Source organism: Leisingera daeponensis (assembly GCF_019801465.1).
GTDB lineage: Bacteria > Pseudomonadota > Alphaproteobacteria > Rhodobacterales > Rhodobacteraceae > Leisingera > Leisingera daeponensis_A.
This window is the reverse complement of the sequence record NZ_JAHVJA010000008.1, coordinates 57,377-114,100: the sequence shown is the minus strand read 5'-3', so window position 1 is coordinate 114,100 and position 56,724 is coordinate 57,377. Positions and strand designations below refer to the sequence as shown.

Sequence of the window (56,724 nt, the reverse complement as noted above, 5' to 3'; positions counted from 1 at the left end):
CCCGGCGGCATTGATGTAATGCTTGTCGGTTGCAAAGAACTGGTCGGTCGGCATCACACCGCAGATTTTCCCGCGGCGGCAGACAGGTTTACCGTCCGGGGTCACATGCGGCGTCATGAATCCCTCGGCACCGTCGTCCATCACCCAATGTTCGCAGCCGTCCGGATCAACCCAAATGGTGGGCACATATCGTTCGCCCTTGATAGTCCGCTGCTGGGTTTGCGCGCTGGCAGACGCGGCAGCGATACCGAGCGCGGCCGTGGCAGCGGCAGCCAGCGCAATCGCCTTATTCACTGTGAGTATCGACACAACCAAAATTCCTTCACCTAAAGTTCCCCCCCAGGGTGTTGCCGCAGACAAGCAGCCACCGTTCAGGCCTCAAAAGCTAATTTATCTGATCGAGATGCAGTACACCCGCCTAATTGTTAATGTTTCCGGCCGGACTAAGCATCCCGGTTGAACACTCATCGCAATTCAGGAAAACTGTTCCCGGAAGTGGCGCAATGAAAATTCGCCTGGACGTGTCGGCCAACCGGGCAAGGAGCGGCCTGCGCAGAGATCGCCGGCAGATTCGGCCCGCTCAGCCCTGCTTAGCCGATCAACTCACCCGCAAGAGAGTTGGCGCCGGAGGAAACAATGCGCACACGGGCAAGATCACCCACTTCGCGGGTGCAATCCGCAACATGCACGGCGTGCAGATAGTCGGATTTGCCAACCATCTGCCCCGGCAGCCGGCCGGCCTTTTCAAACAGCACGCCTACCTCGCGCCCGACCATGCTGTCCTGAACTTCGCGCTGCTGCTTGGTCAGCAGGGCCTGCAAACGCTGCAGCCGGTCGTCCGCCGCAGCCGGGTCGACTTGCGGGCGCTCCGCCGCCGGGGTGCCGGGACGGGTGGAGTATTTGAAGGAATAGGCGGTGCCGTATTTCACCTCTTCCACCAGATCCATGGTGGCCTGGAAGTCCTCTTCGGTTTCTTCCGGGAAGCCCACAATAAAATCGCCAGAGATCAGGATATCTGGCCGCGCCGCGCGGATGCGCTCGATCAGGCGGATGTAGCTTTCGGCGGTATGGCTGCGGTTCATCCGCTTGAGGATTTTGTCCGATCCCGCCTGCACCGGCAGATGCAGATAGGGCATCAGCTTGGCGCAGGTGCCGTGCGCCTCGATCAGGTCGTCCTGCATGTCATTCGGGTGCGAGGTGGTAAAGCGGATGCGTTCCAGTCCGTCGATCTTGTCCAGCTCCCAGATCAGCTGAGCCAGGGTCAGATCACCATTGGGGCCGGCACCGTGGTAGGCGTTCACATTCTGGCCCAGCAGGGTGATCTCGCGCACGCCGCGCTCCACCAGATCCTGCGCCTCGCGCAGGATGCGGTCTGCGGGGCGCGAAACCTCGGCGCCGCGGGTGTAAGGCACCACGCAAAAGGCGCAGAATTTGTCGCAGCCTTCCTGCACGGTCAGAAACGCCGCGGGGCCGCGTTTGGCCTTGGGGCGGTTTTTCAGCTTCTCGAATTTGTCTTCTTCCGGGAAGTCGGTGTCCATAACCTTCTCCCCTTGCCGCGCCTTGGCTTCCATCTCCGGCAGGCGGTGATAGCTTTGCGGGCCCACCACCAGGTCGACCAGCGGCTGGCGGCGCATGATTTCCTCCCCCTCGGCCTGGGCCACGCAGCCTGCAACGCCGATCTTCAAATCCGGCTTTTCGGCCTTCAGCCCCTTGAAGCGGCCCAGCTCGGAGTAAACCTTTTCCGCGGCTTTTTCCCGGATATGGCAAGTGTTGAGCAGGATCATGTCGGCATCATCTGCCGATTTTGTCTCCACATACCCTTCACCGCCTAGCGCTTCAGCCATTCTTTCGCTGTCATAGACATTCATCTGACAGCCATAGGTCTTGATAAACAGCTTCTTCGGGGCGCTCATACGGGTCAGCCTTCCAGCCAGGGTTGGTAAAACAGCGGCTTGCCATACAGGCAATTGCCGCGGCTTGCAATGCAGCGGGATTTACCCGATTTTGGCGGCAAAGGCCAGAAAGGCAGGGCAGACCGGCATGATGTATTCTTCGCTGCAGGATTTCCTGAATGAAGGTAAGGCACTGCTGGCCAAAGGGCCGGTGGCGCTGGTCTTCATCGAAGATGAGGTGGAGATTGCCACCACCCTGCGCCACCATCTGCAAAGCGGTTTCAAGGCAGTCGTTGCGCTGATGCCCGATGCATTCGACCTGCCGCAGGATGTACGCGCCAAGGTGCACCGGGTGCCGTTTGACTGCGGGCCGCAAGGAGCTGTGACCGGGGCGGTGAATGCCGTGATTTCTGCCGCCCGGCCAGGCTGCTGGCTTTATTACTGCTACAATGCCGAATACCTGTTCTACCCGTTCTGCGAGGCCCGCAGCGTCGGTGAGATGCTGACGTTTCACACCGAGGAACGCCGCGATGCAATGCTCACATATGTGATCGATCTGTATGCGGGCGACTTGGCCGCCTGTCCCAGCGCGGTGTCGCTGGAAGCGGCTTACCTCGACAAATCCGGCTACTATGCGCAATCCCGCAAGGATCCGGAAACCGGCCACCCGCGGGAACGGCAGCTGGATTTCTTCGGCGGCGTGCGCTGGAGGTTCGAAGAGCATATTCCCGCCGCCAGCCGCAAGATCGACCGGATTTCCCTGTTCAAAGCAAAACCCGGGCTGGAGCTGCAATCTGATCACACCTTCAATGATCAGGAGTACAACACCTATGCCTGCCCCTGGCATCACAACCTTACGGCCGCGGTCTGTTCCTTCCGGACGGCAAAAGCGCTCAAGCGCAACCCCGGCTCAACCTTCGATATCGAGACCTTCCGCTGGCACAACTCGGCCCCGTTCGAGTGGCACTCGCGCCAACTGCTGGACCTGGGACTGATGGAACCCGGGCAATGGTTTTGAAACGGCAGTCCCAGCGGGTGAGCGAGGCCCGATGACACCAGCAAAAGCGGCAACAAAGAGGTAGACATCACTACTTCTTACACTCGCGGCGAGATCGCATTGAAGTTGGGCTGCATCACCGCTTGAAAGCCCGGAAATTCCGCGCCGGAAACCTGACGGGCAACGCTAGGCACGCGCTCACGGCAGAGAGCGAAAAGATGCGGCCCCGTTTGGCAAATCGTCGGCAATCCCGCCATGCGCAAGAAGCGGCACGCCCCTCCCCTCTCCCAGCAAGAAGCTCTTCGTGTCACACCGGAAACCATCCGGCAGGGATACCCGGCAGTGGCCGCGACTGGCCCTGCCGTTTAGATCGGAAGAGCCATTCCCACTTTGGTGCGCTCCATCGCGACCGATGTCCGGAACCGGCGGACATTGGAGTTCTCAAAGAACAGCCGGTGGGTGAGCGCCTCAAAATCCTGCATGTCCTGAGCCGTGCAGATCAGAATGAAATCGGCATCCCCGGTTACATAATAGCATTGCTGCACCTGAGGATCGGCCTTGGCCCGCTTGCGGAAGTGGTCCAGCTGATCCAGCGACTCCCGGTCCAGTTCCACCAGCACGATAAAGGTCATCTTGTAGCTGAAGCGGGCCGGGTTGAGGACTGCGACCTCCTGCTGAATCAGGTCAGATTCCCGCAGCTTTTTCAGCCGCCGCTGAACGGATGGCACAGACAGAGAGCAATCCTGGGCCAGCTGCTCCAGCCCGATTCGGCAATCCTGCTGAAGCAGGCGTAAAATGGTCAGGTCGGCGTCATCCAGATTGGTTGTCATGAGTCAAACCCGCCACCATTGCCGCCCAAACAGAGAAATTTTCTCGACCTTACCGCCATTCATGAAAATTTCAAGCAATTGGCCTGTGGTAGTTTCCTGGCCATGGAAAATTCAGACACTCTCAGCTTTAGTCCAGCCTTCGAACGCGCCCTGGAATTCTTCCGGGCACAGGAGAACTACGAGGCCTCGCCGCTGTGCGCTCTGCGCGCCCCGAATGACATCACCGTTCTGGCCAAGGACGAAACTGGCCGGATGGGGCTTGGCGCCTTCAAAGCGCTCGGCGCGCCCTATGCCGTTGCCCGGATCCTGGCGCAGGCCTGGCAGCGGAAGACGGGGGAGGCGCTGGCACTGGACCGCTTGAATGACAGCGATCTCCGCGCGTTTGCCGCCGCGCATACCTTTGTCTGCGCAAGCGCCGGCAACCACGGCATGGGTGTTGCAGCGGGCGCGCGTGCAATGGGAGCCAAGGCGCGCATCCATCTGGCAAAAACCGTTCCGGAAAGCTTTGCCGGACGCCTGCGGGAGCTCGGCGCCGAAGTGGTGCGCTCCGGCGATGTCTATGATGAAAGCGTTGCCGCCGCGATTGCCGACGCCGGGGAAAGCGGCGCGGTGCTGCTGGCTGACGGAACCTGGGAAGGCTACACCGAAATTCCGAAATGGGTGATGGAAGGCTATTGCGTCATCGCCGAGGAAATGCGGGCAGAGTTCGAAGCCTCCGGAAACTGGCCCACCCACGTCTATCTGCAGGCGGGCGTCGGAGGCCTTGCTGCCGCCATGGCCTATATGATCCGGCACAACTGGGCCGAACAGCCGGAGCTGATCGTTGTCGAGCCCGAGGCTGCGGCCTGCCTTCAGACCAGCCACAAGGCCGGCACCCCCACCCGCGCCGACGGCCCCGACTCCAGCATGGGCCGCCTCGACTGCAAGGAACCTTCTATCGTGGCCTGGCACGCGCTGGAAAAGGCCGGCGTCTCCTATGTGGCGCTGTCGGAAGCAGAAGGCGAGGCAGCTGCCCGCGCAGTAGCGGAACTCGGCATTGAAACAACCCCGTCCGGCGCGGCCGGTTACGGTGCGCTCTGCAAATGGGCACCAGATCAAGGCAAGGCATTCCGCCCCCTTGTGATTATTTCGGAAGGCGCCGCGTAAGCGGCGCAGGAGAGGACGATCCAAATGACTAACTTCACCCGCAAGCTGCTGGCTTCGGCAGTGCTGATTGCCGGAATGGCAACGTCAGCAGTCGCGGACACCTGGAAATTCGCTTCTGAGGAAGACAAGGGCGACGTTCAGGACATCTTCGCTCAGGCCTTTGCCGACAGCATCAAAGAGCAGTCCGGCGGCGACATCAAGGTGCGCATCTACTACTACGGCCAGCTGGGCACCGAAAATGATATCGTCGAGCTGACCTCCAAGGGCACCGTGCAATTCGTCTCAGTCGGCACTGGCCATCTGGGCTCCTATGTTCCCGAAGCGCAGGTTCTGGATCTGCCCTATCTGCTCGGCGGCGACACCGATGTGATCCGCAAGGTGCTGACCACCAGCCCGACTATCTATGAAGGCCTGAGCGAGAAGTTCGAGAAGGTGAACCTCAAGCTTCTCACCATGATTTCAGAAGGTGAAATGGCCTGGGGCGCGAACAAGCCGATCCGCTCTCCGGAGGATTTCGACGGTCAGAAGGTCCGCACCTTCACTTCGACCATTCCGGTGGAAACCTACAAGGCCTTTGGCGCCAACCCCACGCCGCTGTCCTGGGGCGAGGTCTACGGCGCGCTGCAGCTCAAGACCGTTGATGGCATGGTGAACCCCGTCTACTTCATCTACAACGCCAAGTGGCATGAGGTGCAGGACTACCTGATCTTCCCGGGCCAGCAGCCTTATGTCGGCACCGTGTCGACCAACAGCGAATGGTTCAACGGGCTGCCTGCAGAACAGCAGGGCATGATCCGCACGGCGGTTGCCGCAGCTGAACAGGCGGCGCACGACTACCAGATCTCGATCAATGCCGAGAACATGGAGAAGATCAAGGCAGAGCGCCCGGATCTGCAAGTCGTGGTGCTGACCGAAGAGGAACGCTCGGTATTCGAAGAGCTGAGCACCAGCCTGCACGAAACCTTCTATGACATAGTCGAAAACGCCTACGACGATGCGGACAAAGCCAGCGCCCGAGAAGGCGCCAAGGCAATCCTGGAAGGCCTGCAGTCCGACGTTGCAAGCGCCAACTGATCCGCTTTTCTGAAAACAGAGGGCGCGGCTTCCCGGACAGGGAGGGCCGCGCCTTTCCTTGGAGCGCGCGTCCTGGCGGCGCGCGGGGAGATGGACATGAAAACCTTGCTTCTTGCCCTGAGCAAAGGCACCGAATTCATCGAGAAAGCCATCATCATTCTGGCGGTTCTGCTGATGATGATGAATTCCACCGCCAACGCCATCGGCCGCTACGGTTTTGGCAAAAGCCTGTATTTCTCGGAGGAGCTGAACCAGTTCCTGATCGTCGCGGTGACCTTCGTCGGGTTTGCCTACGCGGTCCGCAAAGGTCGCAACATCCGCATGACCGCAGCCTATGACACCCTGCCGCCGCGCGGGCGCAAGGCGCTGATGATGCTGATCACTTTCACCACCAGCGCGCTCCTGCTGTTCCTCGCCTATCAGGCGGTGTTCTACGTAGTGGAGATCAAGGCAGTGAACCGGCTGAGCCCGGCGCTGCAGTTCCCGGTCTACAGCATCTATGCGGTGATCCCCGTCGGCCTGGCCATGGCCGGGCTGCAGTACCTGATCGCGTTCCTGATGAACCTCACCCACGAGGGGACCTGGCTGTCTTACGAGGTGGAGGAAAGCAAAGCCGAAGAGATTGGGGTCTGAGATGGAATTTCTGAACGATATCATCGCGGGCGAGCTTGATACCTATGTCATCACCGCAGCGCTGGTTGTGCCAATGGTGCTGCTGCTGTTTCTCAGCTATCCAATGGTGGTGCCGCTGGTGGCGGCAACGCTGATCGGCCTGGTCCATTTTTCGCAAAGCGACACCGGCGTGGTGATCCAGCAGATGGTGACGGGGATCTCTCCCAATGCACTGATTGCGGTGCCGATGTTCATCCTGGCCGCCGATATCATGGCCCGCGGCCATACTGCCAACAATCTCCTGGGCCTGATCCAGGCCTATGTCGGCCACCGCCGCGCCGGCCTGCCGATCACCGCCTGTATCGCCTGCACTCTGTTCGGGTCGGTTTCCGGGTCGACCCAAGCCACGGTGGTCTCGATCGGCCAGATCATGCGGCCGCGGCTGCTCAAGGCCGGCTACAAGGACAGCTTTGTCATGGCGCTGATCATCAACGCCAGCGACATCGCCTTTTTGATCCCGCCCAGCATCGGCATGATCCTTTATGGCACGCTGGCCAATACCAGTGTCGGAGAGCTGTTCATCGCCGGCATCGGCCCAGGCATCGTGCTGGCGGTGCTGTTTTCCGTCTACTGCTACTTCTACAGCGTCTGGCAAGGCGATCTGATCTCGCTGGTCCCCAAAGCCACGGGTGCTGAACGGCGCGCTGCCATCAGGAAAGCCATCCTGCCGCTCGGCTTCCCCGTTCTGATCGTCGGAGGGATATATTCCGGCGCAGTCACGCCAACCGAGGCCGCGTCCTTCTCTGTGCTGTATGCGCTGATCGTGGAATGCGTGATTTACCGCGAACTCAAGCTGGACGATGTGCTGGACGCTGCCCTCAGCACCGGACTGATTACCGCTGTTGTCTTCATTCTTGTGGGCGCAGGGCAGGCATTCTCCTGGTACATCTCCTTTGAGCAGGTGCCGCAGGGGCTGCTGGAGCCTCTCAAGCTTGAAGGCGCGTCGCAGGAGTATATCCTGTTCATCATTGCGCTGTGCTTCTTTGTCGGCTGCATGTTTGTCGACTCGCTGGTGGTGCTGGTGATCCTGACCCCGATCTTCGTGCCGGTCATCGACGCCTCCGGCCTGGATCCGGTGCTGGTGGGGGTCATGATCACGCTGCAGATGGCCATCGGATCAGCAACGCCGCCGTTCGGCTGCGACATCTTCACGGCGATTGCGATCTTCAACAAACCCTACTTGCAGGTGATCCGCGGCACGCTGCCCTTCTTCCTGATATTGGCGCTGATGACGGCTTTGCTGATCTATGTGCCAGGAATTGCGCTGTTCCTAAGGGACCTTGCAGCCTTGTAGAACCGGGAACCAAGCCTTCCCCAAAGAAGGCGGAGTTTTTGCTCCGCCTTCTTTGTGCCGCTTTGCAGCCGAAACCGCCTGGAACTGCGCCAGGCAAGCAATCTGCCTGCGGTAAACGTAACATTGTGCCCAGGCTGCTAGTGCATAGCCCGGACCCCGCCAACTGGCCCGCGGGTGTCAGGCAGAAACGTCTGTTTGCGGTCCTGAACCGGTGTCACCCCATAGAATTTTCGGTAATGGAGCGTCAGAGTGGACGAACTGGCATATCCGACAGCATGGGCGATGTCCGAAATGCTGTCCCAGGAATACCGCACCATCTGCCGGGCGGCCTTCAGGCGCTGGCGGCGGTAGTACTCGCCCGGGCTGAGGCCTGTTGCAGTGCGGAAACTGCGCTCCAGCTGGCGCGGGGAAATCCCGGCCATGCGGGCGACATCTCGGATGCCGACAGGGGTTTCGACGTTCTCGGAAAAGATGGACATCGCCTGTTTGACTGCCGGCGGCATCTGGTCAACGGTGCGGCCGCTCTGCAGCACCGGGACTTTCTGCCGGGCGCTGCCGCTGCGGATGACAGGGTGCTGAAACAGGCAGGCAACCTCATTCATTGCCGCCTCGCCCAGCGCATGGCAGATCAGATCCAAAGCCAGATCGAACATCGCCGCCGCCCCGGACACCGTATGAATTGTCCCGTCACGCACAGCCAGCCTGTCAACTGCCGTGCTGTCCGGAAAGGCGGTTTCGAAGGCTGTGCGGTAGCACCAGTGAACCGCGCAGCGCCGTCCGGAAAGAACTCCGCTGCGCGCCAGAGGGAAAACCCCGCCGGAGACTGCGCCCAGCGCAATGCCGTGACGCGACAGATAGCGCAGCCGGCCCGGTCCTGCCACGGGATCCTCAAACTCGGCCTCAGGTCCGGACAACAGAAACAGGCAATCAACCCCCTCCAAATCCGCCAGGCTGCTGTCCGCTGTGAACTGCACGCCCGCTGATGCCGCGGCAGGCGCGCCGGTCTCGGTCACCAGAGACCAGGTGAACACCTGGTGCCCGGCAAGTTCATTTGCGGTGCGCAGGGGCTCCATTGCCGCGGTGAGGCAAGCCAATGGAAAGCCGGGAAACAGCAGGAATCCTATGCGGCGGAGCGGGGCGGGTCCAAAGTCGCTGGAATGCACGGTCATGACGTTACTCCAGCCCCAGGGCTTCTTTCTTGGCACGCGCCCAGGTGGTGACCAGATGGTCCACCATCAGTCCCATAAAGGCTACCGCAAGGCCAAGCACCAGCCCCTTGCCCACGTCGGTGGAGGACAGCGCCCGCTGCATTTCCTGGCCCAGATCCTGGGTTCCGATGAAGGCTGCAATGATGACCATGAACAGCGAGAACATCACCGACTGGTTGACCCCGACCATGATGGTGGGCAGGGCCATCGGCAGGCGCACTTTCCACAGGGTCTGCATCCGGGTGGCGCCGGACATGTCGGCAGCCTCGATCAGGGTTTCCGGCACCTGCCGCAGCCCCTCGATGGTATAGCGCACCAGCGGCACCGCAGCGAACAGGACAACGGCGCCGACCACGGCCACATCATTGACGCCGAACAGCATGACAACCGGGATCAGGTAGATGAAGCTGGGGAAGGTCTGCAGCGTGTCGCAGATCAGCAGAGCGATGCTTGCGCGCTTTTCATTGAACGATCCCCAGATACCCAGCGGGAAGCCCATCGCTGCGGCAATGCAGACAGCGACCACCACGGTGTAAACCGTGATCATGGCGCGGTCCCACCAGCCGGAGATAGCGATAAGGCCGAAGAAGGTGAGGCATACCAGCGCGGAACGCAACCCGCCGATGGCCCAGCCTGCCGCAGCCAGCAGCGCCAGCACAGCCGCATAGGGCATCCACAGGAAGGCATCGCGGATCGGGATCAGAACCCAGGTGATCAGAAACCAGCGCAGCCATTGCGTAACTGGGTCGATCAGCACGATGAACCAGTCCGCAACCGCATCAATCGGCTTGGAGATGGTGAAGGCGTCGCGGCGCCCGATCTGATCCATCAGCGGGATAAACTGCGCCAGCACCAGGCAGGCCAGCGACAGGCCGATGCCCAGAAGCAGGAACTTGTTGCGCACCGCAAAGGAGGTCCCTTTCTCGAAATGCTCCGGCTGCTTGGTGGCCCAGGCCTTGGTGCAGCGGTCCAGCATAACGGCGAGCAAAACGATGGTGATGCCAATCTCAACCGAGCGTCCGATCTTCAGGGCTTGCAGCAGCTGCAGAAGCTTCTGGCCAAGGCCCGGCATGCCAATGAAGCTGGCAAGAACCACCATGGCCAAGCATTGCATGATCACCTGGTTGACGCCTACCAGAATTTCGGTCCTTGCGGTGGGAATGCGCACATGGCGCAACAGCTGCCAGCGGGTGGAGCCGCACATATGGCCGCTTTCGATCACCTCATGCGGGACCTTGCGCAGCCCCAGCAGGGACATGCGGATCATTGGCGGCACCGAGAAAATGATGGTGACAATTGCACCCGCCTTGGGACCGACACCAATGAACACGACAACCGGGATCATGTAGGCGAAATGCGGCAGGCTCTGCGCAATGTTCAGGATCGGGTTCAGGATTTTCTCAAATGTTTTTGAGCGCCAGGCAAGGATGCCCATGACCAGACCGAACAGGATCGAAAACGGCGCCGCGACAACGATCACGGAAAGGGTTTCCATTGCCCATTTCCACTGCCCCATTACAGCGATCCAGACAAAGGTTCCGCCCGTCAGAAGCGACAGCCGCCAGCCTTGCAGGGCGTAACCGATCACAAAGCCGATGCTGGCGATCACGGTCCATGGAATGGGGCCGATCCGGGGCCAGCGGTTCTTACCGTAGAGCAGGTTGGCGGTCACATCCAGCAGCCATTCCACGCCGTCTGCAAATGCGCGGGTCAGATAGAGCAGGCCCAGATCATCACGCACAAAAATAAAGATCGCATTGATCCAATCGGCGAAGGGCAGGATCAGCCATTCCGGCGGCCGCACCAACCCGTCTGGCAGCACCGAATTCCCAACCGCCAGAAGGCAAGCAGCGGTGAAGATGGCCCAGCCGATCCTGGCTCTTGTCCAGATCTGGGGTTTGCCGGTGTGCACCATCGTCAGGTCTGTCATGATCCCTCTCCCAGCAGCACATTGAGTGCTTCCTGGCGGCTCATCGCGCCGACAAGGGTGCCGGCATTATTCGCCACGGGCAGGAAATCGCGGCTGTCGTTGACCAGCAGCCGCGCCAGTTCGGAAATGGTCTGCCGTTCGCCGACCGGCGCACCGGTCAGGCTGTAGCCGTTCACCTCGCGTGCCAGCACGCCTGCGTGAACAACCCGGGATTTCTCAATTTCCTCGGTGAACTTGGCGACATATTCGGTGGCCGGGTTCAGCACGATCTGGTCGGGGGTGGCGCATTGCTCGACGACACCATCCTTCATGATCGCGATGCGGTCGGCGAGTCGCAGCGCCTCGTCAAAATCGTGGGTGATAAAGACGATTGTTTTGCCCAGCATCTCTTGCAGGCGCAGGAATTCGTCCTGCATCTCGCGGCGGATCAGCGGGTCGAGGGCAGAAAACGGTTCATCCAGAAACCAGATATCCGGCTCGATCGCCAGGCTGCGGGCGATCCCGACGCGCTGCTGCTGGCCGCCGGACAGTTCGCGCGGGAAATAATCCTCGCGTCCGGACAGGCCGACCAGCTCAATCACTTCCAGCGCGCGGGCACGGCGTTCGTGGCGGTCCTGGCCGCGCATTTCCAGCGGGAAGGCGACATTGTCCAGCACGGTACGGTGCGGCAGCAGGCCAAAGCTTTGAAACACCATGCCCATTTTGTTACGGCGCAGGTCGATCAGCTCTTTCTCGGACATTGCTCCGATGTTCTGACCCTCGACCTGGACCTCGCCGCCGGTGATGTCGATGAGCCGCGACAGGCAGCGGACAAAAGTTGATTTTCCGGAGCCGGACAGCCCCATAATCACCAGCATTTCGCCCTTGGCAATGTCCAGGGAAACGTCCCGCACCGCGGCGATGTAACCTGCCTGGCGGATCTCATCAAAGCCCGGGTTGCCGGTCAGCGACTTAAGGTATTGTTCCGGCTGGGCTCCGAACAGCTTCCAGACGTTCTTGCAGGAAATGACAGGGGAGGCGGCAGTCATGATTCTACTTTCCTTAGCAAAGGCGCCGGGGCAGCGGACTGCCCCGGCACTCAGGAGGGAGGTGAGGGGCTTATTCGGTCCAGGGTTTCCAGACGTCTTCATTGGCCTCCAGCCATTCGGCAGCGGCGTCCTCCGGCTCCATTTCGTCGATGTCGACGAGCTTGGCCATTTCCGCGATCTGCGGGTTGGTGAAGCTGATCTTGGTCAACGTTTCATAGGCCGCCGGCCATTTGTCTTTCATACCGTCCCAGGCGGCTTTCTTGAGGTAACCGTTGGCCGGGTTGCCGCAGTCATAGGTCGCGTCAGGGTTGGGGCCGACGGCAGGATCCTTGTCACATCCTTCTTCCCAGGCCGGGAATTCCACGAATTCACCCGGCCAGACAGCCTCGGCGAAGTTCGGGGTCCAGTTAAAGATCACCACGGGTCTCTTGGTCTTTTCAGCTGCAGCAACTTCGGCCCACAAAGCCGAGGCAGAACCCGCGTTGACCACCGTGAAATTCATGTCCAGCGCTTCAACACGTTCCGCATCATGCTTGAGCCAGTCGACGGGGCCGCCCAAAAAGCGCCCCTTGTCGCCGGTTTCCGGGGTTGCAAAAGCGGCGGCGCAGTCGTTCAAGGCTTCCCAGCTCGGCAAGCCGGGGCACGCTTCCTTGGTCCAGGCCGGGTACCACCAGTCTTCGCGGGTGACGGCGTTGTGATCGCCAGCGTCATGGAGACCGCCCTTGGACAGGGCCTCGTTGAAGGATTTGCCAAAGGCGCCTTCCCAGACTTCCAGCTCCAGCGTGACATCCCCCAAGCGGACGGATTCGTAAACGGCCTGACTGTCGGTGGAGACATATTCCACGCTGTTACCCATGGTCTCGAAAATCTGGCCGACAACGTGGCTCATCACGATCTGGCTGGACCAGTTATGAATGGGAATAATAATCGGATCAGAGGAATCTTCCGCCATTGCCATCGGAGCTGCCATCGCCATCACCGCGGCAGTGGCCAAAAGGTGTTTCCGGAATTTCATGTGTTTCTCCCTGTTGTCGCAGCCCCGGTCCTGACGGCCTGAGCCTTTTGCTGTGTGAAAGCCATGCTTTCGGGGAAGGAGGCTAGGCAGCAAATGTGAACAGGTCAGCCCGGCGGAATGAACAGACTGGTTAGCCATGTGAAAATTTGTTAACAGACAGGAAGAAAAGCGGGGAAAACGAAAATGGCGCATATTCTGATCATCGAGGATGAACCGGTCACCCGAAGCACCCTCGCCAGTTATCTGGATGCGCAAGGGTACAGTATTTCTCAGGCCGAAACGGCCGAAGAAGCGGAACGCATACTGCAATCCAGGGATGTTGATTTGCTCTTGGTCGATATCAATCTGCCTGGCAAGGACGGGTTGCAAATCACCCGGGAGCAACGGGCAAAGTCCGAGATGGGAATCATTCTGGTGACTGGCCGGGATGACGAGGTCGACAGGATTGTTGGGCTGGAACTTGGCGCGGATGACTATGTCTGCAAGCCGTTCAACCGGCGTGAACTGCTGGCGCGGCTGAAAAACCTGCTGCGCCGGACCCAGGAGGCACGGCGTCTGTCACGCCGGGTTTATACCTTCGGCAACTTCCGGTTCGATGTTGCCGCACGGCATCTGCAAACCTTGGAAGGAGACAGCGTTCCGCTGACCCGGGCGGAGTTCGAAGTGCTCGACATGCTGATTAGCCGGGCGGGAGAGGTTGCCTCGCGCGATGCGCTGATGAGCCGGGTCACCCACCGGCAATACGGCGCCAATCCGCGCACCGTGGATGTGCTGATCAGGCGCCTGCGGGGCAAATTGGAAGAAGAACCTGCCAATCCGCGAGTGATCACCACTGTGCATGGCGAAGGCTACGTTTTCACTGCTCCCCTGGGCTGATTGGCGCTGTCTCGCAAAATTCCCGCCAGAGCCTCCAGGACTTTCGGAGCCAGTGCGCTCAGTTCGCGCATGTGCCCGGCGGCGGCTGACAGACTGCCTTCGGCCGCAGCCTCTTCAAGGTCACCCAGCAGGTCAGCCAGGTCCTGTTGCCCGAAACTGCTGGCCGCCCCTTTTGCACGGTGAGCTTCCTGTGCCAAGCGCGCCAAATTCTGCCCTGCCTGGGCGGCGCTCATCTTCTCGATACTCCGCGGCAACTCCTGCTGGAAGAGCAAGGCAATTTCATATGCCCGGTCCGCCCCCAGGTCCTGAATGTTTTCCCGCATCTGCCGCTGCAAGCCTGCATGCCTGTCCCCCTGAGGAGAGGCTTGCCGGGCTGAAAGATAAATAGCGCCCTCGCGCCCTTGGGTGACGCTTTGCAGCGCTTGGGCAAGACGTTCCGGAGAAACCGGCTTGGCCACAAAGCCATTCATCCCTGCCTGCAGGTGCGTTTCGATCTGCTCCTCCTGCACATGCGCAGAAATACCGATAACCGGCAATTTGGACAGCCGGGGGTCCGGCATCGCGCGCAGGCGGCGGGTAGCCTCGGTACCGCTGATGCCCGGAAGGTTGACGTCCATCAGCACCAAGTCGACCCGAATTTCCGGCAGCAACGACAGCGCCTGCTCAGCGCTTGCCACACATTGGCAGCTGTGGCCCATTCGCTCTAAATAACCCCGTGCAACCATTTGGTTGATTTCATTGTCCTCCACCACCAGAACCGACAACGGATTTTCTGCCTGCCGGATCGGAGCGGGTGGCTCTTCCCGCGTCAGAGCTGCGGGATCTCCTGGTCCCAGTTCTACCGTCAATGTGAAAACAGAGCCGACATTCTTGGTGCTTTCCAAAGACAGCCTAGCTCCGATGGCCTGAGCAAAATGCCTGCTGATCGCAAGCCCCAGGCCGGTGCCGCCGAATTTGCGGGCTGTTTCCGTGTCTTCTTGCTCGAAGGCTTCGAAAATACGGGCCTTGGCTTCTTCCGAAATGCCCTTGCCGGTATCGCTGACTTCAAAAGTAACGCGGTGTCCCCGGCCGGCATTGCCGCCAGTGCGGACCCGCAGAATGACTTCTCCTTCATCGGTGAACTTAAGCGCGTTGGACAGCAGGTTGAAAAGGATTTGCCGCAACTTCGCGGCATCCCCTACCACCACGTCCGGCAATTCTTCAGGTGCGTCCAGCCAGAGGTGAACCCCTTTGCTGTCCGCTCCGGGGCGCAGCAGCACGACAATGTCATTGATCAGGCCGCGCAGGGTAAAAGTGGTATCCTCCCGTTTCAGCGCACCGCTTTCAATCTTGGAGTAATCCAGGATGTCGTTCAGAATTTTCAGCAGGTTCTGACCCGAAACCAGCGCCGCACGGAGCCGCTCCATCTGCGGGGGCGGCAGGCCCTCATCCGAGAGACTGCGCAGCATGCCCAGCACACCGTTCATCGGCGTGCGAATCTCGTGGCTCATCATCGCCAGGAATTCAGACTTTGCCTGATCCGCCGCCTCCGCCTTCTGCCTGGCCTCGTCATGAGCTTCGACCTCCTCGCGGAGCCGTTCAGTTTGCTCGTCAACAAGGGATTGCAGGTTGTTGCGATGCTCTCTCAGCTCCTGCTCATTGCGGTCGCGAACCTTTTCCAGTTCCATCTTGTCGAGCGCCTGCTGCCGGAACACTTCAACCGCGGCCTCCATTCGGGCAATCTCATCCTGCCCGCGGGGCCGTACCGGATGATCCAGCTGGCCGCGCATCAGCGCCGCCATTGTGCCGGCCAGCTGATTGAGGCGCCGGGTAATGCTGCCGCGGACATAGAACCACAGGACGGCCAGGGACAGCAGGAGCCCGGTGATGGCGGCAAACCCGTTGCGCAGCTGCGCCCGCTGGATATCCGCAGCCGCGGCATTGCCTGAGCTGATCGCCCGCTCCTGCGCCTGATCGGCGACGGCAGAGGCCTCGTCGCCCAGCCGCAGCGCGGTGTTCTGAAGCTCCTGCTTGAGGGAGGTGATACGGGTCTCTGTGGTCAGGATACGGCCACGCAAATCAAACAGCCCGGCGTTGCTTTCTGGTACAGTCCGCAGCTGCTCCGCATAGCCTTCCGCCTGCTGGCGGCGCCCGGGATCGCGGATCGCCTTGATCCGGCGGGATACGATTTCCAGCCGGCTGGTCAGCGCGGTTTCGATTTCCTCCAGCTCAGCCGTGGTGTCGGCCTCTTCGATCCGGTTGATCATCAGCCCGATTTCGGCGGTTTGCGACCGCAGCTCGAACATCAGGCCAAGCTGAAACAGGTCGACCTCAATCAGCTTGTCGAGCATATCCGTACGGGCTTGTTCCTCGACAGGTGAGGTGCCAGGGCTGTAGAGGCTCGAAATAACGGCTGTGGTACCCATTTCCGCGTTGGCAACCAGCGTGTCGGCCATGCTCAGAAGATTGTTCGCGGCAGTCAGGTTGCGGCCGGTCAGCTGCTTGAAGCCGCTGTGCAGCGCGATGCGCGTCTCCACCAGTTCGTCAAGCAGTGCAAGCACCCGGGCAGCATCCGTTACCGTATCCCGCAGACGGCCGGACCCGCTGATCCCGCCGCGCTCCAGCGCGTCCAGGCGCCGGGTCAGTGCCTGGACCTGGTCGGAGAGAAACTGCGCCCGGTTCGCGCGCTCCGCCTGGGTCGTGACAGCCGCAAGCTCCGGGGCGATGGCTATGATGCGGGTGCTTTCCTCGGCCATCCCCCGCACCTCGGCAATGGCCGGAATGGTTTGGCTGATCACTTCCGCCTGGCGCCGTGCAAGCACCCGCAGTTCCACAAGCCCCAGAACGCCGGCAAGGGTCGGCAACCCCGCAATGACGATGAATGCGAGGCCCAGTTTTCCGCCCAGGCCGAGTTTTCCTAACATTCAAATACTTTCGCCTGCATTGGCGGATTTCGCAATTTTGAATTTCCCTTTCGCGGCCCGCTCCCTATCCTCTGTGCCTGATACATAGAGGTCTTCATGCGCGCATTCTGTCTATTGCTCTTCACACTCCTGTCCTTGCCGGCAGCAGCGGACAGCTGGCGCGTGCAGGTGCCTCGGACTGCTTTTGACTATGGCAGCGGGTTGGAAACCATTGATTATGCTCCGCTTGAACAGGCGTCCCAAGCCTGGCGGCTGTGCATCGCCTATCCGCATTTGAAAGACGCCTACTGGCTGAGCGTCAACTACGGGATGGTAGCGGAAGCGGCCCGGCTGGGCGTCTCGTTCAAACTTGTGGAAGCCGGCGGTTATCCCAACTTGCAGCGGCAGATAGAGCAGACGGAGGAATGCGTCGCTGACGGAGCAGATGCTCTGATCCTCGGCACCGTATCGTTTTCTGGCCTCACCAGCACGGTAAAGCGGATTTCGGCCTCGGTGCCGGTGATAGCCGCGGTGAATGACATCGCAAACGCCGGCATTACCGCAAAGGCAGGTGTATCCTGGATAGAAATGGGCGCCGAAGCAGGCAGGATCATTGCCGCGCGCCACCCCAAAGGCTCTGCCCCCGTCAAGGTCGCCTGGTTTCCGGGACCTGAGAATGCGGGCTGGGTCACCTTTGTGGAGAAAGGGTTCCGGGCCGCGCTTGCAGACAGCTCCGCCGTGGTTGCCGTGACAAAATACGGCGATACCGGCCGCGAAATTCAGGTGCGGCTGGTCGAGGAAGCGCTCGATGAAATTCCGGACCTTGACTACATCGCCGGCTCCGCACCCGCTGCCGAAGCCGCGGTGTCGGTGCTTCGCGCCCGCGGCATGCAGGGGCAGGTACAGGTGGTCTCGGACTACATGACCCACGCGGTGTACCGCGGGGTGCTGCGCGACCGCATTATCGCAGCACCATCGGATTTTCCGGTGCTGCAAGGACGGCTGGCGGTTGAGATGGCCGTCCGTGCGATTGAGGGCAGCCTGCAAGTCAAACACGCTGGACCGGCAATCAGGGTGTTCAGCCGGGCCTCGGCCGGAGAGGACCTGCTGGAGCAAACCCTGGCTCCGGCAAGTTTTGTTCCTGTCTTCGACTTTCGGCCGCAACGGTAACGGAAATGCAGCCTGGGGCGTTTTTCTCCCGCCCCGCCCGGTTATTGACCGCCAGCGCGCGACCGGCCATCCTTCAGCGAAACCTGCCCGCTGCTGATTGGCCCGTGGCAGGTTTCCTGCGGCGGTCGTGACAGTGAGGCCAGCAAGATGCCGAAGGCGGAAAAGAAAGCATATCTGCATGACACGCACCGGCTGTGTGATCCTGCGCAGACGCTTGCCGCGGTCCGCCCGCATCTGGCCGGAATGGGCATCACCCGGATTGCAAACCTGACCGGACTGGACCGGGTCGGCCTGCCTACGGTGATGGTGACGCGGCCGAATTCACGGTCCGTTGCCGTGTCATTAGGCAAGGGGCTGACTCTGGAAGCAGCACAGGCCTCAGGTGTGATGGAGGCAATCGAGACCTGGCATGCGGAAAGGGTCACCCTGCCCTTGCGGCTGGCCAGTTTTCAGGACTTGCAAAAGGATGCCCTGGTGGCAGACGTGGAGCGGCTGCCGCGCGTGACCGGCACCGGCTTCAACCCGCAGCGCCGGATGCTGTGGATCGAGGGAACAGATCTCGCGACAGACAAATCGCATTGGCTGCCCTATGAAATGGTGGACACTGATTACACCAGCCCGCCTTGCGGCGGGCAAGGGGCTTTCCCCCGCACGACTAACGGGCTGGCCTCGGGAAACAACCTGGCTGAAGCCACCTGCCATGCCATTTGCGAACTGATCGAAAGGGATGCGATCACCTTGTGGCACCATGCTCCTGCTGGACCTCGGGTTGACCCTGCGGCCATTGATGACCCCCGCTGCCGCGTGGCAATGGACCGGTTTGCCGCCGCCGGGCTGCAAGCGGGCGTCTGGGACATCACCTCGGACATCGGCGTTGCCGCGTTCCATTGCATGATTTGCGAAACAGGCAGCCGTCCAGGCCATATCGGAATAGGCAGCGGCTGCCACCCGGACCGGAATATTGCCTTGCTGCGGTCTCTCACCGAGGCCGCGCAGACACGGCTCACCTATATCTCCGGCGCACGCGACGATCTGGACCCTGAGGAGTTCACGCCTTCAGCCTCTGCGGAACGCGCTGAATATGTCCGAAGCCTGCTGACCAGGACAAAGGCCGTTGCGCGGTTACAGGACTGCCCATCCTTTTCGTCCACCTCGTTCGAAGAGGACCGGGCTTGGCTGCTGCGCAGACTGCGCGCGGCGGGCATGCAGCAGGTCTTGATCGTTGACCTTTCACGCCGGGACCTGGGGATTTCAGTTGTGCGAGCGGTCATCCCTGGCTTGGAAGCTCCGCACGACGACCCGGATTTCATCCCTGGCGGGCGGGCATCAAGGACAGCGGAGGCAAGTATTTGACAACCGTGGTGTTTGCCGGCCCCACGATCGGGGCAAAGGATGTGCAGGCTCTGCTGCCGGGGGCCATCGTCCTGCCGCCTGCAAGCCAGGGAGACATCTACCGTAGTGCCGTTCAGGGGGCGAAGGTAATCGGGCTGATCGACGGGTATTTCGAAGGGGTGCCCTCTGTGTGGCACAAGGAAATCCTCTGGGCGATGGAGCAGGGAATCGCTGTGTTCGGGAGCGCCAGCATGGGTGCCTTGCGCGCGGCAGAGCTGTCGGGCTTCGGAATGATCGGTATTGGCAGAATTTATGAAGCCTATGCCTCCGGTGCGATCTGCGACGATGATGAGGTTGCGGTCCTCCACAGCCCAGCAGAGCTTGGCTTTGCCCCGCTGAGTGAACCGATGGTCTCGATCCGCGCGACGGTCGAGGGGGCAGCGCGTGAAGGGGTTCTTGACGGGGAGCAGGCAGAAGCTGTTCTTCAGGCCGCCAAAACGCGGTTCTATCAGCAGCGGACATGGAAGCAGATACTCGCGGACATGCCTGAGGCGCCATGGAAAGACCGGTTCTCGGATTGGATCGCCACGGGAACGGTAGATGCGAAACGCGAGGACGCGCAGGAAATGCTTGTGCGCATGGCCGCTTTTCCAGACGCAAAGAGCCGAGCGTTCGGCGAAGCGCATGAACCGATGGAGCGCACGCTGGCCTGGCAAGAGCTGGAGCACAGAATCGCAGCACAGGGCGGCACCTTGCAGGACGCGGACCGGCAGGTTCTGGATGAACTGCGGCTGACGCCGGAGCGCTTTGCCGCCATCCAGGCCAAGGCTGCACTGCGCCTTCTGGCGCTGAATGAGGCGCGCAAAGCCGGGCTGCAGGCCGGGCGGCAGACAATTCTGGCGCAGATAAACCGCCACCGGCAAGCACTGGGGCTATTTCGCAGCAAGGAATTGCAGAATTGGCTGCAGGAAAACGGGCTGACAGTAGAGGATTACGAAGCAGAACTGGCTGAGGCGGCCCTTGCCGGTGCCGCAGTCAGTGCTTTGCAGACGGATCTGGAACCGCATTTTTTGGCGGAACTGCGGCAGACAGGCGCCTATGCCGGACTGAAGTCCCGCGCCGCGGCCAAACAGCACCTGGTGGCAGGCAATGCGCAGCCGGGCGGCGCTTCACCGGACGCGGTCCGGCTGCAGTTGATACTCTGGTACTTTGAAACATGCCTCAAGCGCGGCGTCCCGGAAGAACTAGGCGCATATGCGCTGTCTATCGGCCTTGATGGCACTGATGAATTCTTTGAGCTGATCCGGCGCGAATTCATGTATCATCACACGGGAAAAACACAGCCTGCGCCGGACAGCGGGCACGAGGCAGGGCAAGACGGGTGAAACCTCCACAGGACTGGAGGCCCTATGGACGACCCTTTCGAGGCGGTGGAGGAAGCGCCGGGAACCCGGTTCTTGCTGTTTCCCCAATCGCCATTCCGAACTGAAAACCCGGTGCTGGAGCTGGTCGAGATTTCCGCGCCGCCGGGTTCAATCGGCCCGGGACCGTCGGGGCCGCGGATGTATGCGGTCAACGCGTTTGGCAAAACAATTCCGTATGGCGCAATTGTGCAGGGGCCTGAAGGTCCGGGCATGTATCTGCCGCCCTGGCAGGGGGAGTTGCAGCCCCCCCCTGAACCGGATGAAGACGGTCATTTCTTTCACATTCTGCCGTCCGACCCTGGATTTGAAGCCGCACATCTGTTTGCCGCTGCGCATTTCACCCTGGATGTGTGGGAAAGCTATTTCGGCCATGAAATCCCCTGGCATTTTGCCCGCGATTACGCCCGGCTGGAACTGTCGCTGCTGCCAAGCCTTGACAATGCCCATATAGGCTGGGGATTTCTCGAAACCGGCGGCACCAGCGAACATGGCAGCGAATACCGCGCCTACAGCCTGAATTTCGACGTGGTCGCACATGAGATCGGGCATGCCATCATCTACAGCGTCGCAGGGATGCCGGTCTCCGACGATGTTCCGGGCGAGTATTACGGCTTCCACGAATCTGCAGCGGATATGGTCGCTCTTATTGCGTCCCTGCACTTCGGTTCCGTGGTCGAGGAACTGCTGGCTAACACCAGGGGCAATCTTTACACCTTCAATCAGCTGAACCGGTTTGCCGAACTGGCCGGAAGCGCGCAGATCCGGATGGCGGCGAATACACGCTTGCTGGACGATTTCGTTTGCGGCTGGAACAGCGAGCACGCCTTGTCGGAACCTCTCACCGGGGCAATGTTCGATATTCTGGTTGATATATTTCACGAGCGTTTGCTGGTCCACGATCTCATCACGCCGGAAATGGAGGAGCTGTCCGATCAGCTGGAGGAAAGCCCCTATTACGGCGAGGTCATGCAGGCTCTGTTCGATACCCGCTATGCTGCAGACCCGGAAGGGTTCCGCGTGGCGCTGCTGGAGGCAAGGGATATCCTGGGGTCTTATCTGGCTGCTGCGTGGAGCATGCTGGAAGCTGAAACCCTCACCTACGCGGCGGTGGAACAGGCGCTCTTGCTGGTTGACAGAAACTCAACCGGCGGCGCGTTTCAGGCCATCATCGAAGGCAACTTCAGGATGCGCGGTATTGGACTGGTGCAGGCCGGCCCCCGCTTGGGTGAAGCAGGCGAGGACAGTCACGCCCATTCAGTCCGAACCAGAGTTCCGGACGGGTAATCAGGCGGAAAGCTACAATTTCCATTCAATTTGTGGTATTTTCCCGTTCAGGGGGATTTCTCAGAAAACGGGCAGGCACTCGCGGCGCGGTTTTGTGAAAAGGTCTTCTGGTGTTTGATTCCATAGCCACAGGAGTGAGTAAGGTGGCAGAGACGTTACTCAGTTTTTCAGAAGTGTTACTATTCGGACGTCAGGTTGAAGACCTGAAAATCAGAGATGTGAAACGCGGGGACAGGCGGGGCGCCAATGGCCTTCTGGCCAAGCAGCTTCAGGACAAGAGGTCTCCGCGGTTTGCCCGAATCTACGGGTTTTCATACGAGGGCGAATTTTTTCAACTGCCAGAGCCAATCATACTCCTGGTGCATGGCAAGGGCGAAAGGGCGTTTTCAAAAAGCGGGGCCTTTGCAAGGGCTCCTCTGGACCCCTCTAAATCCGGCGTCGCCTCGGCAGATTTCCAGATCTCCGATGACATCAAAGTCTGGGAATACGATAAGGCGGACTACACGATTCGCATGGACTTGATGACCGGCATGTTCGAGCAGGTCCTGTTGGATGTCTACTTCGGCGGCGGCCCTGGCGTCAGCGGTGCCAAGGTCAGCGGTGCCAAAGTCAGCGGTGCCAAGGTAAGTGGCGCCAAGGTGAGCGGTGCCAAGGTCAGCGGCGCAAAGGCACGCGGATCCGGCGACTGACCCGGCCGCCTCAGCCGCAACAGGCAAAAGGGCCTGCGGAAATGGCGGTGGCGCTTGCCCGGTTCAGAACCCCGCCTTCTTCAGCCCTTCGACAAAATGCTGCGTGTCCTCAGCCAGCCGGTCAGGCTGAACCTTGGCCCAGCGCTCCAGCGAGAAATTCGGGTGAGCCTCGCGGTGCCGGGCAGCCATGTCCCGTGCCAGTTCCATCTTGCCCAGCTGGGCATAGCTGGCAGCCAGCATCCGCTGACCCTCTGTCGGATTGTTCATCCTGGTCAAAGTATCGATCACCGCATCATATTCCTTGAGATTGTAATAGGCCCCTCCCAGATGCCATAAATACTGGTCGGGAAAATAAGGATTAAGGCGCATGGCCTGTTTCAGGCTGCTGATCGCCGTTTCATTGTCGCCTGAATGCGCCAGAGCATCGGCGTAATCCGAAAGCAGATCAGCGTCGTTGGGGTTGAGCGCAAGGGCCCGCCGGTAAGCGCCAATCGCGGCATCATGCTCTTTGCGGTACAAATGCACGAACCCCAGTTCGCCAAATCCGCGGGCATCGGTCGGATCGAGCTCCACGGCTCTTTGCGCAAAGGACAACGCCGTATCCAGCGCGTGGTCGGCATCCTTGGCCCAGGAGTACCGCCAATCGATATTGAGTGTGCGGGAAATCGCGGCTGAAGCCCGGGCATAATCCTGGTCGCGGGCCAAGGCCCTTTCATACAGGGACTGCGCCTGGCGGTTGTCCTGCCGCGTGTAACGGAAGATGTACTGCTGACCGCGCAGGACATACCCATAGGCGGCCAAGTCAGCGGGCGCGGCCTGTGACATCCGCTTGCGCTCCTGGGCTTCAATCAGCACTGCGGTTGCCGCGACGATAGCGTCTGTGACCTCATCCTGAATGGCAAAGATGTCATCGATGTCCCGGTCATACCGCTCACCCCAGATGGTCCGGCCGGATTCCGCGTCGATCAGTTCAATCGCTACCCGGATCCGGGAGGAAGCCCGCCGGATGCTGCCGCGCGCAACGTAACGAACCCCGAGTTCACGCGCGGCCTCCTGCGGCGGCATTGTGCGCGCCTTGAAGAAGAAGGCAGAGTTGCGCGCGATGACAAAGAGGTTTTTGAACTTGGACAGGTTCAGGATGATGTCCTCGGTCAGACCATCGGCAAACCAGCTGTCAGACTGATCCCCGCCCAAGCTCGAAAAAGGCAGGACAGCAACTGATGGAATGCCCGGCAGTTGCGGATGTGCGGGCGGGGAGTCCGGGCGCAATGTGGCGGCCATGGCTGCGCCCTCTATTTCGCTGCGGACACAGTAAGCCGGGATGGGCTCCGCAATGTTCTTGAGCCGCTGGGGGCCCAGGAATTCAAAGCCGAAGCGCAAACGGTTGCGGATCTGTTCATAGACGGAAGAACTGACAAAAACCCGCCCGGGTTCGGCAATCTCCTGCAGGCGGGCGGCAATGTTGACATTGTCGCCGTGAATGCCGCGGTCGTCTATCAGGATTTCGCCCATATGTACCCCGGCGCGAAATCGCAGCCGGTGGTCTTCCGGACGGGACGCGTTGCTTTGCTCTGCAATGCGGTGCAGTTCGATCCCGAATTTCACCGCGTTCGTGGCCGTCTCGAATAACGCCAGAACGCCGTCGCCGCGGACTGCGACCACCCGGCCATCGTGCGCCTGGCAAGCGGTTTCAAGCTGTTCCAGAAGGGACTTCAGGGCGCTGTAGGTGTCGATTTCGTCATTTCCCATCAGCCGCGCGTAGCCAACAACATCGGCAAACAGCACTGCCCCTAGCTGACGCCGGACCGTCGATGTCTTGTCTTGGCCGCTCACAAGCTGTCCTCCCCCTGTGAGAATGACTGCAACCGGCCGCCAGCCGGTGCTGTGCCGTGCCTGGCAGGCTGATGCAGCTCAGTCTGCCGGCGGATCCTGCGGGCCGGGAGGCCAGGCCCAGCCGGATACCACCGCACCCCGGAAACAGGCGGTGCAGGAGGCGTCAAGCTCCCGCGCCAGTGCCTTGCGGCGGGCCTCCCAATCCCTCCGCAGCAGCCCGACGGTGATCATGTCGAAATACCGGCCTTCAGCGAACCAGGCCTCCCGCATTCTGCCCTCCGTTTCGAAGCCGGCGCGTGCGGTCATCCGCTGACTGCATAAATTGTCTTCACGATAGTAGGATGTAACGCGATTTAGCCCGATCTGGCGGAAGGCAAAGTCAAGAACCAGCGCCGTTGCGCGAATGCCTATGCCCTGCCTGCGGCTATTCTCGTCGATAAACAGCGCGATGACGGCATCGCGATTCACGGCTGTAATGCTTTCCAGGCCGGATACGCCGCACAGCTCTTCGGTGCCCGTGGTGATGGCAAACCAACATCTGCTGGATTTTCTTGTGGGATCCGCGGCCTGCCCCCAGGTGTCCTCCATGCCCGCGGTGCTAAAAGGCACCCTGCCAGAGCGGTCAAAACGGGCAAGATCAGTGACATTCTGAAACCAGCCGGCCATTGCAGCGAAGTCATCCGTTTCCAGGGGGCGGAGCTGGAACGCTGCTGGCTGCCGCTCTGACATGTGCTGATTCCCCCGCTCTTAGGCGCCCCCTTGTTTCGGTGCCAACGCAGCCGGAGGGGGACTGGATGACCGACAATACCACATTCCCGCCCGTATTTCGAAAGGCTGCCGTTTGCTTTGCGGCCCGAAGTCCTCTTCCGGGCCAAACGGCCATGCGGAAACGGGAGAAGGCTGACGCTGAATGGCTTGGAGAGCGAATTTTCGAATCTTGCGACACAAGAAACATCGAAACCGTTGTCTTTTGGGGTTGCAGCCCTGAGGCAGTAACAGTAAACCCCGCCGCAGTGGACCGATAGCTCAGCTGGATAGAGTACTTGACTACGAATCAAGGGGTCGGGGGTTCGAATCCTCCTCGGTCCGCCACTTTCCGAATTACCGGGTGAAATTAAGTTCCGCCGCTTGGCGCAGAAACTTGCCATTTTCGGGTCACCGGCATCCCTGTGTGCGTCTCCTGTTCCGCCAGTGCCGAGGCCATCCTGATTTTCGCTTCCAAAGACCTTGCTTCCTCCGGCTGCCTGGCGCGCGAGAGCAAAGCCCAGGTTGGGCTGGCCAAGGTACGAACAAGCGCGTTTTCGACTGCGATCTCATTCTGAACATTGCGGGTCGCGGGTGAAATGCCGCTGCTTTCCGCAAGCGCAATCTGCCTGAATATTGGCCAGTCGGCTGACATTACCGGATGTTGCGGCGGCGGTATTGCTGATGCCGGGAATAGAGCTTTGCTAGCTGGTTATGGCGGGCAAGTCAGCGGCAGCTGCCCCCTTCATTCATTGGCGACTTTGTCCATCGCTCGGCCGACAGTGAAACCGTGCAGCATGGTCGACAGCAGGATTGTCAGCCCAATCAGGGACCACAATTCCGGCTCGTTCACGAATTCAATATGGGCTCCGGCATAGCACAGGTAGTAGATGGAGCCGATACCGCGCACTCCGAAGACGGAGATGACCGCGCGGTCGCGGCGGCCGAGGCGCGTTCCGGCCAGCGACAGCCAGCCTGCCGCCGGGCGGATCAGCACGATCAGCAGCACTGCGATCAGCACAAGCGCCGACGTGAGATCTCCGAGGATCACCGGCAGCACATTGCCAAGCGCCACCAGCAGAAGAGCGGTCAGGGCGTGTTCGATGGTTTCGCAGAAATTGTGCAGCCGGAGGTGAAAGCGGTGCTCATTTTCGATCCGGCGCAGGGTCAGCCCCATGGCTGCCACCGCGATGAAGCCGTAGCCCTCGACCAGCTCGGTGGAGCCGTAGCACAGAAGCACACCCGCCAGCGCCACCACGCCGGAGCCGGTGTTGGCCAGCGCCGCGTTGCCGGGATAGATGAACAGAACCTGCCCCAGCACCCAGCCGCCGCAGATCCCCATCGCCGCCCCGGCGGCGATCCGGTAGACCACGTCGATGGCCGCCCAGTGCAGCAGCCAGCTCTGCGGGTCCAGTCCCTGCAAGGCGACGATAAGGCCCAGATAGACGAACGGAAAGGCCAGCCCGTCATTTAGCGCTGCTTCGGTCGTCAGGGTGAAACGCACCGGATGCTCGCCGCCCTTCAAAGGCGGTCCGACCTGCACGTCGCCGGCCAGAACGGGGTCCGTGGGGGCAAGGACCGCGCCCAGCAGGATAGCCCCCGCTGCGGTCATGCCGCCGATGCCCCAGCCCAGCAGCGCAACTGCGGCGATGGTGAGCGGCATTCCGATCAGCAGCAGCCGCAGTGTCGGCCCCCACCGCTTCCAGGGCCGCAGGCTGTCCAGCCGCAAGCCGGCGGCAAACAGCGACACGATCACAGTCAGCTCACTGACGATTTCCCAAGGTTTAGGATTCAGGCGCGGGTCCGGCACCGCCGGGCTGCCGGGCACCAGCCAAAAGGCCGCCATGCCCAGCAGAATGAGCAGAGGGGCTGCCGCAGGTTCCCGTGAGGAGACCAGCCGCGGCAGCCAGTGGGCAAGAATGATAACCGCACCCGCTGCGGCCAGCATCAAATGGTAAGGGGCAAATTCGAAAAACTCTGTGTGATCCATGGCCGCTACTGTACAGCAGAATCTCCTGTTGGCATCCGCAGGGGGTTCCAGCGGAGGCGCCGGGCCGTACAGCCGGATTCAGTCGGTCCAAGACAGCCCCGGTCGAGCCTGCGAGCGGGCCGCCCGTCTGCAGTCACTTGCCGCGGCCTGCGGCGCTGCTGCTGAGACGCCAGCAGATATGCTTGGCCCGCTCCACCAGGTCGGCGATTGCGGCCTCGCTTTCCTTGCCGTCCGCAGCCTCGATTTTTGCCGCGTCGTCCGACCAGTTTCCGATTTCGGCGGAAATCTCGGTCAGGTCGCCGCCGGCAGTGCCGTTCCCAGAGGGGGCGGTGCGGGCCATCTCATCCTGGCGCTCGGCCAGCAGTCCGCACATTTCAGCATGTATCTCTTCCAGCTTTGCGACTTTCAGTGCCATTTCATCCTCGCTTTCTGTGGTGAAGCCGCACCTCGGAGCCGCCTCGCGGATACGGGACGGTGTCCGGAGTTGCCCGGCTGTTTCAGCCCTGGCTGCTTCTGGCCTCATACCCTCAACGCAGACAGGGCGGTCAGAGTTTCAATGCAGCAGGTCCGGCGGCACTGATGCGCCGCCGGACCCGGAAGAGGCCGCCATTCAGGACCGGGTGCCCGTCAGCCTGCAGCTGTGAAATCGATGACCCGGTGCACGCCAACGTCCGGCTCGCCCGAGCCATCGCGCATTGCCGCATTCAGCATCTTCAGCCCGACCAGAACCGGGTTCGTGTCCGAAGCCCAGACTGCGGCTTCGCGCGGGCTTAATTGCAGCAGCGTGACCTTGGGATCGTCACGGCCCTTTTCGAACCAGGCACCAACAGGCGGGCTCCACAGCCGGTCGAGTGTGGTGCTGCTTTCGCTGACGGTGAGCGGCCCCTTGATCGAGGCATGATAGTCGCCCTTCTGGGACTGGTAGACAAAGGTTGCCTCGCCGCCAAGTCCGACTGCGCGGGCCAGATCGGTATCCGCAGAGGTAATGAACCAGATCGCGCCGGCATCCGGATCGGCAAAATGGGTCATCGGCTGCGGGTGCTGGCGACTGCCATCCACCGAAAGCATGCCTGCACGGGTGTCCCCGAGCCGCTTCCAAAGCTGGGCGGCGGCGTCTGCGTCGCTGTCAGGTCTGCGGGCCATATCAAATACCGTCCAGAATGCGGTCGACGGTCTGGCGAACCTCGTCCTTGGTCTTGCCCAGGCGCTGCTGCAGCAGCCCTTCGAGTTGTTCGCGCTCGCCCCGGGTCCGCTCCAGTTCATCGTCGGTCAACTCGCCATAGGCTTCGCGCAAACGGCCTTTGAGTTCAGTCCATTTGCCGGTGATGCGGTCGTCGTCCATGTCTTGTCCTCCTTGAGGTTCAGGGTTCGGGATCGAAATGAGCGCGCCGCGGTGCGGCGTCGTAAGGAGAACGCGGCGGCGGCGGCAGGGTTCCTTGATTGTCTGGCCGGAAAGGCGGTGCCCGCGCCCGGCGGCGGAGTTTCGCCGGGTCCCGCAGTTCCGCCGCACCATAGCGCAGCCGCTCACCGGCGGCAGCGCGCCGGCAGAAAGCAGGCCAGGAACCCGGAGGTTTTTGTGAGAAGGCGGTAAGGCTACGCGGCGCTTAAATCCGGAAAACATTGGCGGCTACCGGGCGACACGTAGTCTTGCCACTTGCGACAGCACCTTTCCTTTTCGTGCCTCCAGCATCCCCGGCCGCACGTCCTGTTCCACCAAAGGCGAAGACGTCCTTGATTTTCACTACGGAAAGCCTCGTATCTTCCTGACGGCAGGCGGACCAATCATCCAGGAAGTGCTACCCCGACTTCACCCTTCGCAGGAGTAGCTCCTTTGGCAGCACGGCGGATTGCACCGAAGCTGTCAGTGAATACTGTTTGAAGGGTAAATTCAAACAGTCTTTTCGCTGCGGCCAGGATCAATCATCAAGGAGCGGGACTTTTCTGAACTTTGCCGCAGGAGCATTTCAGAACTATTTCGGATCCCCGTCGAACAGGATCCTGCCTCGAATGCAGACGTTAATATCCGATGCAGTGATGGGCAGGTTTCGGTCTGTTTCAGGCTCGTCAAATAGCTGCTGCATTCGTAAGCCGCGCACTGTCTTGCAGATAGTCTACTGCTGGAATGCAAAAGGAATTGCAGTCACTTGACTTCGCACATACAGATTCATCGTGGAGCTGCTCCTCCAGAATTTGTCGCAGATCACCTCGCAAAATGGCGGGCATCAGCGAACGGTAAATGGTGCCGCAACCCGCCGCATTAGCTCCTTCTCCTCAGCCTTCGACGCTGACCGGCACTTCCATGCCGTGCTCCTTCAGGAGCGCGTGGCGGCGGGCGGTCTTCAGGTCCTCGGCGACCATCTCGGCGCACATCTGCTGCACCGGGATCTCCGGCACCCAGCCCAGCTTCTCCCTGGCCTTGGCCGGGTCGCCCAGCAGCGTCTCCACCTCCGCCGGGCGGAAATAGCGCGGGTCGATCCGCATGATCACGTCGCCGGCTTTGAGCGCCGGCGCCTTATCGCCCTCGACCGCCGCAACGGTGGCAATCTCGTCCACGCCCGAGCCGGAGAACTCCAGGTGGATGCCCAGCTCGGCGGCCGACCAGGCGATGAACTGGCGCACCGAATACTGCTTGCCGGTGGCAATGACGAAATCCTCCGCCGCCGCCTGCTGCAGCATCATCCACTGCATCCGCACGTAATCCTTGGCATGGCCCCAGTCGCGCAGCGCGTCGATGTTGCCCATATAAAGGCAGGGCTCCAGGCCTTGCGCGATATTGGCTAGCCCGCGGGTGATCTTGCGGGTCACGAAGGTCTCGCCGCGGCGCGGGCTCTCGTGGTTGAACAGGATGCCGTTGCAGGCATACATGCCATAGGCCTCGCGGTAATTGACCGTGATCCAGTAGGAATAGAGCTTGGCCACCGCATAGGGCGAGCGCGGGTAGAACGGCGTGGTCTCGCGCTGCGGCGTCTCCTGCACCAGGCCGTACAGCTCGGAAGTCGAGGCCTGGTAGAAGCGGGTCTTCTTCTCCAGCCCGAGGAAGCGGATCGCCTCCAAGAGCCGCAGGGTGCCCATGGCATCGACGTCGGCGGTGTATTCCGGGCTCTCGAAGGAGACCGCCACATGGCTCTGGGCGCCGAGGTTGTAGACCTCGTCGGGCTGCACGTCCTGCAGGATCCGGGTCAGGTTCGAGCTGTCGGTCAGATCGCCGTAATGCAGCTTGAAACGGGCGTGATCCGCATGCGGGTCCTGGTAGATGTGGTCGACCCGCTGGGTGTTGAACGACGAGGCCCGGCGCTTGATGCCATGCACCTCATAGCCCTTCTCCAGCAGAAACTCCGCCAGGTAAGACCCGTCCTGGCCCGTGACGCCGGTGATAAGTGCCTTTTTCAATGTTTGATCTCCGCAATGCGCTGCTCCCGGGAGGCGCCCGCCAGGCGCCGCAGGATGGCTTCGTAGCTGTTGAAAATGGTGGCGCGGTTCATGTGCTGCTGCACATAGGCCCGGCCGGCCTCGCCCATGCGCTGCTGCCGCGCCGGATCGCCCAGAAGCTCCGCCACCTCGGTGCAGAGGCGGGCCTCGTCATCCGGGTAGACGCAGATGCCCGCGCCGGACTCCCGGGCCAGGACATCCAGCGGGCTGTCCGGCTCGGCAATGCAGACATAGGGGCGGCCGGCCGACATGATCGAGAACAGCTTGGAGGGCAGCGCATAATTCGCCACGTTCAGGGCCTGGGGCACCAGGTGGACATTTGCGCTCTGCAGCGAGGCCATGAATTCCTCTGCCGGGGCCAGCTCCAGGAAACGGGCCTTTGCGATGCCGCGCCGGGCCGCCTCCGCCTCGATCCGGGGGCGTTCCGAGCCGCCGCCCCGCATCACGATCTCAACCTCCGGCATGGTGTCCGACAGATGCGACAGCAGCGGCAGCAGCTGGTCCAGGTTCTGCTTCTTGCCGAAGTTCCCGGAATACATCACCCGCACCGGGGCGGCCGGGCTGATCGGGGCTTCTTCCGCCGCCTGCGACCAGATCGGCAGCACCGTGACCGGCCGCCGGCAGCCGATCGCCTCAAGCTCCCGCTTCATGCCCTCGGTCAGCACCACGACTTCATCCGCGAAGCCGAGGCCGATCCGCTCCGCCAGGCGCATGATCTTCAGCATCAGCGGATTGGAGGCGATGCCCAGCGAGGCGGCCAGGCCGCTTTCGATGTCATGGACCACGGCGATGACCGGCGCGCCGGAGCGCAGCTTCAGCGCCATCGCCCCGTAGAGGGTGAGAACGCTTGGGACATAGGCAATGATGGCGCCGGTCCGGCGGTGGGTGCCGCGCAGCGCATGCCAGAGCGCCCGGCGCAGGAACCGCAGGTCGTTGCGGACCCGGTCCTTGAAGCCGCCGGAGCCGCGCGCCTGCACCGCAACGCGTTCGATGGCGATGCGGCCAAGCATTTCACGGTCGCGGGCGCCCTCCGCCCAATCGCCGAAAGGCTCTATGCTGGGGTAATGCGGCCGGAACGTCAGCGCCGAAACCGCATAGCCCCGCTCCGCCAGATATTCCGCCAGCTCCCGGCAATAGGGCGCCGAGCCGATCTCCTCGGGCCAGAAATAGGGCGAGAGATAAAGAACCGGTTCCGCAGATGCACTCATTATGAACGTTCTTTCCAGTTAACCGCGCGCATAGACATCTTCGTAGCGCACGATGTCATCCTCGCCGACATAGGCGCCGGTCTGCACTTCAATCAGAACCATCGGCACCTTGCCGGGGTTCTCCATCCGGTGCACCGCGCCCAGCGGCACATAGACGCTTTCGTTTTCGGTCACGAGTTTCACCTCGCCGTCCACCGTCACCTTGGCGGTCCCCTCGACCACGATCCAGTGCTCGGAGCGGTGGACATGGCTTTGCAGGCTCAGCGCCGCGCCGGGATGCACCAGGATCCGCTTCACCTGGAACCGCTCGCCCACCGCCAGGCTCTCGAACCAGCCCCAGGGGCGGTGGTCCTTGGGGAACTGGGTGGCCTGGGAGGCGCCCTTCTTCTTCAGCGCCGCCACCGCCAGCTTGACGTCCTGGGCGCGCGACTTGTCGGCCACCAGCACCGCGTCGTTCATCGCCACCGCCATGATGCCGTCCAGGCCGATGCCGACCACTTCCAGCCGTTCGCTGTCGGCGCGCAGCAGCGTGTCGCGGCAGTCGATCGCGGTGGCGCCGCCGCTGGTAACGACACCCTCCGCATCCGGCCCGCTCCCGCGCCAGACCGCGTCCCAGCCGCCCAGGTCGGACCAGGCCGCATCAAAGGGCACCACAGACAGGTTTTCCGCTTTTTCCATCACCGCATAATCGATCGAGATATCCTCGGCGCGGCCCCAGGGCTCCGGCGCCAGGCGCAGGAAGCCGAGATCGGGCTGAGCCTGGTCCAGTGCCGCCTGCACCGGGGCGGTCAGCGCAGGCGCATGGGTCTCGAAAGCGGCAATGATATCGGCGGCCCGGAACAGGAAGATGCCCGCGTTCCACTTGAAATTGCCTGCCGCCAGCATGTCGGCGGCGCGGGCGGCATCCGGCTTTTCCACGAACTGCTTGAGCGGCACCGCGGCGCCGTCCGGCCCCGGCAAGGCGGCCAGTTCCAGATAGCCATAGGCGGTTTCGGCATGGGCCGGGGTGATGCCGAAGGTGACCAGCCGGCCCTCCGCCACCGCCTCAAGGCCCTTGGCAACGGCGGCATGGAAGGCCGCGGTGTCGGGAACCACATGGTCCGAAGGCGCCACCAGCAGCACCGCACCGGGATCTTCCGCCTGGGCGCGCAGGGCGGCGGCCAGCACCGCAGGCGCGGTGTTGCGCCCCTCCGGCTCGATCAGGATGGCGCCGGGGTCGATGCCGATGGCCTGCAGCTGCTCGGCGACGATGAAGCGGAAACCGGAATTGGTCAGCACCATCGGCGCGGCAAAGCGCAGGCTGTCTGTCTGCCCCGCCAGCCGCCGGGCCGAGGCCTGGAACAGGGTCTCTTCCCCCATCAGGGGCACGAACTGCTTGGGATAACTCTTGCGCGACAAGGGCCACAAACGGGTTCCGGAGCCTCCGCAGAGGAGGACGGGAGTAATCAACATGACTAATACTCGATCAAAGCTCGCTTGCATCCGGTCCTAGTGAATGCTCGCCTCACTGACAAGCCTTAGGGCTGTGCCGCAGCAAAAATTTCATCATATGGTTTAGGGACATGAGCGGAAGCGCAACTTCCAGACTGAAAAACTGCGAAGAAACGCGATGTTTGAGTGCGGTGAGCTTTCGGCTGCCGGCCCAGAAGATTCTTCGGGATGAAAAATGAACACGGCCAAACAGCCAGGGCAGCGATATCGGTACTCTTGGGCCAGGCGGGTCTTGCCACCGACCGGCGGAACACCGCCGCGCTGGCGCAATATCGGGCTTTCAGGCTGAGCTGGCCTGATACGGCGCAACCTGCGGCCGGGAAACCCCTTGGCCTTCGCAGTTCAAGCCGCATATGTACAGAGCCTGGAGCAGTGCAAAACCGGGACAGGCCTATCGCCCTGTTCTCAAAATCCATTCAAAGGAGAGACCATGAGGCAGGGGCTGATCTCCAGGCCGGTATTCTTGCGTCTGGCCGTTTTTTTGCTGGCGGCTGTGGCCGAGGCAGTGGCCATCCGCCTTCTAACCCACAAGGAGGGCCAGTTCTTCTGCGGCAACGTGAATGCATATATGCTCTGCCGAGGCATGCGAACGCTTCCCCTGAGCGTTATCTTCATGAGTCTGGCTGTCATTCTGATGGCGGCGTTCCGCCCCCGGATCTGGCAGAGCTATATGCGCCTGGCGGACACAGAACCGCCCCGCCGCATCCTCTCAGCCGGGCTGCATCTGCTGGGGGCGGGACTGCTGTTCGCCCCGCTTTGGTGGTTCTCGCTTCCGGAACTGGAAGCGCGCTTCAGCTGGGCGGCGCCACTGTTTCTGGCTGGCGCAGCGCTTGCCTTCCTCGGCGCTGCGCTCTGGCTCTTGCCCTTGCGCGCCTGGAAACAATGGTTTCTAGGCAGTGACGCCTTCCTGCCGCTTGTCGCCGCCGGTTGTTTTCTGCTCCCGCTGGTGGTTGAAGCCACCGGCTGGCTTTGGGGCGAAAACCGGGCCTTGACCCAGTTGACATTCGAGGCAGTGAGCCTGGTTTTTTCCGCAGCCGGAACGGAAATCTCCAGCCTGCCTGGAGACCGTGTCATCGGCCTCAACGATTTTGCCGTCCGTGTTGCCGCGGGGTGTTCCGGCGCCGAAGGCGTGGCCCTGATGACGGTTTTCATGGGTATTTATGCTCTATTGGCCCGTCCAGCGCTGCGCATGAAACCCTATTGGCTGGTTCTGTTCCCGCTGGCGGTCAGCCTCAGCTGGGCCTTCAACATCCTGCGCATTTCCGTGCTGATCTGGCTCGGTGCCTATGTCTCGCCTGAATTGGCAGTGGAGGGGTTCCATTCCTACGCGGGCTGGCTTCTGTTCTCTCTGCTGGCATTTGCGGTTCTGGGCATCGCGCACAACATGGCCTTCTTCCAGAGGAGCATTGCCGGGTCTTCTTCCCAATCCGCCCCCTCCCTGACGGCGGATCCGCTGTTTGCCAGGATCGTGCCCTTCATCCTCTTCATGATCAGCGGCACGCTGACGCCGCTGTTCTGGGAAACCCCCGCCGACGGCTACCCGCTGCGGGCGGCGCTGATGCTGCTGGGGCTGATGCTGTTCTGGCCCGCGCTGCGGGCGTTCAGCTGGCGGGCCGGGCCGCTGGACTGGCTGGCGGGCGGTGCGGTGGCGGCGCTGTGGCTGTGGACGGCGCCGGAAAGCCCCGGCGGCGGCACCGCGGCGCCGGATCTGTTCTGGATCCTCTGCCGCCTGCTGGGCACGGTGCTGCTGGTGCCGGTGATCGAGGAGCTGTTCTTCCGCGCCTATGTGCTGGAGCGCCTGGCCGGCGGGCCCGGCGCGCCCGCCTGGCGGCGCCTGGCCGGGCTGCTGGCCAGCAGCCTGCTGTTTGCCGCGCTGCACGGCCGCTGGCTGGCCGGGGGCCTGGCCGGGGCCGTCTTCGGGCTGCTCTACCTGCGCACCCGCCGCCCTGGCGGCGCGGTGCAGGCGCATATGCTGGCCAATGCCCTGATTGCCGCCGCCGCTCTCGCCGCGATGGATTTCAGCCTGCTCTGATCCGGCCAGCCCGACCCGGTCCGTGCCGCCGGAACCGGGCTTCCGGGCCGGGCGCAGACCCTTAAAATTTTCCTAACATGAGTGCTAAAGTGTTGATAATGTACTAACTTTTGCCACATCTGCAACCCGGTCAGCGCGCAACGCTTTCTTAATCAGTCTCCAACGCCCGTTAACGCTTTGGAGGCCTGACCATGCTGGCACAGAACATCGCATCTTCGGCAGCCGCCCTGCTGGGCCGCAGCCGCACCGCTGCAAAAGCCGCGGCCGCCCTTGGGCTGGCCCTGATGGTGCTGCAGCCCGCCGCCGCCGCCGCCCAGCAGACCTATGTGGTCGGCAGCGACCGCGGCGGCTATCTGCATGACCGGCTGATCGAACTGAAAAACCTGCAGCAGAACGGCGTCCGGGTCGAGATCCGCGGCAAGGTCTGCTACTCCACCTGCACCATGTTTCTCGGACTGCCGGGCGCCTGCGTCGACCCGGCCACCACCTTCGGCTTCCACGGCCCCTCGCGCGGCGGCCGCCGCCTGGCGCAGGATAAGTTCGATTATTTCAGCCGGGTGATGGCGCAATATTATCCGGCGCCGCTGAAGAGCTGGTTCATGGCCGAAGGCCGCAACCGGATTTCCGGGGTCCACAAGATCAAAGGCAGCGAGATCATCCGCATGGGCGTGCCGGCCTGCCGCAGCGCCTGAGCCTGCCCGTTTGCACGTCGCGGGCAGGGGACCGTTCCCGGCTGATTATAACGCGCCCGCTGCGCAGCTCCGCGGCGGGGGCATGATCTTCTGCGCTGGTTCCTTCACGGTCAGCAGGCCCGCGCGCCGCACACTCGAAATCAGGCGCTGAGCAAGCCGGCTTCCGGTCTCCATTCTTTTCAGGAGGATAGGGGATTTGCCGCAATGCAGATTGGAATGCGGCCGGGCGCACAATAAATTCGTATAATCCGTATTATGAATAATAATTTAAAGAACCGCCTGCAGCGGAAAACAAAAACGGGCCTCAGCTGAGGCCCGTTTCCAAAAGATGGCGGTGCCGCCGGTCTGGCGGCAGACCGGAAGATCAGTTGGTGGTGGTGGTGGTGGTGGTGCTGACGGAATCGTCGTCGTTGGCGATCAGGGCAAGCGCAGCCAGGCCGGCCAGGGCGCCGGCAACGGCGCCTGCGCTCAGGCCGCCAGCGTTGCTGAGGCTTTCGTCTGCGACGACGACCGGAGCGGCCGGGACGGACTCCAGGTTGCCGGCCTGGGCGGCCGAAGCCATCGCGGCCAGGGTCAGGGCGGTGAGAAGATGTTTCATTTCAAACTCCTTTGGAGAACTGTGAAAGATGCGTTGAGGCGATCTTATGAGAGGCGGATTGTTATTTCAACGTATGGAATAGCGGCAAAACTGTTGAAAACCCGTTTGCATCGCGGATTTTTTCCGCCCGTTGCCGCAATGCCGCGGCGGCGGGGCGGAAAACCGCCGCCGCCTCACTGCCGCAGCTGGCGGATTCGCAGATATCCGGTCTCCGGGCCTGCCCACTGCCGCGATTGCCAGACCTGGAGGCTCCCGGCGCGGGAATCAACCCAGTAGTCGTTGACCACCACCCCGCCGGCCCCTTCGCAGCGCTCCTGCAGATGGCGGGCCGGATGGGTGATCTCGACAATTTCCACCGGTTCCGGGCCCAGGTCGTGCAGGCTGCAGGCCATGTTCAGCACCCGCTGGCCGTTGCCGTCGGCGCGCACGGTATAGCGCCGGGCGCCGCCGCGCGCCGGGCCGCCCGCGCCGTCCGCGGCCGGCACCTCAGCCGACAACAGCCCGCCGCCCAGGCCGCGGGTGGCAATCACCATGCCCTGGCGCAGGGCAACCGAGACATTGTCCTGGGTGCGCCAGACCTCAACCTGCCCGGGATGGCTGTCGCGGCGCTCCAGGGCGCGGGTCAGATAGGCCGTGGCCCCGCGGTTCTCGATGGTGACCTCGATATAGGCCTGGGTCTGCTTGTCCAGCAGCGCCCGGGTCAGCTCCGCTGGCGGCGGCGGCGCGCTGCGGCGGCGGCTGAACTGCTCGGCCACCGCCTGCACCACTTCCAGCCCGGCCTTGGTCTTTTCCGGCCCCTTGCTGCAGCCCGCCAGCAGCAGCGCAGCGGCCAGGGCGGCGGCGGCCTTCCGGATCATGTTCATGCTCATTCCCAGAACCTCGCGCGCTGGTCTTCCAGGCTCTTGCGGTGGGCCTCGCGCACCGGCCCGTAAAGCCGGTCCGGCACCGCCACCCGCTGGCCGCCGTCGCGCTGGGTCGGGCGGATGGTCAGGCCGAAGCCGGAGCGCGACGGCTTGCCCAGGAGCCAGTCGACCGGGATGCGGAAGACGAATCCCTTGTCAAAGGAGCCCTCGCCGAAATCCTCGGCCGAGACATCGGTCAGCGTGAAGAAGGCGCCGACCAGGAAGCCGTTGCCGAACTCCCGGTTCAGGCTGACGGTGCCGCCGTAGTCGCCGGCCAGGTAGCGGCCCGCGTCAACCTGCAGCAGATAGCCCTTGCCCAGCTCGGCATAGGCCGAGGCATGGCCGGTGAAGGTCTTGTAATCGCGGAAGGAGAACCGCTGGTCGAAATCGCGCTGCACCACATAGTTGGCCTCCAGCCCGAAACCGATGCGGCTGTTCACCGGCTTCCACAGCAGCTCGCCGGAGACGCCGCCGTACATCGCCTCGAACAGGCCGGCGGTGGCACGGGCATAGAGATTGCGGCCGGGTTTCCACAGGCGGCTCACATAGAGATTCTCCAGGGTGGTGCCGAACTGGGCGTATTCGCTCTGGTCGGTGCGCACATGCGGCAGCACCGAGTTGGAGGCGCGGCCGTTCTTCACATTGCCGGCCAGCCGCTGGCGGATGGTGCCGGCGATGCGCCAGCCCGGGGCCGGCGCATAAGACGCTGCGAAATCGATGCCCGCATCGATCCGGAACGGCTTTTCCGGGTCGAAATAGGCGGGCTGGGTATAGGGGCTGACGGAGGTGGCAAAGGCCGGGTACAGCCCGCCGGAGAACAGCGCCTCCGGCGGCAGCGCCCCGGCATCCTGCACCCCGGCGGAGGCCATCAGCGCATCTGCTGCGTCGGGGTCGAACTCCAGCGCCTCCAGGTCGGAGCGGCGGATTTCAATGGCCGAAAGCCCGGTGCCGCGGTGCACCGGCACCAGCCGGAAGGTCTCCACCGAGGGCGGCATGGTCTGCGCCAGGGCGCGGGCGGCGCGGCCCGCCGCCTGGCTCTGCGAGCGGTAGCGGATGTTGCGGTAGCGCAGCTCGGCGCTGGTGCCGGTCAGGGTGACCGCCTCCAGCACCAGCCCGTCTGCCTTCAGCGCCTCGGCGGCCCGGTCGCGGACGGTGCGGGACGCGGCCTCGCTGGCGGCCCAGTCCTGGCGCCAGTGCGCCTCTTCCGTAGCCCATTGGCTGCGCGGGATGACGGGAGGCGGCGCCGGCACCGCCATCGGGGCGGGCGGGTGTTTCGGGTTGAGCTGGATCTGTGCGGTCAGACCGATCTCGGAGCCGTAGAGGTAATAGGCGCCCAGGCGCACCCGGTCGGAATACTGGTATTCCATCCCGAAGTTCAGCGAGGATTTGCGCTCGAAGACATCCGGCGCCCCGGTTTCCAGCGCATAGGCGTCGGTGGAATATTCCGCCTTCAGGCTCCAGCGCTCGTCGGGCTGCCACTCAAAGCCGGCAAAGGGCGCCACATCGCCGCGGAACCACTGGTCGGTGGCCAGCTCGCCGCCGGTGTCGCCGGCCACGAAGGACGGGCGGCTGCCGATGGAGCCGATGGCGCCGTGGCTGCCGAGCCGCCCCCAGCCGAGGCCTGCCGAGACCTTCAGCCGGCCGGGCCCGCGGCCCCAGCCCAGGGCGGCGGCCTCGAACCGCTTGGTGGCGACGAAATACTCCGCCGCATAGATCCCGGTGCCGGCAAAATCCTGCAGACCCATGGTGACCTCGGGCAGCCAGCGCCGCTCGCGCCAGAGCCGGGCGCGCACATCGAAGCCGCGGTCGTAATAGGTTTGGAACCCGGCGATCAGCGCGCCGTTGCTCTTGATTCCGTTGTAGCGGAAGGAGGCGCTGAGCCAGGGCAGCGCCTGGAAGGTGATGTTGTAGCGGCTCTGGCCCGCGAACCAGGAATAGCTGACCGCATACTGGCCGTCGGGCAGCATTTCCGCGCTCGGCATGTCGATGATGCCGGGGCTGCCGTAGAAGTTGAGGCTGGGCGGCGGCAGCGGCTTCAGCCGCGGCGCCGCGGCTTCCGTGCCCGGCGCCGCCTGCGGATCATCGCGGGTGATCTCCGGCCGCTCAGCCTGCCCCGGGGCGGCGGTGAGGCACAGCAGCGCCGCCGCGGCCCGCACGGCACCGCCAATAGCTCCGGTCCTGCGCAGTAGGGTCTTGATCGGGGTCACGGGGAAACCTGCCTTTTGGAACTGCCTGCCGCCGGTCTCCGCGGTCCCGGCCTGTTGTCTGTTGCCCGCTTAGACCATGGCGGCGGCAGCGGATCAATTGCCGCCGGCGCCGGGGACCGCGGATTTGCGGCCGCTGCAGCCCTCAGGCCGCACTCCGGACCGCTCCCCGGGCCGCCTGAAGGCGGTCAGGAGCTCTTGCGCTCCGCAGCCGGCGGCTGGCAATAGCCCTCGACCCAGTGCCGCACCACCTGCAGCGCCGCCGCCTCGTCGCCCGCCGCCACCGCCTGGCGCAGGCTGCGCAGGAAGCCCGCCACCTCGATCTCCGACAGCACGGTTTCGCGGGCGCAGAAGATCTTCTGATGGCGGGTGTGGATCAGCTCCTCGCTCAGCGTCAGTTCTTCCTCCATCTTCTCGCCGGGCCGCAGCCCGATGATCTCGATGGCGATATCGCCGCCGGGATTGTCCGCGTCGCGCACGCTGTGGCCCGCGCTTTCGATCACCTGGCGGGCCAGCTGCAGGATCGGCACCGGCTCGCCCATGTCCAGCACGAAGACCTCGCCGCCCTTGGCCATGTCGCCCGCCTGCAGCACCAGCTGCACCGCCTCGCTGATGGTCATGAAGAAGCGGCGCACATTGGGATCGGTCACGGTGACCGGGCCGCCGCGGCTGATCTGCTCCTGGAACAGCGGCACCACCGAGCCGGAAGAGCCCAGCACATTGCCGAAGCGCACCATGGTGAACACCGTGCGGCCGCCGAAGCGGGTGGCCAGATCCTGCACGATCAGCTCCGCCATCCGCTTGGAGGCGCCCATCACATTGGCCGGGTTCACCGCCTTGTCGGAGGAGATCAGGATGAAACGCTCCACCCCTGCCCTGGCCGCCGCGCGCGCCAGGGTCTGGGTGCCGAAGACATTGTTGGCCAGCCCCGGCAGCGGGTTCGCCTCGACCAGCGGCACATGTTTATAGGCCGCCGCATGCAGCACCACCTGCACCTCATGGGCATTCAGCACCATCCGCACCTGGCGCGGGTCGGTGACCGAGCCCAGCACCGGCACCAGCTCGATGCCCGCCTCCCCGGCCAGCGGCCCCAGCTCCTGATGCACGGTGTAAAGCGCCAGCTCGCTGAGCTCGAACAGCACCAGTTTGGACGGGCGGCAGGCCAGCACCTGGCGGCACAGCTCCGAGCCGATCGAGCCGCCGGCGCCGGAGACCAGCACCGATTTGCCCTGGTAGGAGCCCGCTGCCTCCTTCAGCGGCACGTCGCGCGCCGCCCGGCCCAGGAAGGCCTGCGGCGCCACCGGCGTCAGCTTGTCGACCAGCGCCTCCTCGCCGATCAGCTGGGCGAAGGAGGGCAGCGCCTGCACCTCCAGCCCCAGTTTCTGCAGCCGCTGGGTGATCTGCGCCTGGCGCGGCTGGCTCTGCGAGGGCATCGCCAGCAGCACCCGGCGGATGCCGCGGGCCTGCACGATCTCGGCAATCCGGCTGGGCGCGAACACCGGCAGCCCGACCAGGGTCAGCCCCTGCAGCGAGGAATTGTCATCGGCAAAAGCGACCGGGTCGATGCCGTCATGCGCCTTCAGCGCCTGCGCCAGCTGGGTGCCGGTATTGCCGGCGCCGTAGATCAGCACCCGGCAGCGCGGCTTGGCGCGGCGGTAGACCATCAGCACCAGCTGCAGCATCGCGGCGCGGGCAACCACCATGAACAGGAAATAGCAGATCGCAAACACCATATGGGTGCCCGGGCCCAGCGGCGGCCCGAAGGCGGCGGTGAGCGCCGCCAGCCCCAGCGCGGTGCCGCCCGCCAGCAGCGCGCTTTGCGCCGCGGCATGGCGCTCATAGGCGTTGAGCTGCACATGGGGCAGCCCCAGCCACAGGGCCAGCCCGGCGGCACCGGCAATCACATAGGGCAGCACCGGCAGGAGCAGCCCCAGGGTGGCCAGCGCCGGGTCGGGCAGCGGCTGCACCTGCAGGGTGAACAGCAGCGCCAGCGGCAGCAGCGCCAGGTCCACCGCCAGGAAGACGCAGGATTTCTGCTTGCGCGACAGCGCGCTGATCAGGTTGTACATGCCTGTTTGCCCTTGAGTGCCTGCATTTCTGCCCTGTTGTTATTCCGCTTGCCTGTCCCGGCAGCGCCCTGCTGCCGGATAGCAGAAAAAAGTAAATCAAACACGGCCCCGATGCGCTGAAATCCGGTGCGCGGCCCATAAAACACAGTTTCTATCATAGCCGGTTTTCCCCATCCGGCAAAACGGCCGGCGGCGGAAACCCGCCGGATGCCCCTGCGCCCCGGGGCGCCTGCCCCGGCCGGGCGGTGCAGGCTATGCGGGAATCGCCGAATCCGTGTCTACCCGCGGCGGAATATATTGCCAATGGTCTGGAACACGATGTCGAAATCGAAGCACATGCTCTGATGCCGCTGGTAGATCAGGTCCAGCCGCGCCTTCACCGGCACGCAAAGGCGGGAATAGACCGCATGGGTCTCCTCCGGGCTGCCGCAGCGCGCCAGCAGCGCCGCCTCATGCTTGTGATAGGTGATCGAGGCAAGGCCGGTGACGCCGGGGCGCGATTTCAGCACCTTTGCATAAAGCTCCGGATGCGCCTCGACATACTGGCGCAGGGGCGGGCGCGGCCCGACAAAGGAGATGTCCCCCTTGAGGATGTTCCACAGCTGCGGGAACTCATCCAGCCGCTTGGAGCGCAGCCAGGCGCCGGTCCTTGTGATGCGCGCCGACTTGTCGCCGCCCGACACCCCGGTGTCCGTCTCCACCACCGTCATGGTCCGGAGCTTCCATAAGCTGAAAGGCTGGTCCACCCCCTTCATCCGCTCCGCCACATAGAACAGCGGCCGCCCCTCCTTCCACAGGAGCCACACAAGCAGCAGCAGCAGAATGGGGCCCAGCACCACGATCAGCAGGCTGGCAAAGAAAAGGTCGAAAATCCGTTTGCGCCAAGTCATCGGCGGCTCTGCTCCTGTCTCAATTGCGGCTCTAATCCGGCCCATTCCGCTGCCAGCTGTGCCGCATCCGCCGGGGCAAGCGGCACCGGCAGCAGCGCCTGCAGCCGGGACACATCCAGGGCCACCTCGGGGATTGCGGTGCCGGGCGCCGGGCGCGCGGCAAAGGGCAGGCCCGCCGCCTGCAGCAGCGCCGCCATCTCCACCGTGCCGGGCTGCGCGACATTCAGTGCGGGCGGCAGCGCGGGCCGTTGCAGCAGCGCGCCCAGCACCTGCGCCAGGCTGCGCGCCCCGATATAGCTGCGCCGCGGGGTGGCGCCATCGGCGAACCGGTCGAGGCTGAAGCCCGGCCGCCAGCCGCCAAGGATCGCGTCGAAGCCGGCGGTATTTCCGATCCGCAGGGAACAGACCGGCACGCCCAGCTCTGCCCCGAGCGCCGCGGCGCGGGCCTCCATCTCTGCCTTGGCTGCGCCATAGGCGCTGGCGGGATGCAGCGGGGCGTCCTCCGCCAGCAGGCCGGACCCGGCGCCGTAGACCGCCGCCGAGGACGCCAGCAGCACCCTTGCGCCCGCGCCTGCGCCGGCCCGCACCGCCGCTTCGCCCAGGCGGATATGGTCCGCCATCTCCCCGGCGCCCCGTCCGGGCACCGGCCCGGCCAGGCAGAGAACCGCGGCGGCGCCAGTTGCGGCGCGGGCCAGCGCCGCCGGGTCTTCCAGCGGATCGAACAGGCGCCAGCCGGCGTCCGGCTTGCCGGCAGCAGCCTGCGCCCGGCGCGCCTGCAGCCGCAGCGCCAGCCCTTCAGGCGGGCAAAGCTGCAGCAGCCGCCCGATGCGCCCTGTTGCGCCCAGAACCAATACGGCGTCTTTCGCCATCCCTGCTGCCCGTTCCTGTTGAACCCTCTTGCCCAGCCCAGTATCCTTTGCCCGGACAAAAATCAAAGCGGTTCCCCCGGCAGATGCCATGGCGGTTCCCAGAGCGCTTCAATGACAGGCTCCCGATGCTGAAACTTCTTCCCTGGCTGGCGGCTGCCGGCCTCTGCCTTCTGCCCGCAGCCTGCTCCCGCCTGCCCGGCGGCGCCCCCGCCAGCGAGGAGATCCTGAAGGAATCGGGCGAGGCGGATGCCAATTTCGCGCTTTATAAAGTGAACCGGGCGCTGCTGCCGGCGGTGGCGGCCTGGCCGCCGACCGGCAAGCAGGAGCGGCTCGGCTGGCTGCACGGCCACCAGGGCGCCAAGACCCAGATCATCCAGCCCGGCGATCTCCTGTCCCTCAGCATCTGGGACAGCAACGACAACTCGCTGCTGACCGCGACGGAACAGAAAATGGTGCAGCTGCAGGATATGAAGGTGGCCGCCAACGGCACCATCTTCATGCCCTATGTGGGCGATGTGAACGTCAACGGGCTGACCCCGGACCTGGCGCGCCGCAAGCTGCAGGAGGCGCTGGAGCCGGTGGTGCCTTCGGCCCAGGTGCAGCTGGCGATGGCCGAGGGGCGCAACAATTCGGTCGACCTGGTTTCCGGCGTCGCCCAGCCCGGCACCTATCCGATGCCCGACCGCAACTACACGGTGATGGGGCTCATTTCGGCGGGCGGCGGCATCAGCTCCAGCCTCAACAACCCGCAGATCCGGCTGGTGCGCGGCCAGTCGATCTATGGCACCTCGGTCGACACCCTGCTGAACAATCCCCGTCTCGACACCCTGCTGCGCGGCGGCGACCGGGTGTTTGTCGAGGAGGACGAGCGTTATTTCCTCTCCTTCGGCGCCACCGGCCGGGAAGACCTGCACATCTTCACCAAGGACGAGATGTCGGCGATGGATGCAATGTCGGTGGCCGGCGGCTTCCAGGACGGCAAGGCCGATCCCAAGGGCCTGCTGATCCTGCGCGAATACCCCGCGTCCGCCATTGCGCCGGGGGTGCGCGGCCCGCGCCAGCAGCGGGTGGTGTTCTCGCTGGATCTGACCTCGGCGGACGGGCTGTTCTCGGCGCGCCAGTTCCAGATCAACCCGGGCGACCTGGTGATGGCAACCGAATCGCCGGTTAACGACGTGCTGACCGTCTCCAACATCTTCGGCAACTTCTTCGGTGTCTTCAGCCGCGCCGGCGTGATCGAGTAAATCCTCCCCGCCCGGGGCAAGGAGGCCGCAAGACGCCGCGAAGCGCGCCTGTCCTTGACGCGGACAGCCTGAGCAAAATTAAAAAAGGCCTTGAAGGCGCACCTGCCCTTCAAGGCCTTCTCAGCAGCTCTTCCAAGCTTGCCTAACAGGCAGGCCTACTTCAGGAGCCTTTCCAGATAGGCGCCATAGGCATTCTTGGCGAATTTCTCCGCCCGGGCCTGCAGCTGCGCCGCATCGATCCAGCCCGCCTCATAGGCGATTTCCTCCAGGCAGCCGGTCTGCAGCCCCTGGCGCTGCTCCAGGGTGCGCACGAAATTGCCGGCGTCCAGAAGCGAGCCATGGGTGCCGGTATCGAGCCAGGCATAGCCCCGCCCCATGGTCTCGACCCGCAAGGCGCCTTCGTTCAGATAGCTTTGCAGCAGATCGGTGATCTCCAGCTCGCCGCGGGGCGAAGGTTTCACCGCCCGCGCCCGCTCCGGCGCGCTGCCGTCCAGGAAGTACAGCCCGGTCACCGCATAGTTCGACGGCGGCACCGGCGGCTTCTCGATGATTTCCCGGGCCGTGCCATCCGCCCCGAAGGCCACCACCCCATAGCGTTCCGGGTCCGCCACATGATAGCCGAACACGGTGCCGCCGGATCCCTGCCCGTCCGCAGCCGCCAGCAGTTCCGGCAGCCCGTGGCCGAAGAAGATATTGTCGCCCAGAACCAGCGCCGAGGCGGCGCCATCCAGGAAGTCTTCCGCCAGGATGAAGGCCTGCGCCAGACCGTCGGGCGAGGGCTGCACCACATACGTCAGCTCCACCCCCCACTGGCTGCCGTCGCCCAGCAGGCGGATGAACTGCTCCTGGTCCTGCGGCGTGGTGATCACGCAGATCTCGCGGATGCCCGCCAGCATCAGCACGCTGAGCGGGTAATAGATCATCGGCTTGTCATAGAGCGGCAAGAGCTGTTTCGACACCGCCATGGTGATCGGATAGAGCCGGGTGCCGGAGCCGCCTGCCAGGATGATGCCTTTTCTTGCGGTCATGAGAGCTCTCCCAAGTCTTTCAAAATCTGATCCAGCCCCGGCCGCCAGTCCGGCTGCGGGATGTTAAAAACCGTCTCCAGAGACGTGCAGCCGAGGCGCGAATTCAAGGGCCGCGCCGCGGGCGTCGGATAAGCGGAGGTGGGGATGTCTTCCACCGCGCAATCTACCCTCGCGCGGGCAAAGATCCCGCGCGCGAAATCCGCCCAGCTGGTCTCGGGCTGCCCGGCAAAATGATAGGTGCCGGACTTTCCCGGATCCTCCGCCAGCTGCCGCGCGATTTCCAGGCAGGCGGCGGCAATGTCCCGCGCCGGGGTCGGCGCGCCGGTCTGATCCGCGACGATGGTCAGCCGCTCGCGCTCTTTCCCCAGGCGCAGCATGGTTTTCACGAAGTTGGTCCCATGCGCCGACACCACCCAGGAGGTGCGCAAAATGGCATAGGTGCCGCCCGCCGCGCGCACCATCTCCTCGCCTGCCAGCTTGGAGCGGCCATAGGCGTTCAGGGGCGCGGTGGCATCGCCGGGCTGCCAGGGCGCTTCGCCGCTGCCGTCAAAGACGTAATCGGTGGAGACGGTGACAAAGGGAATGCCCGTTTCCGCGCAGGCGGCCGCCATCGCGCCGGGCGCGGCGCCGTTAATCACATTGGCCAGCGCCTCTTCCTCTTCCGCCTTGTCCACGGCGGTATAGGCGGCGGCATTGATCACCGCCTGCGGCGCGGCCTGGCGGATGGCGGCGGCGCAGGCCGCCGGATGGCTCAGATCCGCCTGATCCCGGCCCAGGCAGATGACGCCGTCATAAACTGCCAGTTCCTGCGCCAGCTGGCCGGTCTTGCCGAAAACCAGGATGGTCATGCCCGCGTCCTTTATGCTGCGCCCGGTTTTGCGCCGGGCTTTCCTCTTGCCCAAAATACCCCCGCCGGAGGCAGGCTTTCCAGCCGGAACAGCCGGAACGCCTTCACTTGCCGGTGCCCAGCCGCTGGCCGACGCCGTCGCGGTGCTGCAGGGCGCGCCACCAAGCCTCGTTGTCGAGATACCATTGCACCGTCTTCTCCAGCCCTTCCTCCACCGTCACCGAGGGCCGCCAGCCCAGTTCCTCGCGGATGCGGCTGGGGTCGATCGCATAACGCGCGTCATGGCCCGGGCGGTCGGTGACAAAGGTGATCTGGTCTTTGTAAGACTTCCCATCCGCACGCGGGCGTTTCTGATCCAGGATCCCGCACAGGGTGTTCACCAGCTCCAGGTTCGACCGCTCGTTCTCGCCGCCGATATTATAGGAGCGGCCCAATGCGCCCTTCTGCACCACCAAGAGCAGCGCATCCGCGTGGTCCTCCACATAGAGCCAGTCGCGCACGTTGGAGCCGTCGCCGTAGATCGGCAGCGGCTTGCCCGCCAGCGCATTGAGAATGACCACCGGAATGAGCTTCTCCGGGAAATGATAGGGCCCGTAGTTGTTGGAGCAGTTGGTCAGCACCACCGGCAGCCCGTAGGTCTCGGCCCAGGCCCGCACCAGATGGTCGCTGGCGGCCTTGCTGGCCGAATAGGGCGAGCGCGGATCGTAAGCGGTCTCCTCGGTGAACTGCACGGCGGGGTCGGCGGGCAGCGAGCCGTAGACCTCATCGGTCGAGATGTGGTGAAAGCGGAAGGCTTCGGGCTTGCCCGCCTGCATCCAGTATTTCCGGGCCGCCTCCAGCATGTTGAAGGTGCCGGTGATATTGGTCTCGATGAAATCGCCCGGCCCGTCGATCGAGCGGTCCACGTGGCTCTCGGCCGCCAGATGCATCACCGCGTCGGGCTGGTGGCGCTCGAAAACAGTGTCTAATGCGGCGCGGTCGCGGATGTCGCACTGCTCGAAAGCATAATCCGGGCTCTGCGCCGCCTCCGCCACATTGTCGAGGCAGGCGGCATAGGTGAGCGCATCCACATTCACCACCTGATGGCCGCGCTGGACCGCCAGCCGCACCACCGCGGATCCGATAAAGCCGGCGCCGCCGGTCACAAGCAGTTTCATGGCTTATCCTTCCCAGGTGAACGGGCTGTCGAAATCCGCAAGCGCGGGCGCTGCGGCGTCCTTTTCGCTGAGCACCGGCGTGCCCCCGAAATCCCAGTCGATGCCGCAGCTGTCCCAGGCCACCGCGCCGTCGCAGTCGGGCGCATAATAATCGGTGCATTTATAGACCACCTCGGTGTCCGGCACCCGGGTGATAAACCCGTGCAGGAAGCCCTTGGGCACCAGGAGCTGCCTGCCGTTCTCCGCGCTCAGCTCGATGCCGAACCAATTGCCGCAGCTGGGCGAGCCCTTGCGGATATCCACCGCCACGTCGAACAGCGCGCCGCGGCCGCAGCGCACCAGCTTGTCCTGGGCATGGGGCGGCGCCTGGAAATGCAGGCCCCGCAGGGTGCCGGCCTCGCGCGACAGCGAGTGGTTGTCCTGCACGAAATCCAGGTCGATCCCGGCCTCCTGCATCCGCCGCCGGTTCCAGCTTTCGCTGAAAAACCCGCGCGCATCGCCGAACCGCGCCGGTGTCAGCACCTTCAGCCCCGGCAGACCCGTTTCCTCAATCTGCATTCCCGCCCTCACGTCATCGCATCCAAGCCTGTGCCACTCCTAGCCCCGCGCTGGCGGCAGGGCAACAGCCGCGGCAGAACTCCGCCCGCGCGCGCCCCGCGCTTGCATCCCGCTGCCGGCCCCGGCAAGCATGGTTCCATGAAAATCCTGTTTGTGCATCAGAACATGCCCGGCCAGTACCGCGAGCTTGCCCCCTGGCTGGCGGCGCAAGGGCAGCATGAGATCGTCTTTCTGACCCAGCGCGAAGGCGTGCAGCTGAAGGGCATCAAAACCGTTGTCTACAAGCCCTTCCGCACCCCGGAACAGGACGCCTTCGGCCTCTCCAAGGACTGGGAGGCAGCGGCCGGCACCGGCCTCGGCGCGGCGCTGGCGGCGCGGCAGCTGAAGGCGGAGGGCTTCACCCCCGACATCATCATCGGCCACACCGGCTGGGGCGAACTGATGTTCATGAAGGACCCCTACCCGGATGTGCCGGTGATCGGCTTCTTCGAGTATTTCTACCGCACCACCGGCGGGCTGGTCGGCTTCGATCCGGAAAACCCGGCCAACGACCAGGCCTATTTCTTTGCCGAGGCGCGCAACTCTGTGCCTTACGCCAGCATCGAGCAGGTCGATCTGGGCCATGTGCCCACCGCCTGGCAGCGCGACCGCTTCCCGGAAAGCTTCCATTCCCGCATGTATCTCTGCCATGACGGCATCCGCACCGACACGCTGCGCCCCGATCCGCAGGCCTCGGTGAGCCTCGGGCGGCTGGAGCGCCCGCTCACCCGCGAGGACGAGGTGGTGACCTACATCGCCCGCAACATGGAGCGCGCCCGCGGCTTCCACATCATGATGCGCGCCCTGCCCCGGATCCAGGCGCAGCGCCCGGATGCGCGCATCCTGATGATCGGCGGCAACGAGACCTCCTACGGCGCCGAAAGCAAACACCCCGCGGGCTTGCGCGGCGAGATGGAGGACGAGCTGGGCGGCAGCGTCGACTGGAGCCGGGTGCATTTCCTCGGCAGGGTGCCCTACGCCGACCTCACCCGGATCATCCAGATCAGCCGCTGCCACATCTACCTGACGATGCCCTTCGTGCTCAGCTGGTCGCTCCTGGAATCGATGGCGATGCAGGCGACGGTGGTGGCGGCCGACGTGGCGCCGGTGCGCGAGGCGATCAGCCATGGCGAGACCGGGCTGCTGGTCGATTTCTTCAGCCCGGAAAAGCTCGCCGATCAGGTGGCGGACGTGCTGGCCAATCCCGGGGACTACGCCCATATCGGCCCCAATGCCCGCGCCCATGTGGTGGAGAAGTATGATTTCCTGAGCCGCTGCCTGCCGGAGCATATCGCCCGGATCAATGATCTCGTGCCGGAGGCGCGGAGAATTAAGATCTAGCCGGAGGCGCGGAGAATTGAGATCTAGCCCGAGGCGCGGCGGATCAGGATCTGACCCCGAGGCGGAAAATCAGGCTCTATTCGGGCCAGTTCCCGGGTCGGGTCAAGAGCGGCGCCCCGGGGCTTTTCAGAAACACCGGCTTGCGATACCGGCCGGATGCGGCGGGCCCCGGCCCCGCCCGCATCCGGCAAGCGGCGCCTCCGGCCGCAGGGCCGGGACGCCTGTTGCATGTCCGGCGCAGCGCGTGCGGCCGGCGGCCGCGGTCAGTGGCGGGGCGCCTGCGGCGGCAGCTGCTCGGAGGCCCAGAGCGCGGCCTGGGTGCGGTTCTTGGCGCCGATCTTGCGGAAGCAGGTGCGCAGATGCACTTTCACCGTGGCTTCGCAGATCCCCAGCTCATTGGCGATGCTCTTGTTGGTGGCGCCTTCGGTCAGCTTGGCCAGGATCAGCCGCTCGCGGTCCGACAGCCCGTGCCGCGGCGGCGGGCTGGCGGGCGCCGCCGCTTCTGCCGTCTGCGGCTCCGCTCCGTCCGGGGCGTCCGGCGCGCCGCCTGCCGCGCCCGACAGCACGATACGGTAGCCGTCCTGCACCACCTGCAGCGCCGCGATCAGCGCGCCGGCCGATTTGCGCTCCGGGATCACCGCCTCGGCATAGCGGCTGAGCCGCACCTGGGCGGCGGCCGGGCAGTCATCGCCGGTGATCAGGATCAGCGGCACCGCGCCGTTGCGGGCGCGGAAGGCCTGCATCTCCTCCAGCAGCGCCTCGCCAGTGCCATGGCTGTAGCACAGGACCATATCCTGGGACGGCAGCTGCGGCAGTTCCGCCAGGGCGCCGCAGCAGCGCCCGGTTTCATAGTCATTCGCTTCACAGATGGTCAGAAACATATCCCTGAGAAGCCTGCTTTCCCCCACAACGTGAACAGGCATAAAAAAACTCCTTTACTCGTAACATGCCGGATCCCGGATCCGGCCCGTCCCCCTGGAGCGCGCTGCTGCCGCCGGCCCGCCCCCGCAGACCGCCGGATTGGCAATGCGCTGCCGCCCCCCGGAACACACTTCACCTGCTTGCCGCCGCCTGGGCCCCGGCAGCGCCCCCGCGCCGCCGTTTCCGGATCGTGATAAATACAGAACACGCCCGGAAAAAACGTCCCGGGCCAGGCAGCGCACGCCAGCGTTCAAACACTTCTGATGCGCATTGCTGTGGATAAACCGTAGCGAATCTATCCTTTATTGTTAAGAAACTTCCCCTCCCGGAGCAGTGCTTTTTGGCAGGGCCGCCGCAGGCGCGGCCCGCGGTTCCGCCTTATCCGGCTGTTTTCCCACGCGATCTGCCCGGGCTGCCCTACTCCCTTGGCATTGTTCCCAAAGCGGAAACGCAGTGTTTCCATTTGGGTTTCTGCAATTTTAAGAAATCTGAATCAATCATCAAAACAACCCAGGGTTTCAGCGATTCGCCGTTCCCGCCGCGTGGCGCTACCCCCATGGTGGTATTTTGACCCCAAGGCCTGCCCCCGGATCCCCGGCCGCCAGGCCTTTGGCGTACCCCCTCTGCCCGGTTTGACCCTGCCGCCAGCGTGCTACCCTCAAGACATTCATTATGTCATGCCGGGGGGCAACATGGTTATGTTGAGTGCGTCCGTTTCGCAAACGGGCAGGTTGTTTTTCACGCGGTCTCTCCAGAGGCAAATCTCATCCCTGACACACCTGGCACTGGTTCAGCCCGGGCACCGGCGCGCCCCGGTGCTGACCAGCGATCCCCGCCTCGGCGGCGCCTGTTCCAGCGCCGCGGCGGCGGTGCTGCGGCGCCAGCTGCAGCCCGGCAGCGCCACCGCCTTCCGCAGCCGCCGGTCCGGCGGCGCGGCGGCCCGGATGCTGGCTGCGCAGCTGGCCGCCGCAGAGCAGCCGCGGCTGGCGGAACTGGCCGCGGAGCTGGCGGCGGATTGCGGCTGGGCGCTGTTTTCCTGCAGCTTCGAGGACGGCAGCGAGGACCTGATCGCGCTGAAGCTGGAAGGCGGCCCGCATGATGCCCATTGCGGCGACATCCTGCAGGCGATCTGGCCGGTGCTGCGCGAGGATTCCCTGCGCGAGCTGGCGGGCGAAACCCAGGCGGCGGTGACCAGCGCGCTGCTGTGGACGGTCTCCAAGAAGACCGACTCGGCGGTGCTGGTGCTCAATGCCGAGGGCGCGCTGCTGCATTGCAATGAATCGGGCCGCGACATGCTCGACGGCGGCGACCTGCTCAGCGACCACTCCGGCCGCCTCAGCTGCGCCCGCCCGGGCGAGACCGCGGGCTTCTACGCGGCGGTGGCCGAATGCGCCCGCAACCGCCGCGGCGGCGCGGCCGGCGCCGGCCAGCCGCCGCGCGAGCTGATCCTGTTCCTGGAGGACCGCAAGAGCGGCATGCGGCTGCCGGTGTCGCTGACCCGCTACCGCTGCGCCGGCTCCGGCCAGCCGCTGGTGGTGGCGATCCTGCCGCGCCAGCCGGACCGCCGCCGCATCGAGATGCTGGCCCAGAAGATGGGGCTGTCGCCGGCCGAGGCGCGGGTGGCGGCGCTGATTCAGCTGGGGCTCTCCAACCGCGAGGCGGCGCATATCGCCGGCCTCAAGGTGCAGACCTTCAACACCTATGCCAAGCGGGTGCTGGCCAAGATGCAGGCGCCCGGCCGCGCTGAAATGGCCCAGCGGCTGACCTGGCAGGCCTCGCTGGGGAGAGCGTCATGAACAAGATGGCACAGGAGACCCCGTTCCAGGGCCCGCCCGCGCCGGCCCAAACGCAGACCCGGACCGCGCAGACCCGGGCCGAACCGGCCCAGGCGGCCCAGGCGGCCCAGGCCGCACCCGCAGCAGCCGGGACCGCTCAGGCCGCGCCCGCACAGGACAAATCCCAGGGCCAGCCGGTGCAGCCGCCGCGGCTGAGCAACGCGGTGCTGGCGCAGATCGCCAATGTGCTGCGCCAGGGCGAGGTGCCGCTGGCCGCCCAGGCCGACCTGGTGGAGCTGCACAAGCGCATCGTGGAGATGTTCGCCACCCTCAACGAGGGGCTGGGCGAGCGCCACGCGCAGAAGGCCGCGGCCGACCGCGCCGCGCTCACCGCCCGCATCGACCAGCTGGAAGAGGCGGTGAACCGGATGGAAGGGGCGCTCCGGATCGAGTTCGAGCCGGTGCTGAAGGCCGCGGTGGGCGAGGCGCTGGCCCAGGCCCTGCCCAGGCCGCGCCGCCGCCGCCCCGGGCCGGCCGCTGCGGCGCTCCTGCTGGCGGCCGCCGGGCTGGCGGCCGGGGTCTACTGGCATGCGCCCCTGCAGGAGGCGGCGCAGGCCGCCGCCGCGGCTGTCGAAAGCCGCACCGGCTGGCAGCTGCCCGCCCTGTAAACCGCATTTTGTCCCCATTTGGGGGCATCCGCTGCAGCCTGGATGCGCTGCAATACTCCCAGAAGGCATGACCACGCCTTTAGCGCCTGCGGCCCCCCGGGGAGTTCCTTCCTGGGCCGCGGCACCGGCGGGGGCACGGCCCCGGGCCTCTGCCCGCAGCCCTGCCCCGTATTTTAACGAGGAGGAAGTTTACCATGGGTATTAAGGACCGGAATCCCGAGTGGGACGTCTGCGATCCGGAGTGCAGGATCGAGTTCTCAAAGGACAAAACCGACCCGAACTACAACAACGGCGCCACCGAACAGGGTGACAGCGGCGGCAATGTCATCAACCTGAACGACCACAATGCCGCTGATAACGCCCGCGGCGGTGCGGGCGATGACGCCATCTACGGCAACGAGCGCAACAACAAGCTCGATGGCCAGTCAGGCCAGGACTACATCGAAGGCCAGGACGGCGACGACAAGATCAGCGGCGGCACCGGCAACGACATGCTGTTCGGCGGCGATGGCGACGGCGAGGGCCGCTATGAAAGGGTGGTGCACTACTACGAGACCCATATCGATTACGAGACCTGGGAAGAGTATGAGGTGCCGGTCTACAAGCTGGTCTATATCGACGACGGCGATGACTGGATCGACGGCGGCGAAGGCTGTGATTACATCGACGGCGAAACCGGCGACGACACCCTGCTGGGCGGGCTGGATTCCGACACCGTGTTCGGCGGCAAGGGCGATGACAACATCTTCGGCGACGACGCCGACGGCGACTACAGCGAGCGGGGCCGCCTCAACGACGACGATCACTACGCAGAGCCGGAATACGGCGACGGCGATGCCGGCGACTACCTTTACGGCAACGACGGCAACGACTGCATGGACGGCGAGGGCGGCGACGACTGCATGTGGGGCGACGACGGCCAGTTCGACCTCTACGGCGACTACGACGACGACCATTCCAACAACAACGACACCATGTACGGCCGCGACGGCAACGACCGCATGAACGGCCAGCAGGGCGACGACCGGATGTCCGGCGGCCTCGGCGACGACCTGGTGATCGGCGGCTCCGGCGATGACGAGATGTTCGGCGACGAGCGTCAGGGCCAGGGCGATGATCTCGACTTCGGCGCCGACAGCGGCACCGGCGACAAGAACGGCCAGGTTGACGGCGACGACACCATGCTGGGCGGCACCGGTGACGACACTATGGACGGCCAGGGCGGCGATGACTGCATGTTCGGTGAAGAAGGCAACGACCTGATGCAGGGCGGCCGCGGCCGCGACCTGATGGGCGGCGGCGAAGGCGACGATGACGTCAACGGCGGCGCCGGGCGCGACACCATGCGCGGCGGCACCGGCAATGACGTGCTGGAAGGCGGCGCCCAGGGCGACCTGATCTTCGGCGACCGGGGCAACAACCCGGGCAGCGATCACTATGATGCGCCCTATGTTGACTGGCGCTGCTGCGACGACGAAGAGCCGTCCGACACCGTTAAGGAACACAGCATGGATGAGGGCGGCCACGGCAAGAAGCCGGTTGATTGCCCGGATTGCTACGAGCCGGTGGACCGGGGCCAGAAGGACGGCCATGACGTGATCCGCGGCGGCGACGGCCACGACACCATGTTCGGCGAAGGCGGCAATGACGTCATCTATGGCGAAGACGGCGACGATGTCGGCAGCGGCGGCGCTGGCGATGACCAGCTCTTCGGCGGCGACGGCAACGACAAGCTGTCCGGCGATGACGGCCACGACTGGCTGATGGGCGGCGACGGCCACGACCTGCTGAAAGGCGGCTCCGGCAATGACACCATCAAGGGCGGCGACGATGCCGACAAGGCCTTTGGCGGCACCGGCGACGACCTGATCTTCGGCGGCCGCGGCAATGACACGCTGCACGGCAATGACGGCAACGACTGCATCTACGGCAATAACGGCCGGGATGTGCTGTTCGGCGACGCAGGCGACGATAAGCTGGGCGGCGGCCGCGGCAAGGACTTGCTGATTGGCGGCAGCGGCGAAGACACCCTCTGGGGCGGCGGCGCCGGCGACGTGCTCAAGGGCGGTTACGACGATGACCACCTCTATGGCAACGGCGGCTATGACTGCCTCTACGGCGAAGACGGCAGAGACAAGCTCTTCGGCGGCACCCACAGGGACTTCCTGGATGGCGGCGCCGGCAACGACAAGCTGGATGGCGGCGCCGGCAACGACTGGCTGAAGGGCGGCGAGGGCAACGACTGGCTGTATGGCGGCAACGGCAAGGATGTCTTCATCATCGACCTGAAGTGGGACGGCATGGGCTTCACGTCCAACGATGGCAAGGACGTCATTCATGACTTCGACATAGACGAAGAGCATGACGTGCTGCTGTTCCGTGTCACCGGCGACATCTCGGCGCAGGATGCCTTCGAGAAGCTGAACGGCGGCCCGAACGGCGCCGGCGGCGCGGCCACGGTCACCGACGACGGCACCGACACCACCATCGAAGTGGGCGGCGCCACGGTGAAGATCCTCGACCTGACCAACAACGAGAGCTACTTCAGTTCTCTGGGCCATGACACCAACCCCTGGGGCGGTGTCGGCATCAACGCGGTCTCCAGCGGCGACGCGGGCAGCTATGAAGCGATCCGCGTGGTCACAGCGGACGCCTTCGATGATGCCTACGACAACATCTGGGGCCACCTGTATCACGGTGCCTGAGCTTTAGGAACGGCGGGCCCGGGGTTTGCTCCGGGCCCGTCCAGCCCTGGTTCAGGACAGCGATTTGGTCCCCGGCCAAGGATTGCATCCTTGGACCAGGGCGCTGACCTCCAGATTTTACAACTTCACTTCGTGCAGCCGGGGGGCAACGACAATGAAGACAAAACGGGTATTCGACGGACAAAGGGGTGTGCTGGCAGCCATCTTCACCGCCAGCATCTTTGTGAACCTCCTGATCCTGACAGCGCCACTCTACATGCTGCAACTGTTTGCCCGGGTCATGGCCTCGGGCAGCATTCCGACCCTGATAGCCCTGACCACCGGCGCGTGCATCGCGCTGGTGTTCTTTTTTCTTTTCGACATGCTGCGCCAGCGCCTGGTGGCGCGGCTCGGCTCCCGCCTCGAGGCCCGGCTCAGCCCGGTGGTGCTGGAGGGCATGATCAACGGCCAGCTGCCGCCCGCCCTGCGCCAGGCCGAACCCATCCGCGATATCCAGGACCTGCGCGGCTTCATCACCAGCCCGGTGTTCCTGGCGCTGCTGGATGCGCCCTGGTCGGTGATCTTCCTGGCGCTGATCTTCCTGTTCAGCCCGGTGCTGGGGATGGTGGCGCTGGCCGGCATCGCACTGCTGTTCGGCCTGGCGCTGCTCAACGAGATGCTGGCCCGCAAGCCGATGGACGAGGCCGGCAAGCAGGCCACCGAGACCAATGCCGCGGTGGCCGAGATGATGCAGAACGCGGGCCTGAT

The 56,724-nt window shown here is 63.9% G+C and carries 49 protein-coding genes and 1 tRNA gene (2 of these 50 only partly in view); 20 read left to right on the top strand and 30 right to left on the bottom strand.

The window, feature by feature from the left end:
* Both KUV26_RS16520 and miaB read right to left on the bottom strand, forming a co-directional pair.
* Window positions 1–246 carry the beginning of an OmpA family protein gene (locus KUV26_RS16520; RefSeq protein WP_315900138.1) on the bottom strand. 270 nt of this gene lie to the left of the window's left edge, so the window shows 246 of its 516 coding nt (coding positions 1–246); it begins with the start codon at window positions 244–246; its stop codon lies beyond the left edge, outside the window.
* A 344-nt stretch (window positions 247–590) separates the two neighbouring features.
* On the bottom strand, window positions 591–1,913 hold the full coding sequence (miaB, locus tag KUV26_RS16515) for a tRNA (N6-isopentenyl adenosine(37)-C2)-methylthiotransferase MiaB (RefSeq protein ID WP_222509139.1): 1,323 nt from the start codon (window positions 1,911–1,913) through the stop codon (window positions 591–593).
* Between the two features lie 127 nt (window positions 1,914–2,040).
* Here miaB and KUV26_RS16510 point away from each other — a divergent pair, with 127 nt between their 5' ends.
* Window positions 2,041–2,910 carry a glycosyltransferase family 2 protein gene (locus KUV26_RS16510; RefSeq protein ID WP_222509138.1) on the top strand — a complete coding sequence of 290 codons (870 nt, stop codon included), beginning with the start codon at window positions 2,041–2,043 and terminating at the stop codon, window positions 2,908–2,910.
* Between the two features lie 344 nt (window positions 2,911–3,254).
* Here the strand turns inward: KUV26_RS16510 and KUV26_RS16505 are convergent, their stop codons facing one another.
* Window positions 3,255–3,719, bottom strand: a complete 465-nt coding sequence (locus KUV26_RS16505) for an Lrp/AsnC family transcriptional regulator (protein WP_222505821.1) — start codon at window positions 3,717–3,719, stop codon at window positions 3,255–3,257.
* A gap of 102 nt (window positions 3,720–3,821) precedes the next feature.
* Here KUV26_RS16505 and KUV26_RS16500 point away from each other — a divergent pair, with 102 nt between their 5' ends.
* The 4 genes from KUV26_RS16500 (at window position 3,822) to KUV26_RS16485 (ending at window position 7,905) form a co-directional block, all read left to right on the top strand.
* Entirely contained in the window at window positions 3,822–4,865 is a 1,044-nt protein-coding gene (locus KUV26_RS16500; RefSeq protein WP_222509137.1) for a diaminopropionate ammonia-lyase, read from the top strand.
* 24 nt (window positions 4,866–4,889) lie between these two features.
* A complete protein-coding gene (gene dctP, locus KUV26_RS16495) occupies window positions 4,890–5,939 on the top strand; it encodes a TRAP transporter substrate-binding protein DctP (RefSeq protein WP_222509136.1) in 1,050 nt (349 codons plus the stop codon).
* A gap of 96 nt (window positions 5,940–6,035) precedes the next feature.
* The gene (locus tag KUV26_RS16490) at window positions 6,036–6,572 is read left to right on the top strand and encodes a TRAP transporter small permease (RefSeq protein ID WP_222509135.1); all 537 of its coding nucleotides are present in this window, start codon (window positions 6,036–6,038) and stop codon (window positions 6,570–6,572) included.
* Window position 6,573: 1 nt separating this feature from the next.
* Window positions 6,574–7,905 (top strand): TRAP transporter large permease, encoded by a 1,332-nt coding sequence (locus KUV26_RS16485; protein ID WP_261399016.1) that lies wholly within the window; start codon window positions 6,574–6,576, stop codon window positions 7,903–7,905.
* A gap of 137 nt (window positions 7,906–8,042) precedes the next feature.
* Here KUV26_RS16485 and KUV26_RS16480 read toward each other — a convergent pair whose 3' ends face one another.
* From KUV26_RS16480 to KUV26_RS16465, 4 genes are all read right to left on the bottom strand, one after another.
* Window positions 8,043–9,074 carry a GlxA family transcriptional regulator gene (locus KUV26_RS16480; protein WP_222509134.1) on the bottom strand — a complete coding sequence of 344 codons (1,032 nt, stop codon included), beginning with the start codon at window positions 9,072–9,074 and terminating at the stop codon, window positions 8,043–8,045.
* A 4-nt stretch (window positions 9,075–9,078) separates the two neighbouring features.
* Window positions 9,079–11,043, bottom strand: a complete 1,965-nt coding sequence (locus KUV26_RS16475; protein ID WP_222509133.1) for an ABC transporter permease — start codon at window positions 11,041–11,043, stop codon at window positions 9,079–9,081.
* The gene (locus KUV26_RS16470) at window positions 11,040–12,071 is read right to left on the bottom strand and encodes a glycine betaine/L-proline ABC transporter ATP-binding protein (RefSeq protein ID WP_222505827.1); all 1,032 of its coding nucleotides are present in this window, start codon (window positions 12,069–12,071) and stop codon (window positions 11,040–11,042) included. Before KUV26_RS16470 ends, KUV26_RS16475 begins: the two co-directional genes overlap by 4 nt.
* Window positions 12,072–12,141: 70 nt before the next feature.
* Window positions 12,142–13,086, bottom strand: coding sequence for an ABC transporter substrate-binding protein (locus KUV26_RS16465; RefSeq protein ID WP_222505828.1), 945 nt, complete (start codon window positions 13,084–13,086; stop codon window positions 12,142–12,144).
* Window positions 13,087–13,269: 183 nt separating this feature from the next.
* Here KUV26_RS16465 and KUV26_RS16460 point away from each other — a divergent pair, with 183 nt between their 5' ends.
* The gene (locus tag KUV26_RS16460; protein WP_222505829.1) at window positions 13,270–13,962 is read left to right on the top strand and encodes a response regulator; all 693 of its coding nucleotides are present in this window, start codon (window positions 13,270–13,272) and stop codon (window positions 13,960–13,962) included.
* Here the strand turns inward: KUV26_RS16460 and torS are convergent.
* On the bottom strand, window positions 13,935–16,865 hold the full coding sequence (gene torS, locus KUV26_RS16455; RefSeq protein WP_222505830.1) for a TMAO reductase system sensor histidine kinase/response regulator TorS: 2,931 nt from the start codon (window positions 16,863–16,865) through the stop codon (window positions 13,935–13,937). The two genes, KUV26_RS16460 and torS, sit on opposite strands and share 28 nt — an antisense overlap.
* 96 nt (window positions 16,866–16,961) lie before the next feature.
* Between torS and torT the strand changes: the two genes are divergently transcribed.
* The 5 genes from torT (at window position 16,962) to KUV26_RS16430 (ending at window position 22,743) form a co-directional block, all read left to right on the top strand.
* On the top strand, window positions 16,962–18,014 hold the full coding sequence (torT, locus tag KUV26_RS16450) for a TMAO reductase system periplasmic protein TorT (RefSeq protein WP_222509132.1): 1,053 nt from the start codon (window positions 16,962–16,964) through the stop codon (window positions 18,012–18,014).
* 147 nt (window positions 18,015–18,161) lie between these two features.
* Window positions 18,162–19,367, top strand: coding sequence for a YcaO-like family protein (locus KUV26_RS16445; protein ID WP_222509131.1), 1,206 nt, complete (start codon window positions 18,162–18,164; stop codon window positions 19,365–19,367).
* Between the two features lie 5 nt (window positions 19,368–19,372).
* Window positions 19,373–20,731: a TfuA-like protein gene (locus KUV26_RS16440; protein ID WP_315900137.1), complete on the top strand. Its 1,359-nt coding sequence runs from the start codon at window positions 19,373–19,375 to the stop codon at window positions 20,729–20,731.
* Between the two features lie 24 nt (window positions 20,732–20,755).
* Complete coding sequence (locus KUV26_RS16435) at window positions 20,756–22,054, top strand: hypothetical protein (RefSeq protein ID WP_222505834.1); 1,299 nt, start codon at window positions 20,756–20,758, stop codon at window positions 22,052–22,054.
* A 110-nt stretch (window positions 22,055–22,164) separates the two neighbouring features.
* A complete protein-coding gene (locus tag KUV26_RS16430) occupies window positions 22,165–22,743 on the top strand; it encodes a hypothetical protein (protein WP_315900134.1) in 579 nt (192 codons plus the stop codon).
* Between the two features lie 63 nt (window positions 22,744–22,806).
* Here the strand turns inward: KUV26_RS16430 and KUV26_RS16425 are convergent, their stop codons facing one another.
* Window positions 22,807–24,576: an adenylate/guanylate cyclase domain-containing protein gene (locus tag KUV26_RS16425; RefSeq protein ID WP_222505835.1), complete on the bottom strand. Its 1,770-nt coding sequence runs from the start codon at window positions 24,574–24,576 to the stop codon at window positions 22,807–22,809.
* A 78-nt stretch (window positions 24,577–24,654) separates the two neighbouring features.
* Complete coding sequence (locus KUV26_RS16420) at window positions 24,655–25,305, bottom strand: GNAT family N-acetyltransferase (protein ID WP_222509129.1); 651 nt, start codon at window positions 25,303–25,305, stop codon at window positions 24,655–24,657.
* A 286-nt stretch (window positions 25,306–25,591) separates the two neighbouring features.
* Here KUV26_RS16420 and KUV26_RS16415 point away from each other — a divergent pair.
* Window positions 25,592–25,668, top strand: a tRNA-Arg gene (locus KUV26_RS16415).
* 22 nt (window positions 25,669–25,690) lie between these two features.
* Here the strand turns inward: KUV26_RS16415 and KUV26_RS16410 are convergent.
* From KUV26_RS16410 to KUV26_RS16375, 8 genes are all read right to left on the bottom strand, one after another.
* Window positions 25,691–25,975 carry a hypothetical protein gene (locus KUV26_RS16410; RefSeq protein ID WP_222509128.1) on the bottom strand — a complete coding sequence of 95 codons (285 nt, stop codon included), beginning with the start codon at window positions 25,973–25,975 and terminating at the stop codon, window positions 25,691–25,693.
* A 90-nt stretch (window positions 25,976–26,065) separates the two neighbouring features.
* Complete coding sequence (locus tag KUV26_RS16405) at window positions 26,066–27,310, bottom strand: cation:proton antiporter (protein ID WP_222509127.1); 1,245 nt, start codon at window positions 27,308–27,310, stop codon at window positions 26,066–26,068.
* Between the two features lie 133 nt (window positions 27,311–27,443).
* The gene (locus KUV26_RS16400) at window positions 27,444–27,725 is read right to left on the bottom strand and encodes a hypothetical protein (RefSeq protein ID WP_222509126.1); all 282 of its coding nucleotides are present in this window, start codon (window positions 27,723–27,725) and stop codon (window positions 27,444–27,446) included.
* A gap of 212 nt (window positions 27,726–27,937) precedes the next feature.
* Window positions 27,938–28,453, bottom strand: a complete 516-nt coding sequence (locus KUV26_RS16395; RefSeq protein ID WP_222505840.1) for a pyridoxamine 5'-phosphate oxidase family protein — start codon at window positions 28,451–28,453, stop codon at window positions 27,938–27,940.
* Window position 28,454: 1 nt separating this feature from the next.
* Window positions 28,455–28,652, bottom strand: coding sequence for a CsbD family protein (locus KUV26_RS16390; RefSeq protein ID WP_222505841.1), 198 nt, complete (start codon window positions 28,650–28,652; stop codon window positions 28,455–28,457).
* A gap of 929 nt (window positions 28,653–29,581) precedes the next feature.
* Entirely contained in the window at window positions 29,582–30,700 is a 1,119-nt protein-coding gene (gmd, locus tag KUV26_RS16385) for a GDP-mannose 4,6-dehydratase (protein ID WP_222505842.1), read from the bottom strand.
* Entirely contained in the window at window positions 30,697–31,947 is a 1,251-nt protein-coding gene (locus KUV26_RS16380; RefSeq protein WP_222509125.1) for a glycosyltransferase family 4 protein, read from the bottom strand. Before KUV26_RS16380 ends, gmd begins: the two co-directional genes overlap by 4 nt.
* An 18-nt stretch (window positions 31,948–31,965) precedes the next feature.
* On the bottom strand, window positions 31,966–33,399 hold the full coding sequence (locus tag KUV26_RS16375) for a mannose-1-phosphate guanylyltransferase/mannose-6-phosphate isomerase (RefSeq protein WP_222509124.1): 1,434 nt from the start codon (window positions 33,397–33,399) through the stop codon (window positions 31,966–31,968).
* Between the two features lie 469 nt (window positions 33,400–33,868).
* Here KUV26_RS16375 and xrtE point away from each other — a divergent pair, with 469 nt between their 5' ends.
* Window positions 33,869–35,470, top strand: a complete 1,602-nt coding sequence (gene xrtE / locus KUV26_RS16370; RefSeq protein WP_222509123.1) for an exosortase E/protease, VPEID-CTERM system — start codon at window positions 33,869–33,871, stop codon at window positions 35,468–35,470.
* Window positions 35,471–35,661: 191 nt separating this feature from the next.
* A complete protein-coding gene (locus KUV26_RS16365; RefSeq protein ID WP_222509122.1) occupies window positions 35,662–36,162 on the top strand; it encodes a hypothetical protein in 501 nt (166 codons plus the stop codon).
* Between the two features lie 364 nt (window positions 36,163–36,526).
* Here KUV26_RS16365 and KUV26_RS16360 read toward each other — a convergent pair whose 3' ends face one another.
* The 7 genes from KUV26_RS16360 to KUV26_RS16330 form a co-directional block, all read right to left on the bottom strand.
* The gene (locus KUV26_RS16360; protein WP_222509121.1) at window positions 36,527–36,760 is read right to left on the bottom strand and encodes a hypothetical protein; all 234 of its coding nucleotides are present in this window, start codon (window positions 36,758–36,760) and stop codon (window positions 36,527–36,529) included.
* Between the two features lie 173 nt (window positions 36,761–36,933).
* The gene (locus KUV26_RS16355; protein WP_261399943.1) at window positions 36,934–37,623 is read right to left on the bottom strand and encodes a YjbF family lipoprotein; all 690 of its coding nucleotides are present in this window, start codon (window positions 37,621–37,623) and stop codon (window positions 36,934–36,936) included.
* A 2-nt stretch (window positions 37,624–37,625) separates the two neighbouring features.
* Window positions 37,626–39,869 (bottom strand): YjbH domain-containing protein, encoded by a 2,244-nt coding sequence (locus KUV26_RS16350; protein ID WP_222509119.1) that lies wholly within the window; start codon window positions 39,867–39,869, stop codon window positions 37,626–37,628.
* A 185-nt stretch (window positions 39,870–40,054) separates the two neighbouring features.
* Window positions 40,055–41,935 (bottom strand): polysaccharide biosynthesis protein, encoded by a 1,881-nt coding sequence (locus KUV26_RS16345; RefSeq protein WP_222509118.1) that lies wholly within the window; start codon window positions 41,933–41,935, stop codon window positions 40,055–40,057.
* Window positions 41,923–42,093: a hypothetical protein gene (locus KUV26_RS16340; protein WP_222509117.1), complete on the bottom strand. Its 171-nt coding sequence runs from the start codon at window positions 42,091–42,093 to the stop codon at window positions 41,923–41,925. The genes KUV26_RS16345 and KUV26_RS16340 overlap by 13 nt, the downstream gene beginning before the upstream one ends.
* A gap of 120 nt (window positions 42,094–42,213) precedes the next feature.
* Window positions 42,214–42,825 (bottom strand): sugar transferase, encoded by a 612-nt coding sequence (locus tag KUV26_RS16335; protein ID WP_222509116.1) that lies wholly within the window; start codon window positions 42,823–42,825, stop codon window positions 42,214–42,216.
* Window positions 42,822–43,694 carry an NAD-dependent epimerase/dehydratase family protein gene (locus KUV26_RS16330; RefSeq protein ID WP_222509115.1) on the bottom strand — a complete coding sequence of 291 codons (873 nt, stop codon included), beginning with the start codon at window positions 43,692–43,694 and terminating at the stop codon, window positions 42,822–42,824. Before KUV26_RS16330 ends, KUV26_RS16335 begins: the two co-directional genes overlap by 4 nt.
* Before the next feature lie 125 nt (window positions 43,695–43,819).
* On the opposite strand from KUV26_RS16330, the gene KUV26_RS16325 reads away from it, so the two are divergent.
* On the top strand, window positions 43,820–44,938 hold the full coding sequence (locus KUV26_RS16325) for a polysaccharide biosynthesis/export family protein (RefSeq protein ID WP_222509114.1): 1,119 nt from the start codon (window positions 43,820–43,822) through the stop codon (window positions 44,936–44,938).
* A 155-nt stretch (window positions 44,939–45,093) separates the two neighbouring features.
* Here KUV26_RS16325 and rfbA read toward each other — a convergent pair whose 3' ends face one another.
* The 4 genes from rfbA to rfbC form a co-directional block, all read right to left on the bottom strand.
* Window positions 45,094–45,966, bottom strand: a complete 873-nt coding sequence (gene rfbA / locus KUV26_RS16320) for a glucose-1-phosphate thymidylyltransferase RfbA (RefSeq protein ID WP_222509113.1) — start codon at window positions 45,964–45,966, stop codon at window positions 45,094–45,096.
* Window positions 45,963–46,814 (bottom strand): dTDP-4-dehydrorhamnose reductase, encoded by an 852-nt coding sequence (gene rfbD / locus KUV26_RS16315; RefSeq protein WP_222509112.1) that lies wholly within the window; start codon window positions 46,812–46,814, stop codon window positions 45,963–45,965. The genes rfbA and rfbD overlap by 4 nt, the downstream gene beginning before the upstream one ends.
* A gap of 103 nt (window positions 46,815–46,917) precedes the next feature.
* Window positions 46,918–47,970, bottom strand: coding sequence for a dTDP-glucose 4,6-dehydratase (gene rfbB / locus KUV26_RS16310; RefSeq protein WP_222509111.1), 1,053 nt, complete (start codon window positions 47,968–47,970; stop codon window positions 46,918–46,920).
* 3 nt (window positions 47,971–47,973) lie between these two features.
* Window positions 47,974–48,528 carry a dTDP-4-dehydrorhamnose 3,5-epimerase gene (gene rfbC / locus KUV26_RS16305; protein ID WP_222509110.1) on the bottom strand — a complete coding sequence of 185 codons (555 nt, stop codon included), beginning with the start codon at window positions 48,526–48,528 and terminating at the stop codon, window positions 47,974–47,976.
* Between the two features lie 138 nt (window positions 48,529–48,666).
* On the opposite strand from rfbC, the gene KUV26_RS16300 reads away from it, so the two are divergent.
* Window positions 48,667–49,908, top strand: a complete 1,242-nt coding sequence (locus KUV26_RS16300) for a glycosyltransferase family 4 protein (protein ID WP_222509109.1) — start codon at window positions 48,667–48,669, stop codon at window positions 49,906–49,908.
* Between the two features lie 263 nt (window positions 49,909–50,171).
* Here the strand turns inward: KUV26_RS16300 and KUV26_RS16295 are convergent, their stop codons facing one another.
* Complete coding sequence (locus KUV26_RS16295) at window positions 50,172–50,831, bottom strand: helix-turn-helix transcriptional regulator (protein WP_261399942.1); 660 nt, start codon at window positions 50,829–50,831, stop codon at window positions 50,172–50,174.
* Window positions 50,832–51,644: 813 nt separating this feature from the next.
* Here KUV26_RS16295 and KUV26_RS16290 point away from each other — a divergent pair.
* From KUV26_RS16290 to KUV26_RS16275, 4 genes are all read left to right on the top strand, one after another.
* The gene (locus KUV26_RS16290) at window positions 51,645–52,625 is read left to right on the top strand and encodes a helix-turn-helix transcriptional regulator (RefSeq protein WP_261399092.1); all 981 of its coding nucleotides are present in this window, start codon (window positions 51,645–51,647) and stop codon (window positions 52,623–52,625) included.
* Complete coding sequence (locus tag KUV26_RS16285) at window positions 52,622–53,272, top strand: hypothetical protein (protein WP_222509107.1); 651 nt, start codon at window positions 52,622–52,624, stop codon at window positions 53,270–53,272. Before KUV26_RS16290 ends, KUV26_RS16285 begins: the two co-directional genes overlap by 4 nt.
* Window positions 53,273–53,466: 194 nt before the next feature.
* A complete protein-coding gene (locus KUV26_RS16280; protein ID WP_222509106.1) occupies window positions 53,467–55,977 on the top strand; it encodes a calcium-binding protein in 2,511 nt (836 codons plus the stop codon).
* A gap of 154 nt (window positions 55,978–56,131) precedes the next feature.
* Window positions 56,132–56,724, top strand: partial view of a type I secretion system permease/ATPase gene (locus tag KUV26_RS16275; protein WP_222509105.1) — the start only. It continues 1,177 nt past the right edge of the window; the window shows 593 of its 1,770 coding nt (coding positions 1–593); the start codon lies at window positions 56,132–56,134; its stop codon lies beyond the right edge, outside the window.

Excerpts from the sequence above, each read along its gene's own strand:
- KUV26_RS16330 (WP_222509115.1), bottom strand. The coding sequence starts at position 43,694 with ATGGCGAAAGACGCCGTATTGGTTCTGGGCGCAACAGGGCGCATCGGG.
- KUV26_RS16480 (WP_222509134.1), bottom strand. The coding sequence starts at position 9,074 with ATGACCGTGCATTCCAGCGACTTTGGACCCGCCCCGCTCCGCCGCATA.
- KUV26_RS16375 (WP_222509124.1), bottom strand. The coding sequence starts at position 33,399 with ATGTTGATTACTCCCGTCCTCCTCTGCGGAGGCTCCGGAACCCGTTTG.
- xrtE (WP_222509123.1), top strand. The coding sequence starts at position 33,869 with ATGAGGCAGGGGCTGATCTCCAGGCCGGTATTCTTGCGTCTGGCCGTT.
- KUV26_RS16505 (WP_222505821.1), bottom strand. The coding sequence starts at position 3,719 with ATGACAACCAATCTGGATGACGCCGACCTGACCATTTTACGCCTGCTT.
- KUV26_RS16500 (WP_222509137.1), top strand. The coding sequence starts at position 3,822 with ATGGAAAATTCAGACACTCTCAGCTTTAGTCCAGCCTTCGAACGCGCC.
- KUV26_RS16280 (WP_222509106.1), top strand. The coding sequence starts at position 53,467 with ATGGGTATTAAGGACCGGAATCCCGAGTGGGACGTCTGCGATCCGGAG.
- rfbC (WP_222509110.1), bottom strand. The coding sequence starts at position 48,528 with ATGCAGATTGAGGAAACGGGTCTGCCGGGGCTGAAGGTGCTGACACCG.
- KUV26_RS16400 (WP_222509126.1), bottom strand. The coding sequence starts at position 27,725 with ATGGCACTGAAAGTCGCAAAGCTGGAAGAGATACATGCTGAAATGTGC.
- rfbD (WP_222509112.1), bottom strand. The coding sequence starts at position 46,814 with ATGACCATCCTGGTTTTCGGCAAGACCGGCCAGCTGGCGCAGGAACTG.
- KUV26_RS16345 (WP_222509118.1), bottom strand. The coding sequence starts at position 41,935 with ATGTACAACCTGATCAGCGCGCTGTCGCGCAAGCAGAAATCCTGCGTC.
- KUV26_RS16325 (WP_222509114.1), top strand. The coding sequence starts at position 43,820 with ATGCTGAAACTTCTTCCCTGGCTGGCGGCTGCCGGCCTCTGCCTTCTG.
- KUV26_RS16490 (WP_222509135.1), top strand. The coding sequence starts at position 6,036 with ATGAAAACCTTGCTTCTTGCCCTGAGCAAAGGCACCGAATTCATCGAG.
- KUV26_RS16360 (WP_222509121.1), bottom strand. The coding sequence starts at position 36,760 with ATGAAACATCTTCTCACCGCCCTGACCCTGGCCGCGATGGCTTCGGCC.
- KUV26_RS16405 (WP_222509127.1), bottom strand. The coding sequence starts at position 27,310 with ATGGATCACACAGAGTTTTTCGAATTTGCCCCTTACCATTTGATGCTG.
- KUV26_RS16470 (WP_222505827.1), bottom strand. The coding sequence starts at position 12,071 with ATGACTGCCGCCTCCCCTGTCATTTCCTGCAAGAACGTCTGGAAGCTG.
- KUV26_RS16340 (WP_222509117.1), bottom strand. The coding sequence starts at position 42,093 with ATGATAGAAACTGTGTTTTATGGGCCGCGCACCGGATTTCAGCGCATC.
- KUV26_RS16420 (WP_222509129.1), bottom strand. The coding sequence starts at position 25,305 with ATGTCAGAGCGGCAGCCAGCAGCGTTCCAGCTCCGCCCCCTGGAAACG.
- KUV26_RS16475 (WP_222509133.1), bottom strand. The coding sequence starts at position 11,043 with ATGACAGACCTGACGATGGTGCACACCGGCAAACCCCAGATCTGGACA.
- KUV26_RS16300 (WP_222509109.1), top strand. The coding sequence starts at position 48,667 with ATGAAAATCCTGTTTGTGCATCAGAACATGCCCGGCCAGTACCGCGAG.
- dctP (WP_222509136.1), top strand. The coding sequence starts at position 4,890 with ATGACTAACTTCACCCGCAAGCTGCTGGCTTCGGCAGTGCTGATTGCC.
- rfbA (WP_222509113.1), bottom strand. The coding sequence starts at position 45,966 with ATGACCGCAAGAAAAGGCATCATCCTGGCAGGCGGCTCCGGCACCCGG.
- KUV26_RS16365 (WP_222509122.1), top strand. The coding sequence starts at position 35,662 with ATGCTGGCACAGAACATCGCATCTTCGGCAGCCGCCCTGCTGGGCCGC.
- KUV26_RS16510 (WP_222509138.1), top strand. The coding sequence starts at position 2,041 with ATGATGTATTCTTCGCTGCAGGATTTCCTGAATGAAGGTAAGGCACTG.
- rfbB (WP_222509111.1), bottom strand. The coding sequence starts at position 47,970 with ATGAAACTGCTTGTGACCGGCGGCGCCGGCTTTATCGGATCCGCGGTG.
- KUV26_RS16435 (WP_222505834.1), top strand. The coding sequence starts at position 20,756 with ATGGACGACCCTTTCGAGGCGGTGGAGGAAGCGCCGGGAACCCGGTTC.
- KUV26_RS16380 (WP_222509125.1), bottom strand. The coding sequence starts at position 31,947 with ATGAGTGCATCTGCGGAACCGGTTCTTTATCTCTCGCCCTATTTCTGG.
- KUV26_RS16395 (WP_222505840.1), bottom strand. The coding sequence starts at position 28,453 with ATGGCCCGCAGACCTGACAGCGACGCAGACGCCGCCGCCCAGCTTTGG.
- KUV26_RS16295 (WP_261399942.1), bottom strand. The coding sequence starts at position 50,831 with ATGCCTGTTCACGTTGTGGGGGAAAGCAGGCTTCTCAGGGATATGTTT.
- KUV26_RS16445 (WP_222509131.1), top strand. The coding sequence starts at position 18,162 with ATGCCGAAGGCGGAAAAGAAAGCATATCTGCATGACACGCACCGGCTG.
- KUV26_RS16410 (WP_222509128.1), bottom strand. The coding sequence starts at position 25,975 with ATGTCAGCCGACTGGCCAATATTCAGGCAGATTGCGCTTGCGGAAAGC.
- KUV26_RS16465 (WP_222505828.1), bottom strand. The coding sequence starts at position 13,086 with ATGAAATTCCGGAAACACCTTTTGGCCACTGCCGCGGTGATGGCGATG.
- torT (WP_222509132.1), top strand. The coding sequence starts at position 16,962 with ATGCGCGCATTCTGTCTATTGCTCTTCACACTCCTGTCCTTGCCGGCA.
- KUV26_RS16285 (WP_222509107.1), top strand. The coding sequence starts at position 52,622 with ATGAACAAGATGGCACAGGAGACCCCGTTCCAGGGCCCGCCCGCGCCG.
- KUV26_RS16355 (WP_261399943.1), bottom strand. The coding sequence starts at position 37,623 with ATGAACATGATCCGGAAGGCCGCCGCCGCCCTGGCCGCTGCGCTGCTG.
- KUV26_RS16460 (WP_222505829.1), top strand. The coding sequence starts at position 13,270 with ATGGCGCATATTCTGATCATCGAGGATGAACCGGTCACCCGAAGCACC.
- KUV26_RS16335 (WP_222509116.1), bottom strand. The coding sequence starts at position 42,825 with ATGACTTGGCGCAAACGGATTTTCGACCTTTTCTTTGCCAGCCTGCTG.
- KUV26_RS16485 (WP_261399016.1), top strand. The coding sequence starts at position 6,574 with ATGGAATTTCTGAACGATATCATCGCGGGCGAGCTTGATACCTATGTC.
- KUV26_RS16390 (WP_222505841.1), bottom strand. The coding sequence starts at position 28,652 with ATGGACGACGACCGCATCACCGGCAAATGGACTGAACTCAAAGGCCGT.
- torS (WP_222505830.1), bottom strand. The coding sequence starts at position 16,865 with ATGTTAGGAAAACTCGGCCTGGGCGGAAAACTGGGCCTCGCATTCATC.
- miaB (WP_222509139.1), bottom strand. The coding sequence starts at position 1,913 with ATGAGCGCCCCGAAGAAGCTGTTTATCAAGACCTATGGCTGTCAGATG.